58 protein-coding genes and 3 tRNA genes (2 of these 61 only partly in view) are annotated in these 55,295 nt (G+C 65.4%); 42 read left to right on the top strand and 19 right to left on the bottom strand.

Translation table 11 applies throughout. From position 1 onward, the window contains the following. The 19 genes from nuoF to C1931_RS13825 form a co-directional block, all read left to right on the top strand. Window positions 1-779, top strand: the 3' portion of a protein-coding gene (gene nuoF / locus C1931_RS13915) for an NADH-quinone oxidoreductase subunit NuoF (protein ID WP_108750220.1). Its footprint begins 562 nt before the window's first position; 779 of the gene's 1,341 nt are visible here — the last part of the coding sequence; its start codon lies beyond the left edge, outside the window; its stop codon occupies window positions 777-779. Further along, the gene (gene nuoG / locus C1931_RS13910; protein ID WP_108756778.1) at window positions 776-3,010 is read left to right on the top strand and encodes an NADH-quinone oxidoreductase subunit NuoG; all 2,235 of its coding nucleotides are present in this window, start codon (window positions 776-778) and stop codon (window positions 3,008-3,010) included. Before nuoF ends, nuoG begins: the two co-directional genes overlap by 4 nt. Then, window positions 3,007-4,101: an NADH-quinone oxidoreductase subunit NuoH gene (nuoH, locus tag C1931_RS13905; protein WP_108753691.1), complete on the top strand. Its 1,095-nt coding sequence runs from the start codon at window positions 3,007-3,009 to the stop codon at window positions 4,099-4,101. Before nuoG ends, nuoH begins: the two co-directional genes overlap by 4 nt. A gap of 3 nt (window positions 4,102-4,104) precedes the next feature. After that, a complete protein-coding gene (gene nuoI, locus C1931_RS13900) occupies window positions 4,105-4,593 on the top strand; it encodes an NADH-quinone oxidoreductase subunit NuoI (protein WP_108750217.1) in 489 nt (162 codons plus the stop codon). Between the two features lie 9 nt (window positions 4,594-4,602). Continuing rightward, window positions 4,603-5,259: an NADH-quinone oxidoreductase subunit J gene (locus C1931_RS13895; protein ID WP_108753690.1), complete on the top strand. Its 657-nt coding sequence runs from the start codon at window positions 4,603-4,605 to the stop codon at window positions 5,257-5,259. Beyond that, window positions 5,256-5,561, top strand: coding sequence for an NADH-quinone oxidoreductase subunit NuoK (gene nuoK, locus C1931_RS13890; protein ID WP_006381125.1), 306 nt, complete (start codon window positions 5,256-5,258; stop codon window positions 5,559-5,561). The genes C1931_RS13895 and nuoK overlap by 4 nt, the downstream gene beginning before the upstream one ends. A 7-nt stretch (window positions 5,562-5,568) precedes the next feature. Continuing rightward, a complete protein-coding gene (gene nuoL / locus C1931_RS13885; RefSeq protein ID WP_108756777.1) occupies window positions 5,569-7,746 on the top strand; it encodes an NADH-quinone oxidoreductase subunit L in 2,178 nt (725 codons plus the stop codon). A 23-nt stretch (window positions 7,747-7,769) separates the two neighbouring features. Next, window positions 7,770-9,278: an NADH-quinone oxidoreductase subunit M gene (locus C1931_RS13880; protein ID WP_108750214.1), complete on the top strand. Its 1,509-nt coding sequence runs from the start codon at window positions 7,770-7,772 to the stop codon at window positions 9,276-9,278. A gap of 15 nt (window positions 9,279-9,293) precedes the next feature. Continuing rightward, window positions 9,294-10,754, top strand: coding sequence for an NADH-quinone oxidoreductase subunit NuoN (gene nuoN, locus C1931_RS13875; protein ID WP_108757771.1), 1,461 nt, complete (start codon window positions 9,294-9,296; stop codon window positions 10,752-10,754). Between the two features lie 127 nt (window positions 10,755-10,881). Beyond that, window positions 10,882-10,958 (top strand) — tRNA-Met (locus tag C1931_RS13870). A gap of 82 nt (window positions 10,959-11,040) precedes the next feature. After that, window positions 11,041-11,117: transfer RNA gene (locus C1931_RS13865), tRNA-Met, on the top strand. A gap of 367 nt (window positions 11,118-11,484) precedes the next feature. Beyond that, on the top strand, window positions 11,485-12,075 hold the full coding sequence (rimP, locus tag C1931_RS13860) for a ribosome maturation factor RimP (RefSeq protein ID WP_108750212.1): 591 nt from the start codon (window positions 11,485-11,487) through the stop codon (window positions 12,073-12,075). Between the two features lie 4 nt (window positions 12,076-12,079). Next, window positions 12,080-13,591: a transcription termination factor NusA gene (gene nusA / locus C1931_RS13855; protein ID WP_108750211.1), complete on the top strand. Its 1,512-nt coding sequence runs from the start codon at window positions 12,080-12,082 to the stop codon at window positions 13,589-13,591. Between the two features lie 92 nt (window positions 13,592-13,683). Then, complete coding sequence (gene infB / locus C1931_RS13850) at window positions 13,684-16,329, top strand: translation initiation factor IF-2 (RefSeq protein WP_108753686.1); 2,646 nt, start codon at window positions 13,684-13,686, stop codon at window positions 16,327-16,329. A gap of 126 nt (window positions 16,330-16,455) precedes the next feature. Continuing rightward, window positions 16,456-16,839, top strand: coding sequence for a 30S ribosome-binding factor RbfA (gene rbfA / locus C1931_RS13845; protein ID WP_108750209.1), 384 nt, complete (start codon window positions 16,456-16,458; stop codon window positions 16,837-16,839). Between the two features lie 65 nt (window positions 16,840-16,904). Then, window positions 16,905-17,813, top strand: a complete 909-nt coding sequence (gene truB / locus C1931_RS13840; protein WP_108756776.1) for a tRNA pseudouridine(55) synthase TruB — start codon at window positions 16,905-16,907, stop codon at window positions 17,811-17,813. Window positions 17,814-17,986: 173 nt separating this feature from the next. Beyond that, window positions 17,987-18,247, top strand: a complete 261-nt coding sequence (rpsO, locus tag C1931_RS13835) for a 30S ribosomal protein S15 (protein ID WP_005410445.1) — start codon at window positions 17,987-17,989, stop codon at window positions 18,245-18,247. Between the two features lie 150 nt (window positions 18,248-18,397). After that, a complete protein-coding gene (gene pnp / locus C1931_RS13830) occupies window positions 18,398-20,506 on the top strand; it encodes a polyribonucleotide nucleotidyltransferase (protein WP_108750207.1) in 2,109 nt (702 codons plus the stop codon). A 179-nt stretch (window positions 20,507-20,685) separates the two neighbouring features. Continuing rightward, window positions 20,686-22,254 carry a winged helix-turn-helix transcriptional regulator gene (locus C1931_RS13825; RefSeq protein WP_108756775.1) on the top strand — a complete coding sequence of 523 codons (1,569 nt, stop codon included), beginning with the start codon at window positions 20,686-20,688 and terminating at the stop codon, window positions 22,252-22,254. On the opposite strand, the gene C1931_RS13820 is transcribed toward C1931_RS13825, so the two are convergent. Together C1931_RS13820 and C1931_RS13815 are read right to left on the bottom strand one after the other, a co-directional pair. Continuing rightward, entirely contained in the window at window positions 22,223-23,275 is a 1,053-nt protein-coding gene (locus tag C1931_RS13820) for a serine hydrolase (protein WP_108756774.1), read from the bottom strand. The genes C1931_RS13825 and C1931_RS13820 overlap by 32 nt on opposite strands. A gap of 169 nt (window positions 23,276-23,444) precedes the next feature. Then, the gene (locus tag C1931_RS13815) at window positions 23,445-24,428 is read right to left on the bottom strand and encodes a hypothetical protein (RefSeq protein ID WP_108756773.1); all 984 of its coding nucleotides are present in this window, start codon (window positions 24,426-24,428) and stop codon (window positions 23,445-23,447) included. A 199-nt stretch (window positions 24,429-24,627) separates the two neighbouring features. Here C1931_RS13815 and C1931_RS13810 point away from each other — a divergent pair, with 199 nt between their 5' ends. Continuing rightward, entirely contained in the window at window positions 24,628-25,818 is a 1,191-nt protein-coding gene (locus C1931_RS13810) for a glycoside hydrolase family 18 protein (RefSeq protein ID WP_108756772.1), read from the top strand. A gap of 862 nt (window positions 25,819-26,680) precedes the next feature. Further along, window positions 26,681-27,073, top strand: a complete 393-nt coding sequence (locus C1931_RS13795) for a VOC family protein (protein WP_108756770.1) — start codon at window positions 26,681-26,683, stop codon at window positions 27,071-27,073. A gap of 185 nt (window positions 27,074-27,258) precedes the next feature. Here C1931_RS13795 and C1931_RS13790 read toward each other — a convergent pair whose 3' ends face one another. From C1931_RS13790 to C1931_RS13780, 3 genes are read right to left on the bottom strand one after another with little or no spacing between them, the layout of a single operon-like run. Then, window positions 27,259-28,821, bottom strand: a complete 1,563-nt coding sequence (locus C1931_RS13790) for a PepSY-associated TM helix domain-containing protein (RefSeq protein WP_108756769.1) — start codon at window positions 28,819-28,821, stop codon at window positions 27,259-27,261. Between the two features lie 10 nt (window positions 28,822-28,831). Then, the gene (locus C1931_RS13785; RefSeq protein WP_108753679.1) at window positions 28,832-29,095 is read right to left on the bottom strand and encodes a hypothetical protein; all 264 of its coding nucleotides are present in this window, start codon (window positions 29,093-29,095) and stop codon (window positions 28,832-28,834) included. Next, complete coding sequence (locus C1931_RS13780; RefSeq protein WP_108750199.1) at window positions 29,095-29,391, bottom strand: hypothetical protein; 297 nt, start codon at window positions 29,389-29,391, stop codon at window positions 29,095-29,097. Before C1931_RS13780 ends, C1931_RS13785 begins: the two co-directional genes overlap by 1 nt. Window positions 29,392-29,814: 423 nt before the next feature. Here C1931_RS13780 and thrS point away from each other — a divergent pair, with 423 nt between their 5' ends. The 9 genes from thrS to C1931_RS13735 all read left to right on the top strand — a co-directional run bounded on the left by thrS (window position 29,815) and on the right by C1931_RS13735 (window position 37,613). Beyond that, window positions 29,815-31,716 carry a threonine--tRNA ligase gene (thrS, locus tag C1931_RS13775; RefSeq protein WP_108750198.1) on the top strand — a complete coding sequence of 634 codons (1,902 nt, stop codon included), beginning with the start codon at window positions 29,815-29,817 and terminating at the stop codon, window positions 31,714-31,716. Between the two features lie 48 nt (window positions 31,717-31,764). Then, on the top strand, window positions 31,765-32,307 hold the full coding sequence (gene infC, locus C1931_RS13770) for a translation initiation factor IF-3 (protein WP_108750197.1): 543 nt from the start codon (window positions 31,765-31,767) through the stop codon (window positions 32,305-32,307). Window positions 32,308-32,561: 254 nt separating this feature from the next. Next, entirely contained in the window at window positions 32,562-32,759 is a 198-nt protein-coding gene (gene rpmI, locus C1931_RS13765) for a 50S ribosomal protein L35 (protein WP_002811096.1), read from the top strand. A gap of 11 nt (window positions 32,760-32,770) precedes the next feature. Then, window positions 32,771-33,130, top strand: a complete 360-nt coding sequence (gene rplT / locus C1931_RS13760) for a 50S ribosomal protein L20 (protein ID WP_005410435.1) — start codon at window positions 32,771-32,773, stop codon at window positions 33,128-33,130. 196 nt (window positions 33,131-33,326) lie between these two features. Then, window positions 33,327-34,322: a phenylalanine--tRNA ligase subunit alpha gene (gene pheS / locus C1931_RS13755; protein ID WP_108756768.1), complete on the top strand. Its 996-nt coding sequence runs from the start codon at window positions 33,327-33,329 to the stop codon at window positions 34,320-34,322. A 100-nt stretch (window positions 34,323-34,422) separates the two neighbouring features. Then, the gene (pheT, locus tag C1931_RS13750) at window positions 34,423-36,804 is read left to right on the top strand and encodes a phenylalanine--tRNA ligase subunit beta (protein ID WP_108757770.1); all 2,382 of its coding nucleotides are present in this window, start codon (window positions 34,423-34,425) and stop codon (window positions 36,802-36,804) included. 27 nt (window positions 36,805-36,831) lie between these two features. Continuing rightward, a complete protein-coding gene (locus C1931_RS13745; RefSeq protein ID WP_108750195.1) occupies window positions 36,832-37,131 on the top strand; it encodes an integration host factor subunit alpha in 300 nt (99 codons plus the stop codon). Continuing rightward, window positions 37,112-37,468, top strand: a complete 357-nt coding sequence (locus tag C1931_RS13740; protein ID WP_005410431.1) for a MerR family transcriptional regulator — start codon at window positions 37,112-37,114, stop codon at window positions 37,466-37,468. The genes C1931_RS13745 and C1931_RS13740 overlap by 20 nt, the downstream gene beginning before the upstream one ends. A 68-nt stretch (window positions 37,469-37,536) precedes the next feature. Continuing rightward, window positions 37,537-37,613, top strand: a tRNA-Pro gene (locus tag C1931_RS13735). Window positions 37,614-37,695: 82 nt separating this feature from the next. On the opposite strand, the gene C1931_RS13730 is transcribed toward C1931_RS13735, so the two are convergent. Next, window positions 37,696-38,793 carry a tyrosine-type recombinase/integrase gene (locus tag C1931_RS13730; protein ID WP_108756767.1) on the bottom strand — a complete coding sequence of 366 codons (1,098 nt, stop codon included), beginning with the start codon at window positions 38,791-38,793 and terminating at the stop codon, window positions 37,696-37,698. Between the two features lie 78 nt (window positions 38,794-38,871). On the opposite strand from C1931_RS13730, the gene C1931_RS13725 reads away from it, so the two are divergent. Beyond that, window positions 38,872-39,294: a hypothetical protein gene (locus C1931_RS13725; protein WP_108756766.1), complete on the top strand. Its 423-nt coding sequence runs from the start codon at window positions 38,872-38,874 to the stop codon at window positions 39,292-39,294. Between the two features lie 12 nt (window positions 39,295-39,306). On the opposite strand, the gene C1931_RS13720 is transcribed toward C1931_RS13725, so the two are convergent. From C1931_RS13720 to C1931_RS13675, 11 genes are all read right to left on the bottom strand, one after another. After that, window positions 39,307-39,504 (bottom strand): hypothetical protein, encoded by a 198-nt coding sequence (locus tag C1931_RS13720; protein WP_108756765.1) that lies wholly within the window; start codon window positions 39,502-39,504, stop codon window positions 39,307-39,309. 106 nt (window positions 39,505-39,610) lie between these two features. Next, complete coding sequence (locus C1931_RS13715; RefSeq protein ID WP_108756764.1) at window positions 39,611-41,626, bottom strand: DNA cytosine methyltransferase; 2,016 nt, start codon at window positions 41,624-41,626, stop codon at window positions 39,611-39,613. Next, window positions 41,619-41,789: a hypothetical protein gene (locus tag C1931_RS20335; RefSeq protein WP_159095506.1), complete on the bottom strand. Its 171-nt coding sequence runs from the start codon at window positions 41,787-41,789 to the stop codon at window positions 41,619-41,621. Before C1931_RS20335 ends, C1931_RS13715 begins: the two co-directional genes overlap by 8 nt. Beyond that, window positions 41,786-42,493, bottom strand: coding sequence for a hypothetical protein (locus C1931_RS13710; RefSeq protein ID WP_108756763.1), 708 nt, complete (start codon window positions 42,491-42,493; stop codon window positions 41,786-41,788). The genes C1931_RS20335 and C1931_RS13710 overlap by 4 nt, the downstream gene beginning before the upstream one ends. 11 nt (window positions 42,494-42,504) lie before the next feature. Then, entirely contained in the window at window positions 42,505-42,882 is a 378-nt protein-coding gene (locus C1931_RS13705) for a hypothetical protein (protein WP_108757769.1), read from the bottom strand. Between the two features lie 5 nt (window positions 42,883-42,887). Next, window positions 42,888-43,391, bottom strand: coding sequence for a hypothetical protein (locus tag C1931_RS13700; RefSeq protein WP_108756762.1), 504 nt, complete (start codon window positions 43,389-43,391; stop codon window positions 42,888-42,890). Next, entirely contained in the window at window positions 43,388-43,627 is a 240-nt protein-coding gene (locus tag C1931_RS13695) for a hypothetical protein (protein ID WP_108756761.1), read from the bottom strand. Before C1931_RS13695 ends, C1931_RS13700 begins: the two co-directional genes overlap by 4 nt. Beyond that, window positions 43,624-43,950 (bottom strand): hypothetical protein, encoded by a 327-nt coding sequence (locus C1931_RS13690; RefSeq protein ID WP_108756760.1) that lies wholly within the window; start codon window positions 43,948-43,950, stop codon window positions 43,624-43,626. Before C1931_RS13690 ends, C1931_RS13695 begins: the two co-directional genes overlap by 4 nt. Beyond that, window positions 43,947-44,219 (bottom strand): hypothetical protein, encoded by a 273-nt coding sequence (locus C1931_RS13685; RefSeq protein ID WP_108756759.1) that lies wholly within the window; start codon window positions 44,217-44,219, stop codon window positions 43,947-43,949. Before C1931_RS13685 ends, C1931_RS13690 begins: the two co-directional genes overlap by 4 nt. Before the next feature lie 14 nt (window positions 44,220-44,233). Beyond that, window positions 44,234-44,554, bottom strand: a complete 321-nt coding sequence (locus C1931_RS13680) for a hypothetical protein (RefSeq protein ID WP_234412825.1) — start codon at window positions 44,552-44,554, stop codon at window positions 44,234-44,236. Window positions 44,555-44,702: 148 nt separating this feature from the next. After that, the gene (locus tag C1931_RS13675; RefSeq protein ID WP_108756757.1) at window positions 44,703-44,927 is read right to left on the bottom strand and encodes a hypothetical protein; all 225 of its coding nucleotides are present in this window, start codon (window positions 44,925-44,927) and stop codon (window positions 44,703-44,705) included. A gap of 247 nt (window positions 44,928-45,174) precedes the next feature. Between C1931_RS13675 and C1931_RS13670 the strand changes: the two genes are divergently transcribed. Next, window positions 45,175-45,711, top strand: a complete 537-nt coding sequence (locus tag C1931_RS13670; protein ID WP_108756756.1) for a DUF4124 domain-containing protein — start codon at window positions 45,175-45,177, stop codon at window positions 45,709-45,711. Window positions 45,712-45,745: 34 nt separating this feature from the next. Here C1931_RS13670 and C1931_RS13665 read toward each other — a convergent pair whose 3' ends face one another. Together C1931_RS13665 and C1931_RS13660 are read right to left on the bottom strand one after the other, a co-directional pair. Further along, window positions 45,746-46,060, bottom strand: a complete 315-nt coding sequence (locus C1931_RS13665; RefSeq protein ID WP_234412824.1) for a hypothetical protein — start codon at window positions 46,058-46,060, stop codon at window positions 45,746-45,748. Further along, window positions 46,032-46,577, bottom strand: coding sequence for a hypothetical protein (locus tag C1931_RS13660; protein ID WP_234412823.1), 546 nt, complete (start codon window positions 46,575-46,577; stop codon window positions 46,032-46,034). Before C1931_RS13660 ends, C1931_RS13665 begins: the two co-directional genes overlap by 29 nt. Window positions 46,578-46,913: 336 nt before the next feature. On the opposite strand from C1931_RS13660, the gene C1931_RS20330 reads away from it, so the two are divergent. From C1931_RS20330 to C1931_RS13610, 10 genes are all read left to right on the top strand, one after another. Further along, a complete protein-coding gene (locus C1931_RS20330; protein WP_159095505.1) occupies window positions 46,914-47,105 on the top strand; it encodes a hypothetical protein in 192 nt (63 codons plus the stop codon). After that, entirely contained in the window at window positions 47,102-47,632 is a 531-nt protein-coding gene (locus C1931_RS13655) for a hypothetical protein (RefSeq protein WP_108756753.1), read from the top strand. The genes C1931_RS20330 and C1931_RS13655 overlap by 4 nt, the downstream gene beginning before the upstream one ends. Before the next feature lie 73 nt (window positions 47,633-47,705). After that, a complete protein-coding gene (locus C1931_RS13650; RefSeq protein ID WP_197611267.1) occupies window positions 47,706-47,855 on the top strand; it encodes a hypothetical protein in 150 nt (49 codons plus the stop codon). Between the two features lie 202 nt (window positions 47,856-48,057). Further along, window positions 48,058-49,119, top strand: coding sequence for a CHC2 zinc finger domain-containing protein (locus tag C1931_RS13640; RefSeq protein WP_108756750.1), 1,062 nt, complete (start codon window positions 48,058-48,060; stop codon window positions 49,117-49,119). 195 nt (window positions 49,120-49,314) lie between these two features. Continuing rightward, window positions 49,315-50,688, top strand: a complete 1,374-nt coding sequence (locus C1931_RS13635; RefSeq protein WP_234412822.1) for a VapE domain-containing protein — start codon at window positions 49,315-49,317, stop codon at window positions 50,686-50,688. Between the two features lie 425 nt (window positions 50,689-51,113). Then, on the top strand, window positions 51,114-51,623 hold the full coding sequence (locus C1931_RS13630; protein WP_108756748.1) for a terminase small subunit: 510 nt from the start codon (window positions 51,114-51,116) through the stop codon (window positions 51,621-51,623). Next, window positions 51,620-53,716, top strand: a complete 2,097-nt coding sequence (locus C1931_RS13625) for a terminase gpA endonuclease subunit (RefSeq protein WP_108756747.1) — start codon at window positions 51,620-51,622, stop codon at window positions 53,714-53,716. The genes C1931_RS13630 and C1931_RS13625 overlap by 4 nt, the downstream gene beginning before the upstream one ends. Then, window positions 53,713-54,042 carry a hypothetical protein gene (locus tag C1931_RS13620; protein WP_159095504.1) on the top strand — a complete coding sequence of 110 codons (330 nt, stop codon included), beginning with the start codon at window positions 53,713-53,715 and terminating at the stop codon, window positions 54,040-54,042. Before C1931_RS13625 ends, C1931_RS13620 begins: the two co-directional genes overlap by 4 nt. Window positions 54,043-54,180: 138 nt before the next feature. After that, window positions 54,181-54,399 carry a primosomal replication protein PriB/PriC domain protein gene (locus tag C1931_RS13615; RefSeq protein ID WP_108756745.1) on the top strand — a complete coding sequence of 73 codons (219 nt, stop codon included), beginning with the start codon at window positions 54,181-54,183 and terminating at the stop codon, window positions 54,397-54,399. Beyond that, window positions 54,396-55,295, top strand: the 5' portion of a protein-coding gene (locus C1931_RS13610; protein ID WP_159095503.1) for a phage portal protein. Its footprint extends 627 nt past the window's final position; 900 of the gene's 1,527 nt are visible here — the first part of the coding sequence; its start codon is at window positions 54,396-54,398; its stop codon lies beyond the right edge, outside the window. Before C1931_RS13615 ends, C1931_RS13610 begins: the two co-directional genes overlap by 4 nt.

Below are 55,295 nucleotides of genomic sequence, written 5' to 3'. Positions count from 1 at the left end.
GCGAAGAAACCGCGCTGATGGAATCGCTGGAAGGCAAGAAGGGCCAGCCGCGCTACAAGCCGCCGTTCCCGGCGAACTTCGGCCTGTACGGCAAGCCGTCCACCATCAACAACACCGAAACCTACGGCTCGGTGCCGGCGATCATCCGCAACGGCCCGGAGTGGTTCAAGGGGCTGAGTCTGACCGGCAACGGCGGCCCGAAGTGCTTCTCGGTGTCCGGTTGCGTGCAGAACGGCGGCAATTTCGAAGTGCCGCTGGGCACCACCTTCGACGACCTGCTGGAAATGGCCGGTGGCCTGCGTCCGGGCCGCACCCTGAAGGGCGCGATTCCGGGCGGCGTGTCCATGCCGGTGCTGACCGCGGCCGAGCTGAAGGGCCTGCCGATGGACTACGACACCATCCGTGCGCTGGGCTCCGGCCTGGGTTCGGGCGCCGTCGTGGTGCTGGATGACAGCGTGTGCTGCGTCAAGTTCGCCTGCCGCATCAGCCAGTTCTTCCACAAGGAATCCTGTGGCCAGTGCACCCCGTGCCGCGAAGGTACCGGCTGGATGCACCGCGTGCTGGAGCGCATCGTCGCCGGCAAGGCCACGATGGAAGACCTGCACCAGCTGAAGGCAGTGGCCGGCCAGATCGAAGGCCACACCATCTGTGCGTTCGGCGAAGCGGCTGCATGGCCCATCCAGGGCTTCCTGCGCCAGTTCTGGGACGAGTTCGAGTACTACATCGTCAACGGTCATTCGATGGTTGACGGCAAGAAGGTGGAGGCAGCCGCTGCATGAGCGCGCAACCCGTAAATCCGAGCGTCCCACCCGATCACGTCACCATCGAGATCGATGGCAAGTCGCTGGTCGTGCCCAAGGGCTCGATGATCATCCAGGCCGCCGACAAGGCCGGCATCTCCATTCCGCGCTTCTGCTACCACGAGAAGCTGCCGATCGCCGCCAACTGCCGCATGTGCCTGGTGGACGTGGAGAAGTCGCCGAAGCCGGCGCCGGCCTGCGCCACCCCGGTGATGGACGGCATGAAGGTCGCCACCCGCAGTGAGAAGGCGCTCAAGTTCCAGCGTTCGGTGATGGAGTTCCTGCTCATCAACCACCCGCTGGACTGCCCGATCTGCGACCAGGGCGGCGAATGCGAGCTGCAGGACGTTTCGCTGGGCTATGGCCGTTCGGTCAGCCGCTTCAACGAGCGCAAGCGCGTGGTGCCCGACGAGGACATGGGTCCGCTGGTCGCCACCGAAATGACCCGCTGCATCCAGTGCACCCGCTGCGTGCGCTTCACCGCCGACGTGGCAGGCACCTATGAACTGGGCGGCATGTACCGCGGCGAGAACCTGCAGATCGGTACCTACGACGGCAAGCCGCTGACCACCGAGCTGTCCGGCAACGTGGTTGACGTCTGCCCGGTTGGCGCGCTGACCAACAAGGTGTTCCAGTTCCGCGCCCGCCCGTGGGAACTGACCGCGCGCGAATCGCTGGGCTACCACGACGCGATGGGTTCGAACCTGTTCCTGCACGTGCGTCGCGGCGAAGTGCTGCGCACCGTGCCGCGCGACAACGAAGCGGTGAACGAGTGCTGGCTGTCCGACCGCGACCGCTATTCGCACCAGGGCCTGTACAGCGAAGACCGTGCGGTCAAGCCGCTGCGCAAGGTCAATGGCGAGTGGAAGGAAGTGAGCTGGGCTGAAGGCCTGGCCGCGGCTGCCGAGATCCTCAAGGCCCACCAGGGTGACCACCTGGGCGTGCTGGTGCATCCGTCCACCTCCAACGAGGAAGGCGCGCTGCTGGCCCGCCTGGCCAAGGGCCTGGGCTCGAACAACATCGACCACCGCATCAACAACCGCGACTTCTCCGACGCCGCCACCGCCGAAGTCTTCGGCCTGCCGCTGGCCGAGATCGAAGGCGCCGACCGCATCGTCGTTCTGGGCAGCAACATCCGCCACGAACTGCCGCTGCTGCACGCCCGCCTGCGCAAGGCGCAGACCACCAAGGGCGCGAAGATCCACGTCATCAACCCGGTTGATTTCGATTTCGCCTTCGGCATCGCCGGCAAGCAGATCGTGGCCCCGTCGAAGTTCGTCGAGGCGCTGGCCGACCCCGAGCTGCGTTCGGCAGTGCAGGGCGGTAGCAACACCGTGCTGATCGTCGGTGGCATCGCCGAAAACCACCCGCAGGCCGCCGCGATCCGCGCCGCTGCGCGTGATTTCGCTGCCGCCACCGGCGCCAAGCTGTGCCGCATCCCGCAGGGCGCCAATGCCGTGGGCCTGACCCGCGCCGGCGTGCTGCCGGCCGGCAAGGACGTGGCCGCCATGCTGGCGCAGCCGCGCCAGGCTTACGTGGTGTACGGCCTGGAACCGGGCCTGGACTTTGCCGACGCCCCGGCCGCGCGCAAGGCGCTGGTCGGTGCCAAGGTGGTGGCTTTCAGCCAGTTCGCCTGTGTTTCCACCCGCGACGTTGCCGACGTCATCCTGCCGATCGGCGCGCTGCCGGAAATCGACGCCACCCTGACCAACCTCGATGGTCGCGAGCAGTCGGCCCGTGCCGGCGGCAAGCTGCCGGGCGAGGCCCGTGAAGGCTGGCGCGTGCTGCGTGCGCTGGGCGGTGACATGGCCCTGGCCGGTTTCGACTTCACCGACCTGGCCGGCCTGCGCGCCAGCCTGGCCCCGGTGTCGGTCGCCGTGGCCGCTTCGGCCCAGCCGGCCGTTGCCGGCGAAGGCCTGGAAGTGGCTTCGACCGCTGCGATCTACCGCACCGATGCGGTGGTCCGCCGCGCGCCGGCGCTGCAGTCGCACCCGCTGAACAACGCCCCGCGCATCGTGCTGAACGCTGAAGATGCCGCGCGCCTGCAGCTGCAGGAAGGGCAGATGGCCAAGGTCGGCACCGATGCCGGCAAGGGCACCCTGCCGGTGGTGGTCGACGCCCGCGTCGCTGCGGGTTCGGTCTGGATTGAATCGGGCCACGGCGCGACCGCGCCGCTGGGTGCCGCTCGCGTATCGGTGGTGGCTGCATGAACGAATTGCTGTTGAACGCGGTCGACCCGCTGCACCAGTGGCTGCTTGCCCTGGGTGACATCGGCGCGCTGATCTGGATCATCCTGAAGATCCTGGTGATCGCCGTGCCGGTGATCGTCTCGGTGGCCTTCTACGTGGTCTGGGAACGCAAGCTGATCGGCTGGATGCACGTCCGCCACGGCCCGATGTACGTGGGCATGGGCATCTTCCAGGCCTTCGCCGACGTCTTCAAGCTGCTGTTCAAGGAAGTGCTGCAGCCGAGCAGCGCCAACAAGGCGATCTTCCTGCTGGCGCCGCTGATCACCCTGGCCCCGGCTTTCGCGGCCTGGTCGGTGGTGCCCTTCGATTCGCAGATCGTGCTGTCCAACGCCAATGCCGGCCTGCTGTACCTGCTGGCGATGACCTCGCTGGGCATCTACGGCATCATCCTGGCCGGTTGGGCGTCCAACTCGAAGTACGCCTTCCTGGGTGCCATGCGCGCCTCGGCGCAGATGATCAGCTACGAAATCGCCATGGGCTTCGCCCTGGTCGGCGTGATGATCGCGGCGGGCAGCCTGAACCTGAGCAACATCGTGATGGCGCAGGCCGGCAGCTCCGGCTTCTTCGACTGGTTCCTGCTGCCGCTGTTCCCGCTGTTCGTCATCTACTGGGTGTCGGGCGTGGCTGAAACCAACCGCGCGCCGTTCGACGTGGTGGAAGGCGAATCGGAAATCGTGGCCGGCCACATGGTCGAGTACTCCGGCGGCGCCTTCGCGCTGTTCTTCCTGGCCGAATACGCGAACATGATCCTGATCAGCTTCCTGATCTCGATCTTCTTCCTCGGCGGCTGGCTGAGCCCGATCCAGGGCTGGGTCGACCTGGGCAACATCTCGCCGCTGGTCGACTGGATCTGGAAGGGCGGTGCACCGTGGCTGTTCGTCAAGGTGTTCTTCTTCGCCAGTGCCTACATCTGGTTCCGTGCCAGCTTCCCGCGCTTCCGCTATGACCAGATCATGCGCCTGGGCTGGAAGGTCTTCATTCCGCTGGCCATTCTGTGGATCGCGGTTACCGCCGTCATGGTGTTCTTCGGCGTGATTCAAAAGGGCGTCTAAGTGATGAACAGGATTACCCATTACTTCAAGAGCCTGCTGCTGCTCGAACTGCTGGCCGGTCTTTGGCTGACGCTGAAGTACAGCTTCAAGCCGAAGTACACGATGATGTACCCGATGGAGAAGTTCCCGCAGTCGCCGCGCTTCCGTGGCCTGCACGCGCTGCGCCGTTACCCCAACGGCGAAGAGCGCTGCATCGCCTGCAAGCTGTGTGAGGCGGTCTGCCCGGCGCTGGCCATCACCATCGACTCGGCCAAGCGCGAAGACGGCACCCGCCGTACCACCCGCTACGACATCGATCTGTTCAAGTGCATCTTCTGCGGCTTCTGCGAAGAAAGCTGCCCGGTGGACTCGATCGTCGAAACCCACATCCTCGAGTACCACTTCGAGAAGCGTGGCGAAAACATCGTTACCAAGCCGCAGCTGCTGGCCCTGGGCGACCGTCTCGAAACCGAGATCGCCGAGCGTCGTGCCGCCGATGCCGCTTACCGCTGAGGTCGAGAGATGGATTGGGTAAATATCGCTTTCTGGGTGTTCGCCATCGCGGCAACGGTTTCGGCCGGTGCGGTGATCAGCGTGCGCAACCCGGTTCACGCCGTGCTCTGCCTGGTGTTGACCTTCTTCTCCATTGCCTGCGTGTGGCTGCTGGTGGGCGCCGAATTCCTCGGCGTGGCGCTGGTGCTGGTCTACGTGGGTGCGGTGATGGTGCTGTTCCTGTTCGTGGTGATGATGCTGGACATCGACCCCACCAAGATGCGCGAAGGCTGGGTGCGTTACCTGCCGGTGGGCCTGGTGGTTGCCGTGGCCATGCTGGTGCAGATGCTCATCCTGATCGGCGTGAAGGGCAGGGCGGTCAACGCCTTCCCGGCCGACAACGCCGCCGCGCTGGCGGCTGACAGCTCCAACATCACCTGGCTGGCACGCACGCTGTTCACCGAATACCTGCTGCCGTTCGAGTTCGCCGCCGTCATCCTGACCGTGGCCGTGGTGGCCGCCGTCATGCTGACCCTGCGCCGCCGTACCGGCGTGAAGAGCCAGAACCCGGGCGACCAGACCATGGTCAAGGCCGGCAACCGCCTGCGCATGGTCAAGATGGGCGCAGAGCAGCCGGTCGTGCACAGCAACAGCAAGCCGGCCGCCGGCGAGGAGACCCAGCCGTGATTACCCTTGGCCACATGCTTGCGCTGGGCGCGGTGCTGTTCGCCATCAGCCTGGCCGGCATCTTCCTGAACCGGAAGAACGTCATCGTGCTGCTGATGTCGATCGAACTGATGCTGCTGTCGGTGAACGTGAACTTCGTTGCGTTCTCCCGCCAGCTGGGTGATCCGTCCGGCCAGCTGTTCGTGTTCTTCATCCTGACCGTCGCCGCTGCCGAGGCCGCCATCGGCCTGGCGATCCTGGTGACCCTGTTCCGTACCCGCCGCACGATCAATGTCGGCGAAGTCGATTCGTTGAAGGGCTGATCCACAGATGGAAATCACTCTCTCCAAGAGTCTGTTGATCGCAGTGGTGCTTGCACCGCTGTTCGGCAGCATCATCGCCGGCCTGTTCGGTCGCCAGGTCAAGCGCTTCGGCGCGCAGACCGTCACCATCCTCGGCGTGGCCATCAGCTGCGCCCTGTCGATGTACACGCTGTACCAGCTGCTGTGGGGGGGCGCGCAGCCGTTCAACCAGAACCTGTACACCTTCTTCGAAGTCGGCCAGTACTCGGCCCACGTCGGTTTCATGGTGGACAAGCTCACCGCCATGATGATGGTGGTGGTCACCTTCGTGTCGCTGCTGGTGCACATCTACACCATCGGCTACATGGAAGAAGACCCGGGCTACCAGCGCTTCTTCAGCTACATCTCGCTGTTCACCTTCTCGATGCTCACCCTGGTGATGAGCAACAACTTCCTGCAGCTGTTCTTCGGCTGGGAAGCGGTTGGCCTGGTGTCGTACCTGCTGATCGGTTTCTGGTTCAAGCGCCCGACCGCGATCTTCGCCAACATGAAGGCGTTCCTGGTCAACCGCGTCGGTGACTTCGGCTTCCTGCTGGGTATCGCCGGCGTGCTGTGGGTGTTCGGCACCCTGGACTATTCGCAGGTGTTCTCGCAGGCCGGCGTGCTGGCCAGCCCTGAAGCCAAGATGCAGATCTGGGACGGCACCCTGTTCGGCATGCAGCTGCTGAGCGCGCCGGTGGTCTGGTCGATCGCCACCGTCATCTGCATCAGCCTGTTCATCGGTGCCATGGGCAAGTCGGCCCAGGTTCCGCTGCACGTGTGGCTGCCCGATTCGATGGAAGGCCCGACCCCGATCTCGGCACTGATCCACGCCGCGACCATGGTCACCGCGGGTATCTTCATGGTCACCCGCATGTCGCCGCTGTTCGAGCTGTCGCAGACCGCGCTGAACTTCATCCTGTTCATCGGTGCCACCACGGCCTTCTTCACCGGCCTGATCGGTATCGTGCAGAACGACATCAAGCGCGTGGTCGCGTACTCGACCCTGTCGCAGCTGGGCTACATGACCGTGGCACTGGGCGTGTCGGCTTATTCGGCCGCCGTGTTCCACCTGATGACCCACGCCTTCTTCAAGGCGCTGCTGTTCCTGGGTGCCGGTTCTGTCATCATCGCCATGCACCACGAGCAGGACATGCGCAAGATGGGCGGCCTGCGCAAGTACATGCCGATCACCTTCATCACCATGTGGATCGGTACGCTGGCCCTGGTCGGTACGCCGTTCTTCTCCGGCTTCTACTCGAAGGACACCATCATCGAGGCGGCCGAGATCCACGCCCACATGCAGCACACCTGGGTGGCCACCTACGGTTACTGGGCAGTGCTGGGTGGCGTGCTGGTCACCAGCTTCTACAGCTTCCGCCTGCTGTTCCTGACCTTCCACGGTCCGGAGCGCTTCCGTGACGCGCACCACGACGACCATGGCCACGGCCATGACGATCACCACGCGGCCGATGCCCATCATGCTGATGCGCACCACGGCGATGCCCATGACGACCACGGCCATGGCCACGGTCCGCATGAGCCGCACGAAACCCCGTGGGTGGTGACCCTGCCGCTGATCCTGCTGGCCATTCCGTCCATCGCCATCGGTTTCTTCAGCATCGGTCCGATGCTGCATGGCACCGACTGGGCCGGCCACCACGCGCACGCGGCCATCAAGGGCCAGGTCAACACGTTCTTCACCGGCATCGTCGATTTCTACGATCCGGCCAAGAACACCGTGGCCTTCCTGGGTGAAGAGTTCCATGGCCCGGTGGCGTTCGCGCTGCACGGCATGATGCTGCCGCCGTTCTGGCTGACCCTGGCGGGCTTCCTGCTGGCCGCGCTGTTCTACCTGTGGAAGCCGGACCTGTCGGGCAAGGCACGCAAGACCTTCGCCCCGCTGGTGTCGGTGCTGGAAAACAAGTACGGCTTCGACAAGCTGTGGATCGATGGCTTTGCCGGCGGCAGCGTCAAGCTTGGCAAGGTGTCGCGCTGGATCGACAGCAACATCGTCGATGGCGTGGTCAATCTCTCGGCACGTGTTGTGGACGTCGCAGCCGGCGTGCTGCGTCGTACCCAATCCGGTTTCCTCTATCACTACGCCTTCGCGATGATCATCGGCCTGATTGCCCTGCTGGGCGTGCTGATGCATTACCTGCGTTGATGACCTGTACGGAATAAGAAGACGTGTCGAACTGGCCCCTACTCAGTGTCCTCATCTGGCTGCCGATCATCGGCGGTGCCCTGATTCTTGCGATCCGTGATGCGCAGACCGCCCGCTGGGCGTCGCTGGGCGTCGCGCTGCTGACCTTCGCGGCAAGCCTGCCGCTGCTGGCCGGCTACGATCCGGGCATCGATGCCCTGCAGTTCGTCGAGACCCACGCGTGGATCCCGGCGTACAACATCGGCTACAACCTGGGCGTGGACGGCATCGCCGTGGCGCTGATCCTGCTGACCACGCTGGTCAGCGTGCTCGCCCTGATCGGTGCCTGGAGCGCGATCAACAAGCGCGTGAACCAGTACGTGGCGGCCTTCCTGATCCTGGAAGGCGTCACCGTCGGCATCTTCGCTGCCACCGACGCGATGCTGTTCTACGTGTTCTTCGAAGCGATGCTGATCCCGATGTTCCTGATCATCGGTGTCTGGGGCGGCCCGCGCCGCATCTACGCAGCGCTGAAGTTCTTCCTGTACACCTTCCTCGGCTCGGTGCTGATGCTGGTGGCGCTGATCTACCTGTACATGAAGGGCGGCAGCTTCCAGCTGGCCGACCTGTACGCGCTGCAGCTGTCGGCCACCGAGCAGACGTGGATCTTCTTCGCCTTCCTGATCGCCTTCGCGGTGAAGGTGCCGATGTTCCCGGTGCACACCTGGCTGCCGGACGCGCACGTGGAAGCGCCGACCGCCGGTTCGGTCATCCTGGCCGCCATCGCCCTGAAGATCGGTGGCTACGGCTTCCTGCGCTTCAACCTGCCGATCGTGCCGGACGCGTCCAACGAGTGGGCCTGGCTGGTCATCGCCCTGTCCCTGATCGCAGTGATCTACGTCGGCCTGGTCGCCCTGGTGCAGGACGACATGAAGAAGCTGATCGCCTATTCGTCGATCGCGCACATGGGTTTTGTCACCCTGGGCACCTTCATTGCCCTGTGGCTGGTGCGTGAGGCCGGCAACGCCGATGCCGCCCGCCTGGGCCTGCAGGGTGCGATGGTGCAGATGATCTCGCACGGCTTCGTGTCCGGCGCGATGTTCTCCTGCGTGGGCGTGCTGTACGACCGCATGCACAGCCGCCGCATCGCCGATTACGGCGGCGTGGTGAATGTCATGCCCTGGTTCGCCACCTTCGCCATGCTGTTCTTCATGGCCAATGCAGGCCTGCCGGGCACCAGCGGTTTCGTCGGTGAATTCATGGTCATCCTGTCGGCCTTCCAGCGGAACCCGTGGATTGCCCTGGGCGCGGCCACCACCCTGATCATCGGTGCGGCTTACACCCTGTGGCTGTACAAGCGCATCTTCTTCGGTGAAGTGGCCAACAGCCACGTGGCCGAACTGAAGGACATCAACGGCCGCGAATGGCTGGTGCTGGGCGTGTTCGCCGTCGGCGTGCTGGCTCTGGGCATCTACCCCAAGCCGCTGACCGACCTGATGGAGCCCTCGATCGCCAAGCTGGCCATGCAGATCGCATCCAGCAAGCTGCTGTAATTCCAGGATTTGATGATGACCACCTCGCCGCTGCTGCCATTGACCGCCGCCGACCTGCCACCGCTCGCCCCCGAGCTGGTGCTGATCGGCAGCGCCTTCGCCCTGATGATCCTCGACCTGTTCGTCAGCAACCGGAACAAGATCGTCACCCATCTGTTCTCGCTCGCGGCGCTGGCCGTGGTGCTGTTCATGCTGGCTACCGGCGTGGGCGGGCAGGGCGAGGTCTTCCACGGCATGTTCGTGCGCGACACGGCGGCCGACGTCATGAAGACCGGCATCGTGCTGCTCAGCGGCCTGACCCTGGTCTACGGCTGGCGCTACCTGCGTGACCGCAACCTGTTCCAGGGCGAAATCCCGGTGCTGATCCTGTTCGGCACCGCCGGCATGATGATCCTGGTCTCGGCCGGCAGCCTGCTGATGGTCTACCTGGGCCTGGAACTGCTGGCCCTGTGCTCCTACGCCCTGGTGGCCAGCAACCGCGACAACGGCCTGGCCTCGGAAGCGGCGATGAAGTACATCGTCCTCGGTTCGCTGGCCTCTGGCCTGCTGCTGTACGGCATGTCGCTGATCTACGGCGCCACCGGCAGCCTGCACCTGGATGTCATCCGTGACGCCATCCCGCACTCGGAAGAGCGCGTGCTGCTGATCACCGGTGCGGTGTTCATGATCGCCGGCGTCGCCTTCAAGCTCGGTGCCGCGCCGTTCCACATGTGGCTGCCCGACGTGTACCAGGGTGCCCCGGCCCCGATCGCGCTGTTCATCAGCTCGGCACCGAAGCTGGCCGCGTTCGGCATGGCCTACCGCCTGTTGGAAATGGGCGTGGGCCCGCTGTCCACCGAGCTGCAGATGCTGATCGGCGGCCTGGCCGCGGTGTCGCTGGTGCTGGGCAACCTGATGGCAATCGCGCAGAGCAACCTGAAGCGCATGCTGGCCTTCTCCACCGTCTCGCACATCGGCTTCCTGCTGATGGGTATTGCCGGTGGCGGTGCGCAGGGCTATGCCGCCGCGCTGTTCTACGCACTGGCCTACGCCATCATGTCCACCGCCGCCTTCGGCGCGATCATCGCGCTGTCGCGTGCGGGCTTTGAAGCCGAGAACATCGAAGACTTCAAGGGCCTGAACGCCCGCAACCCGTGGATGGCCGGCCTGGTGCTGTGCATCATGGCGTCGCTGGCCGGTATTCCGCCGTTCCTGGGCTTCTGGACCAAGCTGGCCGTGCTCGGCGCTGCCATCAACGGCGGCCTGCTGTGGCTGGCCATCCTGGGCGTGCTGTGCGCCGTGGTGGGCTGCTTCTACTACCTGCGTGTCATCAAGGTCATGTACTTCGATGAGCCGGTGGGCGAGGCCATGCCGCGCAGCAACGACCGCGTGCTGGGCGTGGTGCTGGGCGTGAACGCCCTGGCACTGCTGGCGCTGGGCCTGTCTTGGAACCCGATCATGCTGTGGTGCCAGAAGGCTTTTGCGCATCTTGCATAAAAGTTGACACAAAGCTGCGCGATTCGTGTAATATGCGCAGCCTGAGTTGTCACTGCAGCGGTTCAGCCAGAACATCGTTGCGGTAGCCCTCCTCGAAAGAGCAGGGCAGCAGTTCAAACACTTCCGGTGCGGGGTGGAGCAGTCTGGCAGCTCGTCGGGCTCATAACCCGAAGGTCGCAGGTTCAAATCCTGCCCCCGCTACCAACTTCATATCGGCGCCAACCGGTTTGATGAATGAGGGAAGGCTTGCATGTTTTGAAGTCATCGCTCATAATTCCGCTTCTGATGCGGGGTGGAGCAGTCTGGCAGCTCGTCGGGCTCATAACCCGAAGGTCGCAGGTTCAAATCCTGCCCCCGCTACCAAGTAAAGAGATCGCCTTCGAAGTCCTGCTTCGAAGGCGTTTTTCTTTGGTGGTCTGCGTCGTTTTCGCTGGGTTGGGGTCAGATCCCTTTTCCAGAGGAAAAGGGATCTGACCCCTGGCCCGAACCTTGCACCAGCGCGGTGCAACCGCTATCATCAGCGGCCTAGCATTACCCCTGAAGGCGGTCTCCCATCGGGAGTCCGGACCCGGAAGGAGGGCCGCAGCTCGCTGACACACGGTGCTGCAACCGGAATCCAGTCACCGGAGTCTTTCCGGAAAAGGGGCCCTGCGGGCCCTTTGTCGTTTCCGGGGCGTCATGTTTCCCCGCCGGCCGTGGCCGGCACCCAACCAAGAGATCAAGGCAGGCTGTGAGCGACAAGGCAACCGACATCGCGAATCTGCTCGCCCCGACCGTTGTGTCGCTGGGCCTGGAGCTGCTGGGCGTTGAATATCTGCCGGCCCCCGGCGGTGCAACCCTGCGTCTTTACATCGACGTGCCGCTGGCTGAGCAGCCCGAGCGCATCATCAACGTGGACGACTGCGAGCGCGTCAGCCGCGAAGTGTCCGCACAGATGGACGTGGAAGACCCGATCAGCGGCAACTACACGCTGGAAGTATCTTCGCCGGGCGTTGATCGCCCGCTGTTCAACCTGGAACAGTTCGGCCGTCACCTGGGCGAAATGGCCAAGGTCGTGCTGAAGCTGCCGCAGGACAACCGTCGTCGCCTGCAGGGCCGCATCGAGGCGACCGACGAGGCCGCAGACACCATCACCTTCATCGTCGACAAGGCGGAAGTGGTGGTCTCGGCCGACAACATCGACAAGGCCCGGATCATGCCGGACTGGGTTGCCCTGGGCCTGGCCCCGAGCAAGCCGACCGGCCCGGCGCCGAAGCGTCCGAAGACGGACAAGAATTCTTCTTCCAACGAGCCGGCGGCAAAGAAGCCGCGCGCGGAGTGAGCCAATGAGCAAGGAACTGTTGCTGGTAGTGGACGCGGTCGCCAACGAAAAGGGCGTGCCGCGTGAAGTGATCTTCGATGCCATCGAGGCCGCCCTGGCCTCGGCAGCGAAGAAGCGCTATCCCGACGAGGAAGTGCTGACCCGCGTGGTCATCGACCACAAGGATGGCAGCTACGAAACCTACCGCCGCTGGGAAGTGGTGGCCGATGACGTGGTCATGGAATCGCCGGACCGGCAGATCCGCCTGATGGACGCCGTCGACGAAGCCGAAGGCGTGGACGTCGGCGACTACATCGAAGAGCAGATCGAAAACCCCGATTTCGGCCGCATCGCCGCCCAGGCTGCCAAGCAGGTGATCGTGCAGCGCGTGCGCGAAGCCGAGCGCCAGCAGGTGGTCGATGCGTGGAAGGACCGCGTGGGTGAGCTGATCACCGGTGTGGTCAAGCGCGCCGAGCGCGGCAACATCTACGTGGACCTGGGCGGCAACGCCGAAGGCTTCATTCCGAAGGACAAGGGCATTCCGCGCGACGTGCTGCGCGCCGGCGACCGCGTGCGCGGTTACCTGGCCGAAGTGCGTTCGGAGCCCCGCGGCCCGCAGCTGTTCATCAGCCGCGCCGCACCGGAATTCATGATCGAGCTGTTCAAGCTGGAAGTGCCGGAAGTCGGCCAGGGCCTGGTGGAAATCAAGGCCTGTGCCCGCGATCCGGGCGACCGCGCCAAGATCGCCGTGCTGGCCCACGATACCCGTACCGATCCGATCGGTGCCTGCATCGGCATGCGCGGTTCGCGCGTGCAGGCCGTGTCCAACGAGCTCAATGGCGAGCGCGTGGACATCGTGCTGTGGAACGAGAGCCCGGCCAACTTCGTCATCAACGCCATGGCGCCGGCCGAAGTGCAGTCGATCATCGTCGATGAAGACAAGCACTCGATGGACCTGGCCGTGGCCGAAGACCGTCTGGCCCAGGCCATCGGCAAGGGTGGCCAGAACGTGCGCCTGGCCAGCCGCCTGACCGGTTGGCAGCTGAACGTGATGACCCAGGACCAGGTCACCGCCAAGTCGGAAGCCGAGCAGGCGTCGGCCCGCCAGCTGTTCATGGACAAGCTGGAAGTGGACGAGGAAATCGCCGGCATCCTGGTGACCGAAGGCTTTGGCACGGTCGAAGAAATTGCTTATGTCCCGGTCGGCGAACTGCTGGCCGTGGAAGGTTTCGACGAAGACATCGTCGAAGAGCTGCGCGCTCGTGCCCGCGATGCGCTGCTCAATGAGGCCCTGGCAGTCGAAGAAGGCCTTGAAGACGGCCAGCCGGCGCAGGACCTGCTGTCCCTGAAGGGCATGGACGAAGCCACCGCGTATGCGCTGGCCGGCCACGGCGTGCGTACCAGCGAGGAGCTTTCCGACCTGGCCGCCGACGAGGTCATGGACTTCGGCATTGAAGGGCTGGACCAGGAGCGCGCCGCGGCGCTGATCCTGGCCGCGCGTGCCGAGGAGATCGCCCGACTGGAACGCGGCGAATGAGCCGGCAATGAACAGGGCCCTGAGCCGATCAGGGCGTAGAATCCGCGCCACCTCCATCTGCGGGGGGGCGCCCACAAGATCATAGGATCCGAATGTCGCAGCAAACCACCATCCGCAAGCTTGCCGAACTGGTCAACACACCGGTCGAGAAACTGCTGGAACAGCTGGCCGGTGCCGGCATGAAGTTCAGCGGTCCCGACCAGGTCGTGACCAGCACCGAGAAGGTGAAGCTCCTGGGCTTCCTTCGTCGTTCGCACGGCAAGCCCGAGCAGGCCCCGGAAGAGACCGATCAGTCTGCAAAGAAGATCACCCTCAACCGCCGGAAACAGCAGGAAGTGACGGTCAATTCCGGTCGCAGCAAGACGACCGTGAATGTCGAGGTGCGCCAGAAGCGTACCTACGTCAAGGATGGTGCTCGCCCGATGACGCCGGACGAAGAGCGCGCCGACATCCTGCGCAAGCTGGAAGAGTCGCGTGCCCGCAACCTTGCCGAACAGCAGGCCCTGGCCGAGAAGGATCGTCTGCGCGACGAAGCCATCGTCCGTGCCCGTGAGGAAGAGATTGCGGCCAAGGAACGCGCAGAGGCCGAAAAGAAGGCTGCCGAAGAAGCCGCGGCTGCCGCCAAGGCTGCCGAGGCGGCTGCCGCCACCAAGCCCAAGCGCGCGCCGATCGATGAAACCGCGCCGCGTCCGCCGCGCACGCCGGCCGCCGCTCCGGCTGCGCCGCGCAGTGCGCCGCCGCCGCCGCGCAGCGACGACCGCAACAACCGCAGCGCGCCGCGCAACGAGCGTGGCCCGGGCGATCGCTTTGCCGGCCAGATGCATCTGTCGGCGGCTGATCGTGCCCGCCGTGGCAACAGCAACAACAGCAACAACCGGGGTCGTCCGGGTGGTCGCAACCAGAGCGGCGGCCGTCGTGACATGTCGCGTGGCGGCAACAACGCCGGTCCGCACGCCTTCGAACGCCCGACCGCACCGGTCGTGCGTGAAGTGGCGATCGGCGAGACCATCACTGTGGCCGACCTGGCGCAGAAGCTCGCGCTGAAGGGCGGCGAGGTGGTGAAGGCGCTGTTCAAGATGGGCGTGATGGCCACCATCACCCAGTCCATCGACCACGACACCGCGGCGCTGGTGACCGAAGAACTCGGCCACAAGGCGATCCGTGCCAATGACAACGACGCCGAAGACGCACTGCTGGCCTCGACCGGTGAAAACCAGGGCGAAGCCGTGCAGCGTCCGCCGGTGGTCACCATCATGGGCCACGTCGACCACGGCAAGACCTCGCTGCTGGATTACATCCGTCGTACCAAGGTTGCCCACGGCGAAGCCGGCGGCATCACCCAGCACATCGGTGCGTACCACGTTGATACGCCCAAGGGCGTCATCAGCTTCCTGGATACCCCGGGCCACGCCGCGTTCACCTCGATGCGTGCCCGCGGTGCCAAGCTGACCGACATCGTGGTGCTGGTGGTGGCGGCCGACGACGGCGTCATGCCGCAGACCAAGGAAGCGATCCAGCACGCCCGCTCGGCCGGTGTGCCGCTGATCGTGGCGATCAACAAGATCGACAAGTCCGGCGCCGACCCGATGCGCGTCAAGAACGAGCTGCTGTCCGAGCAGGTCGTGGCCGAAGAGTTCGGCGGTGACATCCAGATGGTGGAGATCTCGGCCAAGACCGGCCTGGGCATCGACGACCTGCTGGACGCCGTGTCGGTGCAGGCCGAACTGCTGGAACTGAAGGCCGTCGACGAAGGCCGCGCCTCGGGCGTGGTGATCGAATCGTCGCTGGACAAGGGCCGTGGCCCGGTCGCTACCGTGCTGGTGCAGCAGGGCCGCCTGAAGAAGGGCGATTACCTGGTGTGCGGCATCCAGTACGGCCGCGTGCGTGCGCTGTTCGACGAAACCGGCAAGCAGCCGGAATTCGCTGGCCCGTCCATCCCGGTGCAGGTCCTGGGCCTGTCCGGCGTGCCGGAAGCCGGTGATGACTTCGTGGTGGTCGAGGACGAGCGCCTGGCCAAGGACGTTGCCCAGCAGCGTGAGACCAAGCGCCGTGAATCGCGCCTGGTGGCCACCGCTGGCAGCCGCATGGAAGACATCATGGCGACCCTGGGCAAGGGCGAGGGCCAGCAGGTCCTCAACCTGGTCATCAAGGCCGACGTGCAGGGTTCGGTGCAGGCGCTGAGCCAGGCACTGGTCGCGCTGTCCAACGAAGACATCCGCATCAACGTGATCCACTCCGGCGTGGGCGGCATCACCGAATCGGACGCCAACTCGGCGGCCGCTTCGAAGGCCACCGTCATCGGCTTCAACGTGCGTGCAGATGCTTCGGCCCGTCGCATCATCGAATCCAACGGCGTGGATCTGCGTTACTTCTCGATCATCTATGACGTGATCGACCAGGTGAAGCAGGTGGCCTCCGGTCTGCTGGGCGTGGAAATCCGCGAAGAGATCATCGGTATCGCCGAAGTCCGCGACGTGTTCCGCAGCTCCAAGCTGGGCGCCGTTGCCGGCTCGATGGTCATCGAGGGCGTGGTCAAGCGCAACAAGCCGATCCGCGTGCTGCGCGACAGCGTGGTCATCTTCGAAGGCGAGCTGGAATCGCTGCGCCGCTTCAAGGAAAACGTCGAGGAAGTCCGCAACGGTACCGAATGCGGTATCGCGGTGAAGGCCTACAACGACGTGAAGCCGGGTGACCAGATCGAGTGCTTCGAGCGTATCGAAGTGCCGCGCACCCTGTAATGCTGCAAGGTGGCCGGTCTTCACGGACCGGTCCGCCAACCCGGTGGGGCCCGACCTTGGTCGGGTTACCATCCCTGGTAGTGCCCGACCTTGGTCGGGTCACATTCAAATCAAGAGCCTGACCGCGTGCCCAAAACCTTCCATCGAACCGACCGTGTCTCCGCCCAGCTGCGCCGTGAACTCGGCACCCTGGTGCACAACGCCGTGCGCGAGCATGGGTTGCCCTCGGTGAGCGTGTCCGACGTGGAAATCACCCGCGACATGGCCCATGCCAAGGTGTTCGTCACCGCGCTGATGCCGGAACGTTCGGCCGAAGCAGTGAAGGGCCTGCGCGAGCTGGGCTATCGCCTGCGCATGGACCTGGCCCGGGCGATGAAGCTGCGCCACGTGCCTGAGCTGCATTTCCACTACGACGACTCGGTCGATCGTGGTGAGCACATCGACAACATCCTGCGCGACCTGCCCGATACGCTGGCCGCAGAGAAGCGTCGCAAGAGCGACGAAGAATAACCGCGCATTGCGCGCACGCCGGGCATGGCCCGGCGCTACCGGCGGCGTCCGCCGACATCAACGTCATGACCCGAATTCAGTTCCGCCGTCTGGATGGCATCCTGCTGCTCGACAAGTCGACCGGCATGAGCTCCAACGCCGCCCTGCAGGTGGCGCGCCGCCTGTTCCGTGCCGAGAAGGGTGGCCACACCGGCAGCCTGGACCCGCTGGCCACCGGCCTGCTGCCGCTGTGCTTTGGCGAAGCGACCAAGATCGCTGGCCTGCTGCTGGGCTCTGCCAAGGCCTATGACGCCGAGGTCGTGCTCGGCCAGACCACCGACACTGATGACGCCGAAGGCCAGGTGCTGCTGCAGCGCCCGGTGCCGGCCATCAGCGCCGACGCCCTGCAGGCCGCGCTGGCCCCGTTGACCGGCAGCATCCGCCAGCGCGCACCGATCTATTCGGCGCTGAAGCAGGGCGGCGAGCCGCTGTATGTGAAGGCCCGCCGCGGCGAGGCCATCGAAGCCCCGGAGCGTGAGGTCCAGGTGCATGCCATCGAGGTGCTCGAGCAGCAGCCCGAGCGCCTGCGCCTGCGCGTGACCTGCGGCTCGGGCACCTACATCCGCAGCCTGGCCCGTGACCTGGGCGAGGCCTTGGGCTGCGGCGCGCATATCAGCGCGCTGCGCCGGCTCTGGGTCGAACCGTTCCGTGATCCGGTGATGGTGACCCTGGACCAGCTGCGCGCCATGGTCGAGGCCGGCGACGAGGCCGGCATGGAGGCGCTGCTGCTGCCGCTGGCGGCCGGCCTGGCCGAGTACCCCCGGGTCGAACTGGATGCCGAACAGGCCCACCGCTTCTGTGTCGGGCAGCGCCAGCGCGATGCCGCCTGGCCCCCGGGGCTGGTGGCCGTATACGGGCCCGATGGCACCCCGCAGGGCCTGGGACAGGTGGATGCCGGTGGCCTGCTGGCGCCGCAGCGCCGCTTCAACCTGTAACCGGGGCGGGGCGCATTCAGCCCCGGTCCTTGTTCCGCCGGGCCCCGACCGTTACAATTTCGCGGCCGTTTTCCGGCAGCCTGCTCCGGCAGGTTTCATCCTCGTAGTCCACGGCGAGCCTGGCGGTGCGCGAAGCGCGTTCCTGCCGGCCACGCATCACAGAGAAAAAAGAAATGTCGATCGACACCCAGAAGGTCATTGAAGACAACAAGCGCAGCTCGGCTGACACCGGCTCCCCGGAAGTGCAGGTCGCCCTGCTGACCGCCCGCATCGAGCTGCTGACCGGCCACTTCAAGACCCACAAGAAGGACCACCACAGCCGCCGCGGCCTGCTGCAGATGGTCAACCGCCGTCGCAGCCTGCTCGACTACCTGAAGAAGAAGGACGTCGAGCGTTACAAGGCCCTGATTGAAAAGCTTGGCCTGCGTCGCTAAGCAACGAATCCCCCGCGGCGCAGCGATGCGCCGCGGTTTTGTTTTGTAGCACCGCAATCCCCGATTCAGGCCGGAACGATCCGGCCACCCGCAGGCGGCAAGGGTCGCCGACGGTCCAATTCGCAGACAGCATCCCCAAGGACACCCTCCGTGGCAAAAATCACCAAAACCTTCCAGTACGGCAAGCACACCGTCACGCTTGAGACCGGCGAAGTCGCCCGCCAGGCAAGCGGCGCCGTCATCGTCAAGATGGACGACACCGTACTGCTGGTCACCGCCGTCGCCGCCAAGAGCGCGCGCGAAGGCCAGGACTTCTTCCCGCTGACCGTCGATTATCAGGAAAAGTTCTACGCCGGCGGCCGTATCCCGGGTGGTTTCTTCAAGCGTGAAGGCCGTGCGACCGAGAAGGAAACCCTGATCTCGCGCCTGATCGACCGTCCGATCCGCCCGCTGTTCCCGGAAGACTACAAGAACGAAGTGCAGATCATCGCCACGGTCATGTCGCTGAACCCGGACGTGGACGGCGACATCCCGGCCCTGATCGGCGCCTCGGCTGCCCTGGCTCTGGCCGGCACCCCGTTCATGGGTCCGATCGGCGCTGCCAAGGTCGGCTACAAGAACGGCGAGTACATCCTGAACCCGACCGTCAGCGAACTGGCTGACTCGCAGCTGGAACTGGTCGTCGCCGGTACCTCCAACGCCGTGCTGATGGTTGAATCCGAAGCCGCGCTGCTGTCCGAAGAAGTGATGCTGGGCGCCGTGACCTTCGGTCACCGCGAAATGCAGAAGGTCATCAACGCGATCAACGAGCTGACCGTCGAAGCCGGCACCAAGCCGTCGACCTGGGAAGCCCCGGCCAAGAACGACGTGCTGATCGGCGCCCTGAAGGAAGCCATCGGCCCGCGCCTGGGCGAAGCCTTCCAGGTGCGCGACAAGCTGCAGCGCCGCGACGCCATCTCGGCGATCAAGAAGGACGTGGTCGAAAGCCTGGCTGGCCGCGTGGCCGCCGAGGGCTGGAACCCGGCCGAGCTGTCGAAGGAATTCGGCGAGCTGGAATACCGCACCATGCGTGACTCGGTGTTGGACACCAAGGTCCGCATCGACGGCCGTGCGCTGGACACCGTCCGCCCGATCGCCGTGAAGACCGGCGTGCTGCCGCGTACCCACGGTTCCTCGCTGTTCACCCGCGGCGAAACCCAGGCCATCGTGACCATCACCCTGGGCACCGCCCGTGACGGCCAGGTCATCGACGCCGTTGCCGGTGAGTACAAGGAAAACTTCCTGTTCCACTACAACTTCCCTCCGTTCTCGGTGGGTGAGTGCGGCCGCATGATGGGCCCGAAGCGCCGTGAAATCGGCCACGGTCGCCTGGCCAAGCGCGGCGTGCTGGCTGTCATGCCGTCGCTGGAAGCCTTCCCGTACACCATCCGCGTCGTCTCGGAAATCACCGAGTCGAACGGTTCCTCGTCGATGGCCTCGGTCTGCGGCTCGTCGCTGGCCCTGATGGACGCCGGCGTGCCGGTGAAGGCCCCGGTGGCCGGTATCGCCATGGGTCTGGTCAAGGAAGGCGATCGCTTCGTCGTCCTGTCCGACATCCTGGGTGACGAAGATCACCTGGGCGACATGGACTTCAAGGTGGCCGGTACCGCTGAGGGCATCTCCGCCCTGCAGATGGACATCAAGATCGAAGGCATCACCGAAGAGATCATGAAGCAGGCGCTGCAGCAGGCCAAGGCTGGCCGTCTGCACATCCTGGGCGAAATGGCCCACGGCCTGACCGCTCCGCGCGAAGAGCTGTCGGACTACGCGCCGCGTCTGCTGACCATCAAGATCCACCCGGACAAGATCCGCGAAGTGATCGGCAAGGGTGGTTCGACCATCCAGGCCATCACCAAGGAAACCGGCACCCAGATCGACATCCAGGACGACGGCACCATCGTCATCGCCTCGGTCAATGCCATCGCTGCCCAGGCCGCCAAGGCCCGCATCGAGCAGATCACCTCGGACGTCGAGCCGGGCCGCATCTACGAAGGCAAGGTCGCCAAGATCATGGACTTCGGTGCGTTCGTCACGATCCTGCCGGGCAAGGACGGTCTGGTCCACGTGTCGCAGATCTCCAGCGATCGCGTCGAGAAGGTCGGCGACGTGCTGAAGGAAGGCGACGTGGTCAAGGTCAAGGTGCTGGAAGTCGACAAGCAGGGCCGTATCCGCCTGTCGATGAAGGCCGTGGAAGAAGGCGAAGGCGCCAGCGCCGAGTAATCGACCTCCGGTCGATGACGGTAGGTGTCAACCGTGGTTGACACCCCACCGCCGCCACCCAGGTAGGTGTCAACCTTGGTTGACACCCCACCGCTGGCATCGCAATCATGAAAAAGCGGGCTTCGGCCCGCTTTTTCTTTGTCTGCGCTCCGCCCCGTTCTTGCCGCTATGCTGCGGCCATGGACAGCCTGCGCCTGCTCGACCTGGAGATCGATCGCCCGTCGCAACGGGTCAGTCGTGACGGCGAGGTACTGCCCGTCAGCGGCCTGAGCTGGACCCTGTTGGACGTGCTGCTGGCCCATGGCACCGACGTCGTGGATTTCGACACCTTGGCCGCCCAGGTATGGGCGCCGGCCGTGGTGGGCGAAGACGCGATCAGCCAGCGGGTGAAGCTGCTCCGCCAGGCGCTCGGTGACGACGGCCGCAATCCCCGTTACATCCGCTCGGTGCGCGCGCGCGGCTACCAGCTGTGTGCGCCGCCGCTGCCGGTCCAGGCCCCCACGCCGCGCGCCCGCTGGCGCCGCTGGGCCGCGCTGTTCGCCTCGATGGCCGCGTTGCTGGCGGTCGCTGTCGGACTGTTGTTCTGGTCACGGCCTGCGCCGCAAGGCGCCGCGCAGTCGCTGCTGCAGCGCGCCGACTATTACGCCGGCATCGGCCAGGCCAGCAACAACGAACGGGCGATCAGTCTGTACCGGCAGGCCCTGCAGGCCGATCCGGAATCCACACCGGCCCGGCGCGGCCTGTCACGCGCGCTGTCGGCGCAGGGCTGCCTGTTCAATGGCAGCCCTGCGCAGATGAGGGAGGCGCTGGCATTGGCCGAGCAGGAGCGCCGGCGCGCGCCGCGCGAGGCCGCCACGCATGCACTCTGGGGCTACGCGCAGGATTGCCTGGGTGACATGCGCCAGGCCATGGCCGGCTACCGCCACGCCATCGAGCTGGACCCTGGCGACGAACGCAGCCGCGCGTCGCTGGCCTACCTGCAGCAGGAGCGCGGCGAGCTGGCCACCGCACTGCGCCAGAACCTGTCGTTGAAGGCGCCCGAACGCGTGCGCTTCCGTGACGTACAGGTCGCGCGCGAACTGGAACTGCTCGGCTTCACCCAGGCGGCGGGGCAGCGTCACGCGCGCAACTTCCAGCTGTACCCGGACAATGTCTTTTCGAACATCGCCTGGCCGCGCAGCCTGTACCTGGCCGGCGCACCGCAGCAGGCGCGGCAGGCGCTGGACGAAGCCCTGGCACGTGGCACGCCGCACCCGCAGCTGCGCCGCCTGCAGGGGGAACTGGCGCTGTTGGCCGGTGACCCCGCAGCAGCGGCCCAGGCCTTCGAGCTGGGCCGGCAACTGCGGCCGCAGCAGTCGCTCGGCCAGACCCTGGCGGCCCTGCATGGCGCGCAACCGGCGCAGGCGGCATGGATCAGCCAGCGCCTGCAGCAACTGGGTGACCAGGCAGGGGCAGGGGATGGCTGGCCCGATGCCGCCATCGAGCGGGCGCTGCTGCTGCAGGCCCTGGGCCAGACGGACCACGCCGTGGCGGCACTACAGCAGGCCGTCGACGACGGTTTCCGCGACGTGGCCTGGCTGCGTACCACGCCGCTGTTCGTGCCCCTGCGCGGCGCACCCGGCTGGCCGGCACTGCTGCAGCGCCTGGAAACCGACATCGCCCGCCAGCGCGCGCAGGTACTGGCCGCCGCCTGGCGGCCAGATGACCTGGCCAGCCTCAGTGCAGCGCCGGCAGCAGGAACTCGGTAAGGATGCGCCGCGATTGCGGGTGGGCGAAGCTGCGGTTGAACGCTTGGGTCGTGACGACCGCCACCGCGCGTTGCTCGGGCAGCACGAACACGTAGTTACCGCCGTTGCCGGACATCGCCCACACCGTGCGCGGTGCACCCTGCGCGTCCAGTTTCAGGCCCCACCACTGGTAGCCGTAATCGCTGCCATCGGAGGTGGTCGCCTGCGCCTGCACCATCGCCTCGATGTAGTCCTGCGGAACCAGCTGCTGGCCCTGCCAGCGGCCCCGGTCGAGCACCAGCTGCCCAAGCCGGGCCAGATCGCGGCTGCGGTAGCGGGTCCCGCCGCCGCCCATGCCGATGCCTTCCGGCGAACGGTTCCAGTGGCGCTCGGTGATGCCCAGCGGGCGCTCCAGCGCGGTGGCGGCGAAGTCGGCCAGCGGCTGCCCGGTGGCTTGTTCAAGCACCGCGCCCAGCACGAAGGAATTGGCGGTGCAGTAGGCGAACGCGCGGCCGTGCGGGCTGTCCTGCGGGCGCTGCATCCACGGCGCGAAGCCTTTCACCGGCAGGCCCAGGGCAAAGTCCAGCCAGCGTTCGCCCACGTACATGCGTTCCTCGTTGCCGGCCGAGAACGGATTCTCGTCGTCGCATTCCCACAGGCTGCTCATGGTCAGCAGGTCCTGCACGGTGGTGGCGCGCAGGCGGGGGTCAACGCTGTGGCTGGCGGTGTAGGCCGGGAAGTAGTCGTACACGCGGGCCTGCACGCCCGGAAGCCGGTGCTGGCCGATGGCCGCGCCGACCAGCAGTGCGGTCACGCTCTTGCTGGCCGAACGCACGTCATGCAGGGTCTGCGCGTCGGCACCGTTGAAGTAGCCCTCGTAGACCACCTTGCCTTCGACCTGCAGCAGCACGCTGCGCACCTGCTTGAGCTCATCGCTGGCGATGGCCTGTTCCAGCGCCTTCAGGCGCGCCGTATCCAAGGGGGCTGCGGTGCAGGGCAGGGTGGTGCACAGCAGCAGGACGAGAAGGGTGATCGTGCGCATCGGCAAGGCTCCGTTGAAGGGAGCCCTGATTCGGCCAGCGTGCCGTCTGAAGTGCTGGAAATCCGGCTGAAGAATTCTGAAAGCCCGGTGTGGCGGGCCTCTGCAGGTAGCGTAGAGCTTGCTCGACTGCCCTTGAGATTGCGCCGACAGCAGTCGAGCAAGCTCGACGCTACGCGTCCTCCCCCAGCCACCAGACCTGGCCCGGCGCGGGATCACTCAGCGACTGCTCGCGCTGTTCGATGGCCTCCAGCACGCGCCCCGGCCCCGCCGCCGTCCACGTTGCTAGCAGCTTCTCCACCGCAGCCCGACCCTGCGCGGCGACGCCCAGATCGCGCTCGCGCTTCCAGGTGCCGTCATCAGCTGGCGTTGCCTCGCTGTCGTGCTGGTGCGGGGTGCCGTAACTGCAGCGGCGGCACAACCGACGGATGTTGGCAGTCCAGTCCTCGACCATGCCGATGCCAGGCAGCGTCATCGCCTCCAGGGCAGCGATGTCATCGGCTGAATCGCAGTGCACGAACACGGTGAAGGTCGCCATGTCCGACCGCTGCAGGCGCTGCATGGCGTTGAACACCGGCACGTCCTGTCCGCCGTAGGTGCGATGGCCGGTCGATGCGCCGTCATGCAGCACGATGTCGCCGAAGCGGAAGCCGCTTTCGGGCAGTGGAACGTTGTCGATGCGTGCCCGCACCGGATCGATGCGCGTCAGGTACACCACTTCGGCGTCCGACCAGGGCGCCAGGCGTACGCAGGCCACGCCGAAGTTGCCTTCGATCGGGCCTTCGCCTTCCGGCAGGGTGATGCCACAGCGGTTCCACTGCCGGCGTGCTTCAACCCAGTCGCCGGCGCCGGTCGCGGCAATAGCGGCATTCCACGCAGTGGCTTCGTCAAACGCATCGCGCCGTTGTTCCGACTGCAGGTTGTCGCGCAGCGACGCGTGCCAGTCACGCAGGTATTTGTGGGCCAATCCGCGCATGTAGTGCAGATGGGAAATCTCGGGCGTCTGTTCGACGAGTTCGCCGAACAGGCTGGCTGCATCGCGCAGGTCGCCGTCGTCGAACGCTGCATAGGCACGCGCTTCCAGTGCCTGCAGCTTCTCCAGGGTTTTGTCGTCCAGCAGTTCGCCGTCTGTGGGGTGGTCTGCGGTCATGTCCATGTGCCGTTGAAATTCCAGCGCCACCATAGCGCAGGCGGGTCGCATGCTGTCCTGCAGTGACCGGTTTTCTGCGCGGGCCGGCCCCGCCTCTGGCTGCTCGCGGCAACCCGCGCATGTTCAGCGGACGACATCACCGGACATCCGCGCTGCAGTGCCAAGCGTTTGCTAACGTGGCTGCGTCATTGATCCGGGAGATTCCATGTTCCGCCAGTCCGTCGCCGTCCTTGCCGTGCTGATTGCCGGCGCACTGCCCACGGTTGCACGGGCCGCACCGGCACAGCCGCCCATTCTCGGTGCGTATTACCCGGGAGGCTCGGCCGAGCGCTACCCGGTGTCGCGCATTCCGGCCGAGCGCCTGACCCACCTGTTCTACGCGTTCTCCACCATCGAGGACGGGCGCTGCACGGTCGGCGCGGAAGCGCCGCAGAACTTCGCCGCACTGGCCGAGCTGAAGAAAGCCCACCCGCACCTGCGCACGCTGATCTCGATCGGCGGCTGGGGCGCGGGCGGGTTCTCCGACGCGGCGCTGACCGCGGCCAGCCGCAAGCGCCTGGTCGATTCATGCATGGCGCTGTTCTTCGAACGCCATGCAGGCAGCTTCGATGGCGTGGACATCGACTGGGAATTCCCGGTCAGCGGTGGACCGAAGGAGCTGGCCCATCGCCCGCAGGATCGCGCCAATCTGACCCTGCTGGCGCAGGCCTTCCGCGTGGCGCTGGATGCGCGCGGCCGCAAGGCGGGGCAGCCGATGCTGCTGACCGCGGCGCTGGCCGCCGGTCGCCTGCAGACCGATGGGCCCTACGACCCGGCGGCGAGCTATGACCTGCCGGCGTTGGCCGCGGTGTTCGATTTCATCAACCTGATGAGCTATGACATGGGCACCGGCTTCTCGGCGGTGTCCACCTTCAATGCGCCGTTGCATGAAGTGCCGGCCGACCCGCTGGCACCGGAACTGCGGCGCTGGAACAACGTGGCCGGCGCGGTGCAGTACTACCGCGAACACGGCGTGCCGGCGCACAAGCTGGTGCTGGGCGTGCCGTTCTATGGTCGCGGCTTCAAGGTCACCGGCGATGCCGCCGACGGCCTGTACCAGACCTATAGCGCACCGGCCGATGCCGGCGACTGGCGGGTGATCAAGGCGCGTTATCTGGACCAGCCCGGGTGGGCGAAGCACTGGCAGCCGCAGGCACAGAGCCCCTGGTTGTACAACGCCGAACAGAAGGTGTTCATCAGCTACGAAGACCCGCGTTCGATCGGCCTGCGCGCGCAGTTCGCGCGTGCGCAGGGCCTGGCCGGCGTGTTCATGTGGGAGCTGACCGGCGACGACGAACAGGCCAGCCTGCTCAATGCCATGCTGGCGCCGTGGCAGAAGGCCCGCGTCGGCGATTGAGCCGCCCCGGCAGCGAATGGACCCGCCCTCGGACCCGGCGTGCCGTCTGATGCTTCTGGGCCACGAACGCGCCTTTGTAGAGTCGAGCTTGCTCGACTGCTCTTGGCGCGATGTGTATCGAATGCAACAGCAGTCGAGCAAGCTTGTATGTTCCCGCCGGCTCCTACGAGGTATGTAGGAGCCAGGGTGGAGGGACCGTCAAGCAAGCATCTGCGGAGTCGAGCCGACAGACGAGTCGAGCGATCGGCATCAGAAAGCTGGCCAGAATCGCGTGGGGCGTCTTCAAGAGCGGCCGGGATTTCGACCCGAGCATGCTGAAAGTGGGTGAAGCCTGCTTCCAGCAGACTTGACCACGAACATAGGATCTCGACTCTACCGGGGCATCGCCGTGGCAGAAGGCCCGCGTCGGCGATTGAGCCGGCGCTTGTGGTGATCGCGCTCTCGGACCCGGCGTGCCGTCTGATGCTTCTGGGCCACGAACGCGCCTTTGTAAAGTCGAGCTTGCTCGACTGCTCTTGGCGCGATGTGTATCGAATGCAACAGCAGTCGAGCAAGCTCGACTCTACCGGGGCATCGCCGTGGCAGAAGGCCCGCGTCGGCGATTGAGCCGCCCCGGCAGCGAATGGACGCGCCCTCAGACCCGGCGTGCCGTCTGATGCTTCTGGGCCACGAACGCGCCTTTGTAGAGTCGAGCTTGCTCGACTGCTCTTGGCGCGATGTGTATCGAATGCAACAGCAGTCGAGCAAGCTCGACTCTACCGGGGCGAGCCGTAGCGCGCCGGGCCATGCCCGGCAGAATGGCGCAAGGCCAGCGGCCCAACCGCGCACATCGGACCTGCGGCCGTCGCGCTAAGCTGCGGGCATGATCACCATCGACCGCCTCGACCATCTGGTCATTACCGTTGCCGATATCGAGCACAGCTGCGATTTCTACCAGCGCGTGCTGGGCATGGACGTCGTGCGCTTCGGTGCCGGTCGTACCGCGCTGCAGTTCGGCCAGCAGAAGATCAATCTCCACCCTGCCAGTGCGCCACTGCAGCCACACGCCGCACAACCCATGCCGGGCAGTGCCGACCTGTGCCTGGTCACGCGCGTGGCAACGGCCGATGTACTGGCCCACCTGCAGTCACAGGCCGTTGTCGTGGAGGAGGGGCCGGTTGCACGGACCGGCGCGCTGGGGCCGATCGAGTCGGTGTACTTCCGCGATCCGGACGGCAACCTGATCGAAGTCAGTCGTTATCCCGACGCCGGATGACCGGTAGCGCCGGGCCGCGCCCCGGACCCGATATGCCGTGTAATGCGTGTGGGCCACAAACCCGCCTTTGTAGAGTCGAGCTTGCTCGACTGCTCTTGGCGCGATGTGTATCGAATGCAACAGCAGTCGAGCAAGCTCGACGCTACCGGGGCGAGGCGTGGCGCGCCGGGCCATGCCCGACGGTTTCATCCATTCGCCCAGACGCTGTTGGGGTCGCCGCTGCGGGCGCGGCGTTGGCTGGCCACTGCCAGCCGCGCAAAGCCGGCGGCCATGGCCAGGGCCACCACGTCGATCCAGAACAGCGGCCAGTGACCGCGCCCGGCGGCCAGCCACAGCCAATCGCCGTTGAGCGCGCCATGGGCCACCGGCACCAGCGCCGTGCTGATCGCCGCGGCCCACAGCAGTTCACGCGCGGCCTGTGCCGGGCGACGCAGTGCCGCCCACAGTGCGCACGCCGCCCACGTGCCGAAGCAGGCCCAGCGGATACCGTGGTCCACGCTGGCCGGGGCCACCCGTTCCAGCACCAGCGCGGTGATGAAGGCGACCGAGATCGCCACGCACAGGCCGATGCACACGCCCACCGTCGCCCGCGCCATGTTCACCCCCGAACGCGGCTGCTCGACCTGGCGCCGCTTGCGCCGCGATTCGATCCACAGCAGGTTGCCCGAATAGAACAGGAACGCGCCGCCCAGCCCCAGCAGGAAGTACAGCCAGACCACCACGCCGTTGCCGAATTCGCCGAAGTGCAGGGCATAGGCCGCGCTCAGCGTGGCGTGGTTGGCATCGCGACGCCCCGGCAGCTGGGTGGCCAGGACCTCGCCGCTGGCCACGTCCAGCGCGACCGAACCCAGCGGGCCCAGGGTGCCGCTGGATTCGCCGGTGATCTCGATGGTGGCCCGGCTGTCGCCACCGTTGGCCAGCTTCAGGTACGCCGGTTCGAAATCGGTCACGCCCTGTGCGCGTGCCGCTTCCACGGCGCGCGCATGCAGCAGGCGCAGGCTGCCCGGCGCGGCCGGCACGCCGCTGGCCTCGCGCACCGGCGCCGTATCCATGGCCGCAGGCACCGCCTGCAGCGCCTTGCCGTCGTAGATCAGCGGATTGAGCAGCGCAATCTGGATGAACACCAGGCACAGCAGGGCGCCGGTCACCGCGAACATCAGATGGAAGGGCAGGCTGAGCACGCCGATCACGTTGTGCGCGTCCTGCCACATCTGCTTCAGGTTGCGGCCCGGCCGCAGCGCGAACAGATCGCCCAGCAGCTTGGGCAGGTGGATGACCAGGCCGCTGAGCAGGGCCATGCCGTACAGCAGGCTGACGATGCCCATCACGTACAGGCCGGCCACCGGCAGGCCCAGGCTGTAATGCAGCTCGTTCACCAGCTCGGCCAGGCCGGTCTGTGGCGGCGTGGCGCTGCCGCCGGTGTGGCCCGGCCAGGCATAGCGCCAGCTGCCATCGCCGGCCTGCCAATAGGCCAGCGGCCGCGGGTGGTCGTCACCGGGGAAGGTCATGCCGACATGGCGTCGGGCCTCGGCGTGCTGGGCCAGCACGTCATCGAGCAGGTACTGCGCATCGTCCAGCCCGGCCGGCAGGGCCGAGGCGGCGCCCGGTGTCTGCCACAGCGGCAGATCGTGGTGGAACAGGGTCAGCGCGCCAGCGTAGAAGGCCACGAACAGGCCGAAGCCGGCCACCAGGCCGACCCAGGTATGCAGCGTGGTGAAGGTGCGCAGGGTCTGCGAACTGAATTTCATGCGGGAAGTCTCACTGCACCGCGCCGGTCAGGCGCAGCAGCCACAGGGCAAGGAAGCCGGCGGCGGCGCACGCCGACAGGACCAGCCAGGCGCGGGTGGGCGAGCGGAAGCTGAAGGCCCACAACGCCGCCAGCATCCACAGGGGCACGAAGGCGATCAGGCCTGGAACCAGCGCACTGGTCCACGGCCCGGGCGGCAGCCAGGTCAACAGGCCGGTGGCCGCGGCGGCCAGCAGGAATCCGGCCAGCAGTCCAGCGAAGGCGCGCATCCACATCAGCGCGGCTCCACGCCGGGCCGGTGCCAGGCGGCCAGCGCCGGCAGCAGCAGGGCGGTCAGCATCCACGCGCACAGCATTACCACCAGTCCGGTGGCGAAGCCCAGTTCGGCCATCCACAGCCACAGCGCGGCAGCGGCCGCCACCAGGCCGATCTGCCGGCCCAGTCGCCCGGCGCGGCGCAGGCGCGGCCAGCGGCAGTGCGGCGAGGCGGCGTAGAAGGCCACGGCAGAGAACATCGACGCCAGCAGGCCCAGGCTGCAGAAGCCCAGGCTGGACAGAGCCACGGTGATCATCGGCGGCTCCCGTGCTGGCGCGGGACCGACAGCTGCGGGACACTGGCGGGGCCGGCGACGGCCGGTCGAGGCGGGTGGCGCATCACGGGGTCCTGGGCAAGCGGGGCGGGCGGGCATCGGCTGCGCCGACCGCACATGGTAATCATTGCTATTTCACCCCGCCAGCAGGTCCCATTCAGTCCAGCGCGCAGGCGCTTGGGCTTTGTCGTGCGCTGGTTTAAGATCAGTGCCTGACCCTCTGGAACAAGGTGGCCCGCGCCCATGCGCCGGCCGAGCGTGCGACATGAGCACTACCACCGCCCATCGCTGATCTGCCCCCGAAGGCCCTGTTCCAGGCGCCCTCGTGGCGCTTTTTTATTGCCCGGGCGTCCGCCCGGGACTGCATTCCAGCCCGCAGCGCGGGCCCCGCACGAAGCCCTATCGATGATCAACATCACCCTTCCCGACGGCAGCCGCCGCGAATTCGAAAACCCCGTCAGCGTCATGGACGTCGCCCAGTCGATTGGCGCCGGCCTGGCCAAGGCCACCATCGCCGGTTCGGTCGATGGCGTGCTGGTCGATGCCAGCGACGTGATCGCCAAGGACGCCAGCCTGCGCATCATCACCGCCAAGGACGAGGAGGGCGTGGAAATCATCCGCCACTCCTGCGCCCATCTGGTCGGCCACGCGGTCAAGCAGCTGTACCCGGACGTGAAGATGGTGATCGGCCCGGTCATTGCCGAAGGTTTCTACTACGACATCTATTCCGAGCGCCCGTTCACGCCGGAAGACATGGCCGCCATCGAAAAGCGCATGGGTGAGCTGATCGCCCAGGATTACGACGTCATCAAGAAGATGACCCCGCGCGCGGAAGTGATCGAGATCTTCAAGGCGCGTGGCGAGGACTACAAGCTGCGCCTGATCGAGGACATGTCCGACGACATCCAGGCCATGGGCATGTACTACCACCAGGAATACGTGGACATGTGCCGCGGCCCGCACGTGCCGAACACGCGCTTCCTGAAGGCCTTCAAGCTGACCCGCATTTCCGGCGCGTACTGGCGCGGCGATGCGCAGAACGAACAGCTGCAGCGCATCTACGGCACTGCCTGGGCCGACAAGAAGCAGCTCGAGGCCTACATCAAGCGCATCGAAGAAGCCGAAATGCGCGACCACCGCCGCATCGGCAAGCAGCAGGACCTGTTCCACCTGCAGGAAGAAGCGCCGGGCCTGGTGTTCTGGCACCCCAAGGGCTGGGCACTGTGGCAGGTGGTCGAGCAGTACATGCGCAAGGTCTACCGCAGCAGCGGCTACGGCGAAGTGCGCTGCCCGCAGATCCTGGACGTGAGCCTGTGGAAGAAGTCCGGCCACTGGGACAACTACCAGGACAACATGTTCTTCACCGAATCGGAGAAGCGCACCTACGCGGTCAAGCCGATGAACTGCCCGGGCCACGTGCAGGTGTTCAACCAGGGCCTGCACAGCTACCGCGACCTGCCGATCCGCTACGGTGAATTCGGTTCCTGCCACCGCAACGAGCCGTCCGGCGCGCTGCACGGCATCCTGCGCGTGCGTGGTTTCACCCAGGACGACGGCCACGTGTTCTGCACCGAAAGCCAGATCGAATCGGAAGTGACCGCGTTCCACCAGCAGGCGCTGGCGGTGTACCAGCACTTCGGCTTCGACGAGATCCAGATCAAGATCGCGCTGCGTCCGGAATCGCGCCTGGGCGACGACGCCACCTGGGACAAGGCCGAAGGCGCGCTGCGCTCGGCGCTGTCCAGCTGTGGCGTGGAATGGCAGGAGCTGCCGGGCGAGGGTGCCTTCTACGGCCCGAAGATCGAGTACCACCTGAAGGACGCCATCGGCCGCACCTGGCAGCTGGGCACCATGCAGGTCGATTTCATGATGCCCGGCCGCCTGGGTGCCGAGTACGTGGACGAGAACAGCCAGAAGAAGCACCCGGTCATGCTGCACCGGGCCATCGTCGGTTCGATGGAGCGCTTCCTGGGCATCCTGATCGAGCACCACGCCGGCCAGTTCCCGGCCTGGCTGGCGCCGACCCAGGTAGTGGTGGCCAATATCACCGATGCCCAAGCTGAATACGTCACGGGCGTGACCCAAACCCTTGCGGAGCAAGGCTTCCGCGTCAGCTCGGATTTGCGTAACGAGAAGATCGGCTATAAAATCCGCGAGCATACGTTGCAGCGCGTGCCTTACCTGCTGGTCATCGGTGACCGCGAGAAGGAAAATGGGGCTGTGGCGGTGCGTACGCGTTCTGGCGAAGACCTGGGCAGCATGAGTCTGCAGGCCTTCATCGAACGGCTGCAGGCCGAGGGCGCGTAAGCAAAGGTCCGGTCCGGGGGCATAGGCACCCGGGCCGGTTCGATACCCTTGGGAGAACGTAATATCAGCACCCCTGACAACAAACAGAACCGCAGGAATCAGGAAATCCGTGTGCCGCGCGTCCGCGTGATCGGCAGTGACGGAGAAATGATCGGCGTGTTGTCGCGCGACGAAGCGCTGTCCATGGCCGAAGATGAAGGCCTGGACCTGGTCGAAATCCAGCCGCAGGCCGATCCGCCGGTCTGCAAGATCATGGACTTCGGCAAGTTCAAGTTCGAAGCGCAGAAGAAGGCCAGCGAGGCCAAGAAGAAGACCAAGCAGGTCGAGATCAAGGAAGTGAAGTTCCGTCCGGTCACGGACGAGGGCGACTACCAGATCAAGCTGCGCAAGATGCGTGGTTTCCTTGAAGACGGTGACAAGATCAAGGTCAACATCCGTTTCCGTGGCCGTGAAATGAGCCACCAGGAACTGGGTCGTGAAATGGCCAACCGCATCGAGGCCGATCTGGGCGAGGACATCGTCATCGAAAGCCGTCCGCGTCTGGAAGGGCGCCAGATGGTGATGATGATCGCGCCGAAGAAGAAGACCTGAGGCCTGGCAGGCCGCCCTTCGGGGCGCCTGGCTGAACGGTTCAGGGTAAAGGGGCGCCGCGGGCGCCCCTTTGCTTTTGCGGCAAGGTACGGAAACGGTTGAAAGGGCTGGTGGCGGGGCGGATTTGCCTGTATCATGCCCGGCTCGACCCACCCAGGACGGGTCGTACGCCGATCATGGCAGGACGGAAAGAGTGGCAATGGCCACCGCCAGATCAGTCAGAAACCAGGGTCACCCCCATCAAGGACATTGCAATGCCCAAGATCAAGACCAACCGGGCAGCGGCCAAGCGTTTCCGCAAGACCGCCTCGGGCAAGTACAAGTGCGGCCACGCCAACCGTAGCCACATCCTCACGAAGAAAGCGACCAAGCGTAAGCGTAACCTGCGTCAGACGAACCACGTCCGTGCAGAAGACGCCGGCCGTCTGGATCGTATGCTCCCTTACCTCTGAGGAACTGAAAAATGGCACGAGTTAAGCGTGGCGTACAGGCGCGTCGCCGCCACAAGAAAATTCTGGATCTGGCCAAGGGCTATTACAACGCCCGTCGCAAGGTCTTCCGCGTTGCCAAGCAGGCCGTCATCAAGGCACAGCAGTACGCCTACATCGGCCGTAAGCAGAAGAAGCGCAACTTCCGTTCGCTGTGGATCACCCGTATCAATGCGGCTGCCCGCATCAACGGCCTGAGCTACAGCCGCTTCATGAACGGCCTGCTGAAGGCCGGCATCACCCTGGACCGCAAGGTCCTGGCTGATATCGCCGTGCACGACGCAGCCGGTTTTGCTGCGCTGGCCGAAAAGGCCAAGGGCGCACTGGCGGCATAAGTCCTTCCCGATGCCGTTTCCGTTCACGGTGAACGGTGTCAGGTAGAGGCAATGCATGGGGAAGGGCGCAAGTCCTTCCCCATTCTTTTTTGGGTTCCGGCAATGCCGCAGGCGCGCGTTGCGGGGACCGGCGGTGGCGACAGGGGTCGGCCCTTCGCGCATCGCGATGGCAGACCGACTGGAGTTCCGGCCCCCCATGAGCGACATCCAATCCCTCACCACCCAGGCGCTGGCCGACGTGGCCGCCGCACAGAGCCCCGACGTGCTGGAACAGCTGCGCGTGGCCCTGCTCGGCAAGAGTGGCAGCATCACTGCGCAGCTGAAGCAGCTGGGCACCCTGCCGGCCGAAGAGCGCAAGGCCGCCGGTGAAGCCATCAACCAGGCCCGTGACGCGCTGTCCAGCGCGCTGGGCGAGCGCAAGGCCGTGCTGGAGAACGCCGCACTGGATGCGCGCCTGGCCGCCGAAGCCATCGACATCACCCTGCCGGGCCGCAACGGCGACCGTGCCGGCCTGCACCCGATCACCCGCACCCTGGAGCGCATCACCGGCATTTTCGGCCGGCTGGGCTACGAGCTGTCCGAAGGGCCGGAAATCGAGGACGACTGGCACAACTTCGAAGCGCTGAACTTCCCGCCGCACCATCCGGCGCGCGCCATGCACGACACCTTCTACTTCGGTGACGGCCGCCTGCTGCGCACGCATACCTCCGGTGTGCAGGTGCGTTACATGGGCCAGCACCAGCCGCCGCTGCGCATGATCGCCGCCGGCAAGGTGTACCGCAGCGACAGCGACCAGACCCATTCGCCGATGTTCCACCAGGTGGAAGGCCTGCTGGTGGACGAGCATTCGAACTTCGCCGACCTGAAGGGCACGCTGGCCGAGTTCGTGCGCGCGTTCTTCGAGCGCGATTTCGAAATGCGTTTCCGCCCCAGCTACTTCCCGTTCGTGGAACCGGGCGCGGAAGTGGATATCGCCTGGCAGCAGCCCGACGGCAGCACCCGCTGGCTGGAAGTGCTGGGCTGCGGCATGGTGCACCCGAACGTGCTGCGCAACGTGGGCATCGATCCGGAACGCTACACCGGCTTCGCCTTCGGTCTGGGCGTGGAGCGCTTTGCGATGCTGCGCTATGGCGTGAACGATCTGCGCGCGTTCTTCGAAAACGACGTGCGGTTCCTGAAACAGTTCGCGTAAGCGCCGGCCCGTAGAGTCGAGCTTGCTCGACTGTTCCTGAATCGACTGCTCCTAAATTCGCAGGCCCAGGCGCATGCGCCGGGCCCAACAGGGTGACACCATGAAATTCTCCGAAAACTGGCTGCGCAGCCACGTCCCGACCTCCGCCTCGCGCGATGAACTGAGCGCGGTGCTGACCGCCATCGGTCTGGAAGTGGAAGAGGTGACCGCGCTCGGCAACGGTCTGCAGCACGTGGTCGTGGCACGCATCGTCGAGGCCGTGCGCCATCCCGAAGCCGATCGCCTGCAGGTGTGCAAGGTCGATGCGGGGCAGGGCGAGCTGCTGCAGATCGTCTGCGGTGCGCCCAACGCGCGCCCGGGCCTGGTTGCGCCGCTGGCGATGGTCGGCGCGCAGATCGGTGACCTGAAGATCAAGCCGGCCAAGCTGCGCGGCGTGGAATCCAACGGCATGCTGTGCTCGGCCAAGGAACTGGGCCTGGACAACGATGCCTCGGGCCTGCTGGAACTGCCCGATGACGCGCCGGTCGGCCAGACCCTGGTCGAGTACCTGGGCCTGCCGGACGCCAGCATCGAGATCAAGCTGACCCCCAACCGCGCCGACTGCTTCAGCGTGCGCGGCATCGCCTACGACGTGGCCGCCGCCACCCGCAGCGAAGTGCTGGCGTTCGCCGCCGAGGCGATTGCCCCGGTTGGCAGCCGCGAACTCGCCATCACCCTTGCTGCCGGCGCTGAAGCGCCGCGCTACCTGGGCCGCGTGATCGAAGGCGTGAATGCCGCCGCCAAGACCCCGCTGTGGATGGCCGAGCGCCTGCGCCGCAGTGGCGTGCGCCCGGTGTCGCTGCTGGTCGACATCACCCAGTACGTGATGCTGGAACTGGGCCAGCCGATGCATGCCTACGACCTGGGCACCCTGCAGGGCAGCATCGGCGTGCGCCGTTCGCGCGCCAATGAAACGATCAAGCTGCTCGATGGCCGCGATGCGGTGCTGGACGACAGCTTCCTGGTGGTGACCGATGCTGACCGCGCGGTCGGCCTGGCCGGCCTGATGGGCGGCTTCGACACCCGCGTGACCGACGACACCACCGCGGTGTTCCTGGAGGCCGCGCACTTCGCCCCGGCCGCCATCATGGGCCGCGGCCGCAAGCTGGGCCTGCACACCGATGCCGGTCACCGTTTCGAACGTGGCGTGGACCCGGCACTGCCGCGCACCGCCATCGAGTACGCCACCCGTCTGGTGCTGGATCTGGCCGGCGGTACCCCGGCACCGGTCACCGAGGCAGTCAACCAGGCGGACCTGCCGCAGGCGGCAACGATCACCCTGCGCCGCGCACGCATCACCCGCGTGCTGGGCATCACCATTGAAGACGCCGAAGTCGAGCGCATCCTGCGCGCGCTGGGCATGGGCGTGACCGCGGCCGGCGAAGGCTGGCAGGTGACCGCGCCGAGCCGCCGCTTCGACATCGCCATCGAAGAAGACCTGATCGAGGAACTGGCCCGTATCCACGGTTACGAGCAGATTCCGACCACCCTGCCGGGCGGTGCTGCACGCGTGGCCATGCCGACCGAGACCCAGCTGGACGTGCTGAGCGTGCGCCGCCAGCTGATCGCCCGCGACCTGCAGGAAACCCTGAATTTCGCCTTCGTCGACGATGCCCTGCTGACCCAGTGGCAGCTGCGCGAGAGCCTGGTGCCGCTGGCCAACCCGCTGTCGGCCGAGCTGGCGGTGATGCGCCCGGCGCTGCTGCCGGGCCTGGTCGCCACCCTGGGCCGCAATGCCGCCCGCCAGCTGGGTCGCGTCCGCCTGTTCGAAGTCGGCCGGGTGTTCGCCCAGCAGACCGGCGAAGGCCAGCCGGCCCCGCTGGAAACCCCGCGCGTGGCCGCCGCCGTGTGTGGCGATGCGCAGGCCGTGCAGTGGGGCCTGCCGACCCGCAAGGTCGACTTCCATGATCTGAAGGGCGACCTGGAATCGCTGGCGGCCGCCAGCGGCGCGGTGCTCGAATTCCGTCCGTCACAGCGCCCGTTCGGCCATCCGGCCCGTTCGGCCGAGATCCATCGCGACGGCGTGGCGATCGGCTGGATCGGCCAGATCCACCCGCGCCTGGCCAAGGCCATGGACATCGAAGTGGATGTCTATGCGTTCGAGCTGGACCTGGAGCCGCTCAGTGCCCGTGCACTGCCGCGGGCCGGCGAGCTGTCGCGGTTCCCGGCGGTGCGCCGCGACCTGGCGTTCCTGGTGCCTGAACAGGTGGCCTGGAGCGACCTGGCTGCCACCATCCGCCAGGCCGCCGGGCCGCTGCTGCGCGAGCTGAACCTGTTCGACCGTTACGTCGGGCAGGGGGTCGAGCCGGGGTTCAAGAGTCTCGCTATGGGCTTGATTTTGCAGGACAAGTCGCGCACTCTGACGGACCGCGACGTGGAAGCGGTGGTGGCCGAGGCGGTCACTGCCATCGAGCGTGAACATCACGCCCGGATCCGCGGCTGAGCGGGCAGCACTCGGGGGTAGCAGGCAATGGCATTGACCAAGGCGGAGATGGCGGAAAAGTTGTTCGACGAAGTCGGTCTGAACAAGCGGGAAGCCAAGGAATTCGTCGACGCGTTTTTCGATGTGCTGCGTGAAGCATTGGAACAGGGACGTCAGGTGAAGCTGTCGGGCTTCGGTAATTTCGATCTGCGGCGCAAGAGCCAGCGCCCGGGTCGCAACCCCAAGACCGGCGAGGAAATTCCCATTTCCGCCCGTACGGTGGTCACCTTCCGTCCGGGCCAGAAGCTCAAGGAGAGGGTGGAAGCTTATGCTGGATCCGGGCAGTAACCGCGAACTTCCGCCGATCCCGGCCAAGCGCTACTTCACCATTGGTGAAGTAAGCGAGCTGTGCGACGTCAAGCCGCACGTGCTGCGCTACTGGGAAACCGAATTCCCCAGCCTTGAGCCGGCCAAGCGCCGTGGCAACCGCCGCTACTACCAGCGCCACGACGTGCTGATGGTGCGGCAGATCCGCAGCCTGCTGTACGAACAGGGTTACACCATCGGCGGCGCGCGCCTGCGCCTGGACGGTCCGGATGCGCGCGAGGAATCGGCGCTGAGCAACCAGATCATCAAGCAGGTGCGGATGGAACTGGAAGAAGTGCTGCAACTGCTGCGACGCTGAACCTTTTTTCCAAGTAATCCGCTATACTTCACGGCCCGCCACACAGGCGGGCACATTGCAGCATCAGTCGGGGCGTAGCGCAGCCTGGTAGCGCATCTGCCTGGGGGGCAGAGGGTCGTCGGTTCGAATCCGGCCGTCCCGACCAAATGCTGAAATAGAACAAGGGCTTGCGCCATACGGTGCAGGCCCTTTTTCGTTGTGCACCCTATTACCACCCTGTTGCCACCCTATCGGGGCAGCGCAATGCCTGTGGTGACCGGCTGCCATGGTGCTTCGTGGCCACCCAAATAGTGCTCGGTCATCGACGCATTGCCGTGGCCCATCAGCGCTTGAATCCGTTCCGTGCTCCATCCTGCGTCGCGCAGCAACGCGCCGCCCAGGCTCCGGATTTCGTGGAAGGTGGGCGGAGAGTCACCGCCAACGCCGGCGGCATCGCGGGCCTTCGCGAACGCGCGCGACAGCTGCTCAGGCAGCACCTGTGTGTGGTGTGCACGATCCTTCGCCCGCATGTCGCTGGGCCTGGCCTTCTCCGGCAGGCGATGGATTACGAACGGCGATACCACGTCATCGCGGCACCTGGCCAGCAGGTCGAGCAGTGGGCCAGCCACGGCGATCTGTAGGCGAACGTTCGTCGAGCCCTCGGTTTTCGATGGCACCACCCACAGGTGGCCGTCGCGCACGTCGGCGAACTTTACCGTCACCACGTCCTCGCGCCGCAGCAGCGTCACCAGCGACAAGTCCATAGCGTTGCGCAGCCAGGGCGCGGCCTGGTCCCATATGGCCCGGTACACGTCCAGCGTCAGGCGCACGCGCTTACGTTCGTGCTGGAACCGGCGAGTCGCCAGCGCGGGGTTGGTGTCTATCCAGCCTTCCTCCACGGCGCAGGCAAGGATCCAGCCCAGCACCAGCCGGAACTGCTGGCGCGCGCGGTCGGATTCGGTCACCTCGCGGATGAAGGTGGCGCACACCTTCACCGTCACGTCGGCCACTGCCTTCGAACCCAGCCCGGCCTCGATGCGTCGAATCACGCTTTCGTAGACCTCGGCCGTCTTCGGCGCCCACTTCCTGCCGGGCACGTCATCGCGGCGGAACACGACAATCGCATCTGACACCGTCTCGCTGGGCGATATGACCCGGGCCACCAGGTCGTCGGTCGGCGTCAGCAGGGCGTTTAGCTTCTTCGCTGCGGCGAACGCGCGGGCCTGGTCGGTCCCCATCCACGTTTCTTTCTTCGTGACCGGGTGCCGGTATTTGAATCCGCCCCGGTTGGGGTATAGATTGCTTGGCCAATTCTCGCGTGATTTACTTCGTGCTCTGGGCGTCATAGGAAGTGGTTACTTGACCAACGGATGGTTTCTTGTGGCACGGTTTCTCAGACAAAAACTCACTACCCAAGGACTGGAATGCCACAGATCAAAGCTGAAACGCTGAGCGAAATGACCGGCGTGATCGTAGGGTTGGGTCTTTCGTTTGCTGTTGGAAAATGGATTTTTGGTGAGGATGTAGGCAACCTCCTTCACGGTTGGGACCGTGTGGCTAAAATTGTCGTTGTCGGGCTTGCTCTACTTCTCCCGATGTTCCAGGCAATGACTCTCGTGGAAAAGCTCACGCAGCGCCCATGGGCTGTCCCTGTGTGGGGCGGTGTGGCAGGCGTTGTGTCGGGCTTAGTGCTTATGGTTGGAATGACGATTGGTGCATCGCTTGATGCCCAGAAGCACATTGACTTGGCTGACGCGAACGCTCGTGCTCAGTTGGAAAGCAAGCGCCAGTACGAAAGGTTGAACGAGGCTTTCCGTGCAGCCATCGATTGCAGAACGCCTGACTAGATCGCTCTGCGCTCACGCAGCTTTCAGCACACGCTCTACCAGCTCATCACCGCACGCGAGCCATTCGTGTTCATCAATGAACCAGGTGCCGCCAACCTTGCGGCCGGGCAGCTTGCCCTCGCGCAGCAGTCGCTGCAACACCTGCATAGATGGGCGGCTACCTTCTTCGAAGTAGCGTTCAAGCCACCGCTCGGCTGTCATCAGTTGCATGTTGTCCTCTTTCGGTGAGTGGCTAAGGATTCGCGGATTAATTGGGAGAGGTCACGCGAACAGGCGAGTTGGGTCAGAGCTGTGTGCTTGGCCTGAGCGGCGTTCATTACGCGGCCACCGCAATGTCAGCTGGAACACGATCCAGATTGGCCTCAGCCAATGCGCGCAGCGGCGGAGGGCTGACGCTGTTGCCCACCATACGCACTGCGGCGCTGGTGCTGAGCGGCGTCCCGTTGGCAGTGCGATCGATGATGTAGCCGACCGGGAAGCCCTGAGCGCGGTACAGCTCGTGCGGCTTGAGCATGCGCAGGCCGATATCCACGATCACGTGCGGCACACCGTGGATGTGGACGGTGACCAGCGCCAGACGGTCCTTGGTAGTGATGGTGTCCACCGGATCGTGCAGATCGACCGCGATGCCGCTGCCGTAGTACTTCACCAGGAAGGCTGCCACGCGTAGGGCGCCTGCCTCCTGATCGGGCGAAAGCTGGGCCAGTTCGGCCTCGGCGATGGCGTGCCCGCCATTGCCGCTGGCGGTGACCGTGCCAACGGGAGCGCGCGCATCCTTGCTGCCGTTGCCCCAGCGCTGGACGCCGCCTGGCTTGCCTTCGCCGTGTGCCGCCTGAACCATGAAGGCGCTAGAGACAGCGTGGTGTTCGGCCTGAGCAGCAACGGTGGTCAGCGGCGTGCGCACGTCCGCGCCGACCATGTTCCGCCGCAGGGTGACCAGAGAGGCCGCGGCCACACCAAGAGCGTGCGCGGCGCCGGCCGGACGCGCTGCACCAGCACCAGAGGTGATGGTCGGCACCGGCTCGGTGGCTGGCGTACCGATGCTGTCGGCACGGAACTTCACTAGGTGGGCTGCTGCCACAGCATGCTTCACGCCTCCGGCAACCACCGTGCCCAGCGGCTGCTGCAGGTCGAGCGCACGCGGAGCCTGTCCCTCGCGCTCGCCGTACCCGGTCTGCACCAGCGTCGGCGCTACCACGGAGAAGTGGCCACCCTTCACCCCGGCGCAGACCGTGGGCAGCGGCTCGTCGGCCGCCATCGTTCGCTGGCGGCTGGCATTGGCGTGCTCGGTGAGGAACGGCGCCAGTTCTGGCGCAGCCAGCATCAGCTCGCCGCGGTTAGCTGCGGTGATGGTGCGCAACGGATCGCGCACGCCGTGGACGCGGTCAGCGCCCTGGTGGGTCACCGGCACAATGAAGGGATCGGCCGAGTCGATGACGTGGCGCATGACGCCCTTGGCGATGCGGCGCATGGTGGCGTCGGCCAGCGGCCGGGCACGGGTGAAGATGGACGGGCAGGGGATGGAGAAATCCAGGCAGTCGGCGGCGGTGACGCGCGGCGTCTGGCCCGGCGCCGGGCCGTGGCTGGCCTCCGGCCACACGATGGCCTCACCGTCGCGGCGGGCGAGCAGGAACAGGCGCTCGCGGCTGGTGCCGGCGCCGTAGTCGCTGGCCACCAGCTTGCGCCATTCGACGGCATACCCCAGCGCACACAGCGCGGCCACGAACTGCTGCCAGGTGCGACCGCTGTGGCGCTTGTCCGGCACCAGCTGCTGGTTCTCGACCGGCACCTGCTCGCCGCGCTCTGCAACGGCGCCGTCCATCTTGATGACGCGGCCGGTGGCCTTGCAGCGTTTCGCCACCAGCGGACCCCAGGTGAGGATCTGCCAGACGTTCTCCATGGAGATGATGCGCGGCGCGGTGTTGGTGCCATGCAGGCGATCAGCGCGCATCAGTTGGCCAACCCACTTCAACACCACCCACGATAGGGCGCGGGTCTTCCGGCTGCGCGGCTGGCCGCCCTTGGCCTGACTGAAATGCGTGCAGTCCGGGGAGGCATGGAACCAGCCGATGGGGCGGCCGGCCACATCGACGCGCGGGTCGGCATGCCAGATATCCTCGCGATGGTGCTTGGTGAGCGGGTGGTTCGCGGCATGCATGCCGATGGCCAGTTCGTCGTGGTTGTAGGCCAGAGCGGGATCGATGCCCAGGGCCTGCTTAAGCCCCTCGCTGGCGCCGCCGCCGCCGGCGAACAGGTCAACCACGATTTCGCCTGGGCGCAGGCGGGAGCGCTGCGGGGCGGGGAAGTTGAAAGAGCGGGAGCCGTCAGCCATGCTCTTGGTCCTCGCCATGCAGGAGAAGTGCCGGCCCGATGCCGCGCATCTCGCGCAGTTGGTTGGCAATCTCGGTGAGGGTCATCCCCGGTTGATCGAACAGGGCCTCGCCGACTTGTGCTACAAGGCGGTCGTGTGCGCCGTCTGCCATTGAGGTATTCATTCCTGTTCCCCCATCGCTTCGAGGGCGGCGATAGCCAAGGGCCGCACGAACCACGCAGCCAGGCCATCCTCCGTTTCGCCCAGCCATACCAAGCGCCAGTCGGCGCCCGGGGCTTCCGGGTTCCAGTCGAGCATCTGCTGGGTGCTGGCGTACACGCCGGCGCCGAGGGATTCGTCCTCGAATTCGGCCTCCACCACGAACAGTTCGAATCCTTGGGCATAAAACAGTGGCCGCAGCGACGCCTCGCGACCGTCCGCCCACGCGGGCACGTCCGGGTGGCACAGGATTTCGCCGTGGCTGTCTCGCGCCGGCAGCCGGGCTGGTTCATACAGCCCTCGCCAAGGGTCTGCCGGATCGATGCCGGTGCCGTTCTGGCCGCGCACCAGCTGCAGCAGCTGCGCGGCCTGCGCCAGCCGGGCCTTGGTGATATCGCAGAGCGGCGTGTCGCCTTCCTGGAAGCTGCTTCGGAGCGAGGCGTACCAGGCGGCAACGGGTGCCTCGAACATGCGCAGATCCTGCACACGGGGCAGTCGGGCATACAGGTCGAGCAATGCGGTGGAGGCCTGTGCCAGAGGGACGGCCTTTGCAGCATTGGGGAGCCAAACCGCCTCAACGGCGATTGCTTCCAGTGTGCGGACGGCATCCCGCAGCACAGGGCACGCGTAGGCGATGGGGAGCTGATTCGTCTGTTGGGTCACGGTCATGGGTGTGCCTGCTAGTAGTCGGTGTCGGTGTTGACGAACGCGCCCGCAAGCGGTTCCGTCTGGTTCTCTGCCATGGCGGCAGCCGGGAGAGGGGGCATCGGGCCGGCGCTTCGATAGCGTCGGTGTGGGTCTGCCACGTACCTCCCGTCGTCGATGCGAATCACCTGGTACTCAGGAAAAGCACTGGCCGGCAGGTAGGCTCTTGCCTCACCAATGAGGCTGACGAAACGCTTTTGCCAGTCCTCGGGCATCGACTGAAGCGAGCGTCTGCACAGCACGTGGTATGCAGCGCGAGATTGGCCGAATGCACGATGGACAGGACCCTGCGCATACAGGATTTTCCGGGCCGTGGCTGCGTCGGTGGTGCGATCTGTGGAAGGGGCGCTCATCGACATCACTCCGCGCCTTGGCCGGGCAAGCGGTCCATGTATCCGCTGTGGTTGGCGGCATGGCGGCTCAGCGTGGGGCGCAGCGGCGTGGTACCCAGCTCCTCGATAACCCCACCTTTGGCGTGGAAAGCGGCGAGATCCGCGGCCAGCTGTTCGCGTTCGTAGTCCTTGTGCCGCACGGTGGTCGACGCATCACTCGCGCGCCCGTTTTCGGAAAGCGCCGTGACCAGGGCACGAAACGTCCGCTGCTCCCCTGGCTCGGCCGCGCGCAGCGGGGCGATCGCGTGTTGAACGTGAGGGGCGAGGCGCCAGATGCCGGTGCGGCCGGAGCGAGCGCAGATGGCGTGGCCGCTGCGTGCCAAACCGGTCAACGTGTGGCTGAGAGCATGGCTTGACGCGTTGATGCGGCCGATGACCTTCAGCTGCTGGATCGTCGCTCCGTTCGGGAACTGCGCGAGCGCTTTCCGCACCAGGTCGGCGCGGCCGATGCGCTGAGGGGAAGTGCTCATGCGCGCGCTCCAGCAACCATCTGGCGCATTGCGCTGCCCAGGTGCAGCACCCGCGATGACTGATGCGCCACCGCATCAGCGTTGTTGGTCAGCACCAGCGTGTCGTCCAAGGGGTAGGCGGTGTGTCCGTCCCAATCGTCCAGCACGTTCCTCATGCCGAAGTATTCGCGCAGCTCCTGCGCGTTGGCGGTTTTGCCGCAGCGTTGCGGCCCATAGATCACGACAGAGCGGCTCATGCTTGGATTCCTTTCGTGCTGCGCGTAGCGCGGTGGTTGGGGGAGATCGACCGGACGCGCACTCCCTGCCGGTCGAGCCAGCGGTGTGCGGCCTGAGCGGCCAGACGGTTGAGGGGGAAGGTCGTGCCGCCCAGGCGCAGCGAGTTGTGCGATACCCCCACGCTCCGGCTGGCGCTGGCGGCGAGCTTCGTGAGCGATTCGCGCGGCGCGGCGGTGTAGAGCCCGGCCCAGATCCAGCCCTGGCACACCATCAGCACCAGCGATTCGCCCTGGTGGCCTGTGGCGAACTGTTGTTCGACCGGAAGGGTTGCTGTGGCGCTCATGCGGAGAGCGCCAGATCACGGGCCTTGGCAATCTCTGCCTCGGCAACGGCAAGGCCGGCGGCGGTCAATGTGGCCGTGCGGGGAAGCTCCGGGTCGTCGAAGCGCACCAGGACTCGCTCATCCAACCAGTTCATGACGCGGCGGGTGAACACCTTGTCCGGGCGGTTGTTGGGCGCGAAGCCCGCGCGGGTGCGATGCAGTGCGTGGTCCGAAGCGGAATGCGCTGCCAGCAGCGCGGCGCGTTCTTTCGGCTTGAGTGCGGCGGCCATGGCGGGTCTCCTGGTCAGGCTGCGATGGAGGTGGAAGGGGTGGTTGAGGCGAGTTCGGCCAGCACTTCGCCGCGGTGGCGGGCGAGGTGGGAGATCGGGATGCGGTAGTGGGCCAAGGTGCTGTCGGTCCAGCGCAGCTCGGCCAGTGCGGCGCGGTCGCACGGAACCGGCCGGGTGGCCATGCCGCAGCGGTGGCACTCGATGTGCACCAGGTCCGGGCAGGCAGTGCCCAGGCGATGCCCGGTTGGCGCGCCGCTCGTGGTGACAATCTGGGGGCGATGGCTGTGGCCACAGGAGGGAACCGATGCAGGCAGCGGACGGGAGGTCTGGCGCAAGGTCAGCCCCTCACCGAACTACTGGCTGCCCAGCGAGCTTTTCCAGCATCGCGCTCGGCATGTGCGCCGTAGATTTCAGCGATGCGCAGCGGCACCACAGCTGCTGCCAACAACGCTACGGCCAGCCAAGCCGCCCGGATTCGCCGGCTCATGCCCGCACCTCGGCCGACATATCCCGAGAGCACGCTTCCAAGCGCAGGCTCGCAACGCCCATGCGGCGCGAGCGGCGCAGCTGGTTGCGGCTGTGCTCGCCCTTGCTGCGGGTCCACAGGGTCCGGGCGGTGCTGTGATCGCGGGCCGCCAGCGCCAGCAGGGCTTTTACGGCCAGTTGCGGCAGCAGGGTGGGGCTCGGATCGGCGTGGCGATGAGACATGGCGCGCTCCTGTTTGAGAGAGGGCGCCAGCGGGTCATTAGCCGTGGGGAGCGGCAGCGGCAGGGAGGGGAGGTCCGGGCCGCTTGGCGACCCGCTGGTCGCCCGCCGGTGGGGTGCCGGCGGAGCAATTTATCCCACAGCTAAATTCTCAATGCAATAGCCATCAGCTAAATTTGGTCTAAGGGGCTGAAAAGGCGCAGCGCACCCGTGATAATTCCCAGGCATACAGGGGGCCAGGGAGGCCGGAATGTTCGGCAAGGTGATGGTGGTACTGGTTGGGCTTGCGGTGTCGGCTGGGGCTTCGGCTGAGGTCTTCAAGTGCAAGGGGGCGAACGGCGAGACGGTTTACTCGCAAGACCCGTGTTCCGCAGGCGCGACCCCACTGAAGCTGCGCTCCAACCGTGCGTCAACTGAGAGTGCGGGCGAAGCGGCCAATCGCGCTGCCGTCTACCAGACGACTGAGCTGGCAGATGCTGGCATCGCCGAACGGAACTGTCTTTCCTCTGAGCAAGGCCGCATCTACGGTCCGGTTAACGCGCGCAGTCAAGACTTGTCACGCCAAATTGCGTTCTTGAACAGGCAGCTTGCTGGCGCAACGAACAACTTGGCAGGCGCTACGTATGCTTCCGGAATACGTTCTCAGATAGCGAGCCTGCAGCAGGCCCAGATGGCGGACAGGATTTCGGCCGACAGCCGGATGGCAGATGCCAGAAGGCGCTGTGGTGATGCTCGCACTGAGCGCGAGCGCGCCACGCGGGAGAAGTACTCAGCCGGCGGCAAGTGAATGAAGTGGGCGCAGTGTGCGCCCACTTGTTACTTCAAACGTCCTGAATGGAAACGTCTCTGATGAAGCCCGCTTCGTCTAAGGGGACGCCTTCCATACAGCATTCCCTGGCAGCCTCCATTTCACGATGCAGTTGCACCAGCTCATCGTTCTCAAGGCAGTCGATGCCAGGCGTGTTGAACGTTGCTTGGTCGATCAAGCAGCCAAGGTTGTAGTGATCTCGAAGCCAGCGTATGCGGCGGAGAATGCTGTCCCGCGTTACGTTGTCGATACTTGAAGGTTTGGGCGGTGAGACCACGCGCAGCTTGGGTTTCTGCCCATCACGCCTTGCGACGCGCTGAGCGATCACCTGTGCCAATGCTTCGAGTGTCCCCGCGGCTGGGGGCTCCTTCTTCTGATTCGCCATCCTTCTCCCTGAGCCTTTGCGCAAGCGCCTTGCTGAAATCAATCAGGTTGTCAGGAGTCACCGTTGCCTCGCCTCGGCTGTACAAGTACTCGTAGGCATAAGCCAGGGGAGTACCGTCCTCTTCATTGCTGAAGTCATCGATCCCAAGGTTGGCGAATGTGAGCCTGACGAGCCTGATCGCGGAGGCGATGATCTCAGGGTCGATTCGCAGATCCTGAGAACCAACGTCCACAGAAGCGTCTTCTGACCTGAGCTGATCCAACCACCCATGGGACAACCCTGCAGCGCGTTCAATCTTTCGCGCGACATCGTCGCCTAGCTTCTTTCCGCTCAGCAGCTGGTTCAGATAAGAGGGCGCCATATCCAGATGTATGGCGATCGCCTTTTGGGTGCCCAGCTGGGGCTTGAGCGTGGCGACCAGGGCTTGGAGGTTGAGATGTCTGGCGGTAATGGCGTCCATAACGGAAGCGTAGCTAGTAGCTAAACCATGTAGTTGCGCTGAGGGCTTGACATTGCGGTTTAGCTCCGGGCTAAATACTGGCCCTATGGACCTACTCACCTTCATTTCGGACCCCGAACGTAAGCGGCGCCTCGCTGCCTTGACCGGCAGTTCCGAGGGATACCTGTGGCAGTGCGCGACCGGATGGAGGAACAAGAAGCCGAGTCCGATCCTGGCGAGAAAGATTCAGCTGGCGTCGGTCGAGATCGGCGGCGAGCTTGGGTGCGAGCCTTTGGCTCTAGCTGCAATCCGCCCTGACATCTGGCCGGCTGAGACAGCATGAATCGGCCTACATTCATGAGCCTGGCGCGCCGGGGCGAAGAGGACCGCGACTACGCCACCGATGCCGGATTCAGCGTCGTAGGTTCGGATCGCGGTGAAACGCATGCGCTGCGGGAAGCTGATGATCTCTGCCATGGGGCCAATGTTGCGCCGGCCGCTACCGGCCTTCCCACGATGATTGGTAGCGCATTTCAGGGGGAAGCATGACTTGCCGCCGCTCTGACCTGTACTGGCGGGACGCGCTGCACAACGCAGTGGCCCGCGCCCCCGGTGGCCTGCAGGACGCCGCCGCACACATCAGCAAGCGCCGGGGCAAGTCGATCTCGGCCGAAACTCTGCGCAAGAAGCTGCGGGGCGTCGATGGTGAGTCTATCTCCATGGAGATGGCCGAGATCCTGACCGACTACCTCCAGCAGTTCGTGGTCACGCAGGAGAGTGCCACCGACTGGGTGTGCTCGCTCGCAGGCCAGTATGACCTGATGGTGGACTACGTCCCACCGCCGCCCGAGGGTGGCTGGCCCAATGAGCTGGCCGCGATCCAGGCGAAGCTGCTGGAGCTGCATAAGCTGACAGGCGCGCTGGCCGGTGCGGGTATCGACGCAATCGCCGACCAGCGCTTGACCGTCCCCGAGGCGGATCGAATCCAGGACCTCTCGCGCGACGTGCGCAGGCTCTGCTACCGACTCGAGCGCAACGCCTGCCGTGCCGCTGGTCAGCGTGGGATGGAGGACTGACGTGGCAACCCACCACGCCCATCGATCCCGATATCGACGGCGTGGCATAGCCAGCGCATCTGCGCGGCAAGCAATGGAACTGGCCGCCCTGGCGCTGACCGATGCGGTGCCCGGGTTGGTAGGTGAAGAAGCATTGGCAGAGCGCGAGCGCATCCGCCAAGAAACCGAACGTAGAGACAGCGCCCAGCGCCAGCTCGATGAAGGAGGTATCCGTTGGGTGTGAATCGATGTCTGGACCAAGCCCTGCTGATCGCACGTCAGCCGCGGGAGCAGTGGCGCGCGCAGATCGAGCAGATCCCAGAAGCCTGCCAGGCATCTGGTGTGTGTTCGGGCGGCGTTGGCTGTCGGCAGCTAATCGCTGAGTACCTGCGGGTGCAGTGGCTGATGATCGAGCGGCGCGAAGCCGCCGCCGGGAGGCGTCGCTGATGGCAAACAGCCACGTGGACACCGATGCAATTCGCCAGTCTGCGGACATCGCTGAAGTGGTCGGTCGCTACGTCAAGCTCAGGCCTGCGGGGCGGGGCGAGTACAGCGGGCTGTGCCCCTTCCACGATGAGTCATCGGCGAGCTTTACGGTCAATGAGGTCAAGGGCTTCTACCACTGCTTTGGCTGTGGCGCGCATGGTGATGTGATCGGTTTCCTGGTGCAGCACCTGCAGGTTGGCTTCCTTGAGGCCTGCTCTCAGCTCACCGGCGGGCAGCTGGGTGCTGCAGCTGAGCGAGAGAAGCGTCCCAGCCAAGAGTCGTTGCGGGTTAAGTGGGTGCCCATCCTGCCCGTGCCGGATGACGCGCCGGCTTTGCTGACCGACAGCGGCTGGACGGTGCCGATCTGGAACGCCAAGCGCGACAAGCTTCGTCGAATGAAGCCAGCCAGGGTGTTTCCCTACCGCAATGCGGAGGGACAGATCCTTGGCTACGTGCTGCGCTGTGAGTTCGTTGACCGTGACAGCCGCAAGCTGAAGAAGTGGACACCACAGGTGACCTGGTGCGTCGGACCCGACGGCCAGAAGCAATGGTGCCTTGAGAGCTTCCCTGGTATGCGGCCGCTGTATGGGTTGGATGCCTTGGCCGCGAAGCCCGAAGCGCCGGTGCTGATTGCGGAAGGAGAGAAGTGTCGGGACGTGGCGGCGCGTGCGTTCCCTGGATACGCGGCGATCAGTTGGTCAGGGGGCGGCAAGGCCGTCACGAAAGCGGACTGGTCGCCTCTGGCTGGCCGGGACTGTGTTCTCTGGCCTGACGCCGACAATCCCGGGCGGCAGGCAATGCTGGGGTGGAGGAATGACGCTGAGCAGTTCAAGCCAGGAATTGCCCAGCTGCTGAAGCGTGCAGGCGCCAAGTCGATCCGCTTTGTGGATGTGACGGGCCAGCCCAATGGATGGGACATCGCAGATGCTCTGGAGCGCGATGGCTGGTCACCGCGACAGCTTGCGGCCTGGGCGGCAAACCGAGTGATTGAACTGGATGTGGTGGCTTCCAATGGCACGTGACAGGAGGCTGGAAGAACGTCTGCTGCACTCCAACGCCAAGCTTGCCCGCGCCTACCGGCTCGCGGCGGAGGCGGCACTGGAAAACCCACATGAGCACTCCAGGCGCTTGCGCCGGGAGCGGGCAAGAGAATACCTGCGCCTAGCGCGGGGCTACGAAAAGGCAATGCGGGAATGAGCGTGGGGACAAGGCGCAGGATGACGGTGATCGATGGTGGCGGCGCGCCACCGCCAGGCGATGGCGGGGTAGATCCCGATGCCTGGAAGTCGAACCTCACCAAGAATCGAGACGGCAACGTCGAGGGGACGCTGCACAACCTGATCCTGATCATGGAGAACGATGATCGGTTGAAGGGGCTGTGGTGGCTCAACGATTCCAGCAATCAGGTGAAGCTGCACAGAGATCCGCCGTGGACGGGCGGCAGCCGGGACGAGTTCATCGACTCTGATGCCTACGAGCTGGCGGCCTGGCTGCAGCACCCGGACCGGTACTGGATGAAGTGCAGCGATGACCTGGTGTTGAAGGCGGTCATCGCCGTCGCACGCCGGCACCGCCGCCATCCAATCAAGGACTATCTCCGCGCCTTGGAATGGGATGGGGTGCCCCGCATCGAGCGAATGCTCGTCGAGCTGTTCGGCGCGGCGGACAATGCCTATAGCCTGCGCGCAGCGCAGTGCTTCATGGTGAGTGCCGTGGCTCGCATCCTGTGGGTGGATACCAAGCAGCCCAGCGTGGGCGCGCAGGTGGACTTCATGCTGGTGCTGGAAGGTGAGCAGGGTAAGCGGAAGTCCAGCGCCCTGCGCGCGATCTTTGGCAGCGAATGGTTTGTCGAGACCAGCGAATCCCCCAGTAGCAAAGACTTCTACCAGGTCATCCAAGGAGCGTGGGGTGTCGAGATCGGCGAGATGGACTCGTTCTCGAAGGCGGACGTGACCAGCGTAAAGACCGCCATCACCAGGCGCGTGGACAAGTTCCGCGCACCGTATGAGCGTGTGCCCCGGTCCTACCGCCGCGAGTGCGTGTTCGCCGGCACCACAAACGAGCACCAGTACCTGCGCGACCCTACCGGTGGCCGGCGCTTCCTCCCCGTGCGAACGGACGGGGACGTGCAGATCGCACAGATCGCGACACTGCGCGACCAGCTGTGGGCCGAGGCTGTGACCATGTTCGACGCTGGGTTCGAGTGGTGGGAGCTGCCGGCTGACGCGAAGGAAGAGCAGGCCAGCAGGTACGTGGGTGACAGCTGGGAGGGGCGGGTTGAGCAGTGGCTCGACGTTCGGATGGAGTCGAGCAAGTACCCGATACGCTTGGCGATGGCGACGCAGATCGACTGGGCAACCACGGACAACCTGCTGACGTACGCAATCGGACTGGACCCCGGAAAGCACGGGAAGCCCGAGCAGATGCGGGTGGCGGCCATCATGAAGACGCTGGGCTGGGAGCAGCAGCGCAGGCGCTGGCCCGATGGTGGTCGAGAGCCGCGGTGGTTCAGGCCTGGCCTCACGATTGATGACTGGCTGGCGTCAGCGCAGCGGTCCGTGCAGGAGGCCAGTAGTGGACCTGACTTCTGACCAGACCTACCGGGCTTCGTCCACACCCGTCCAGACCACTGACCAGACCTGCCGCCTACTGCGACAGCGCTGTCCCGACCGTCCACACCTTTCCTCGCGCGCGTAAATGCACCGACACATCAGCCAGCTTTTCAATTGCTCAAACCAAATAAATAGGTGTGGACGGTATGGACAGTGTGGACAGCCTAGAAGCGCCAGGGGTTCCGAGCGTCCAGACCTCGCTGTGATGGTCGGGACGGTCAGGACGGCCACCATGTTCCACGCGAATCATCGGGTGGTGGGTAGGCCGGGTGGGGCAGGGGGATGGGGGCAGGTCGATGGGTCCTCCCCAGCTTCAGATTCCACGGGTATTCGGTCGCGCAATTTGTGCCTAGTCATGAAGCATTTCCAAGGGGGTTGTAGTGGTTTCTGATCTGAGCAGCCCGATGAAACAGGGTGCCTTCGGGGACCTGGTGGGCATTTCCCAGCAGGCTGTCAGCGACCTGGTGCGTCGTGGCGTACTGGCAGATGGTGCTGCCGGCGATGAGTGGCTGCTTGCCTACTGCGACCACCTGCGAGAGGTGGCTGCGGGCCGAGGCGGCGAGGCGGGTAAGGATCTGACCGCCGAACGGGCCCGGCTGGCGCGTGAGCAGGCTGACCGCTTGGCGATGCAAAACGCTGTGACCCGGGGCGAGCTGGCGCCAGCGCACCTCATGGAGCAGGTGCTGTCGAAGGTTGGCGCGCGAGCGGGTCGCATCCTTGAGACGATCCCGGGCACGCTGCGCCGCCGGCTTCCGCAGTTGAAGGCAGCAGATGTCGAGGTCGTGGCTCAGATCGTCGCCAAGGCGCGGAATCTGGCCGCGTCTATGCGCCTGGCTGACGTGGATGCCGATGATGACGCAGATGAGGACGCGGCCACAGTGACGCCGGTGGATGCCGAGGATCAAGGCGAATGACGCTCCTTCGTGGAATCGATGCGAGCCAGCTGCAGGCCGTGGAGCGCCATCTCCAACGCGGGCTCGCATCCTGGGCGGTTCAAGAGCCGATCACGCTGGAAACCTGGGCTCGGGAGCACTTCTATCTCTCCGCCGAATCGAGCTACGTCGAGCAGAAGTGGACTCCATGGCCGTTCCAGCGAGGCATGATGGCGGTGATCAGCAACGATGACGTGGCTGAGGTCTCGGTGAAGAAGTCGGCGCGTGTCGGCTACACCAAGATCCTGCTCGCCTTCCTTGGCTACAACGCAGAGCACCGCCGTCGTAACCAGTGCATCTGGCAGCCCACCGACGACGACTCGGACGATTTCGTGAAGTCAGAGTTGGAGCCGATGCTGCGCGATGTGGAATGCATGCGCGCTGTATTTCCGGCCTACCTAGCCCGGCACAAAGACAACACGCTGCAGCAGAAGAAGTTCATCGGCTCGTTGCTGCGCGTGCGCGGCGGCAAGGCGGCGAAGAACTACCGTCGTATCTCCGTGGATGTCGCATTGCTCGATGAGCTTGATGCCTTCGACAACGACATCGAGAAGGAGGGGGCGCCCGACTCGCTGGCGGCCAAGCGTCTGGAAGGCGCGACCTTCCCCAAGCTGGTGGCCGGAAGCACCCCGAAGCTTAAGGGGTTCAGCCTGGTGGACACCCGCTACTCCCAGGCGGATGAGCGATTCACCTACCAGGTGCGCTGCCCGCAGTGCGATGCCTTCCATGCGCTGACCTGGGGCGGCAAGGACGAAGCTCACGGATTCAAATTCGAGCGCGACGCGGATGGCGGCGTCGTTCACGTGTACCACCTCTGTCCGCACTGCACCTACCCGATGACGCAGGCTGAGTACCTGCTGGCCGCTGAGCAGGGAGAGTGGGTTAACTCGCGCGGTGACATCTGGCTCCGCGCCGATGGACGATTCACTACCCCGGATGGCCAAGTGGTCCCGGCCCCTCGGCATGTGGCCCTTCACATCTGGACCGCGTACAGCCCGGCTGTTGCCTGGCCGCAGATTGTCCGTGAGTTCTTGGAGGCGTACGCCAAGCACCAGGAAGGTGACGACAGCAAATTGAAGGCGTGGACCAACACGACTCGGGGCGAGACCTGGGAGGGTGAGGTCGAGCGGACCGATGCCGATGAGCTGGCGAACAGGGCAGAACCATTCCCGCTGAAGACGATGCCGCGGGACTGTTTGCTGCTCCTGTGTGGCATGGATACTCAGGACAATCGGCTAGAGGCCGGCGTATGGGGCGTGGGGCGGGGTGGACAGATGTGGACCATCGACCACCGCGTGTTCTTCGGTAACCCAGCGCAGATGGAGGTCTGGAACGAGGCGGAGGCATTTCTGCGCGAGCAGGAGTACAGCCATGCCTGCGGCCGGGCGCAGCGGATCTATGCCACCGCGATCGATTCGGGCGGTCACCATGCCGACGCCGTGTATGCCTTCGCACACAAGCTGAAGGCGCTGCGCGTGCACGCCGTCAAGGGTGCCAGCGGCCAGGAACGGTCCATCGACAATGGCAACAGCCGTGTGAGCTATCGCTTCAACGGCCGCATCGAGAAGCATGGGCCAGTGCTCTGGCACGTGGGTACGAACCTCGCGAAGGACAGGTTCCAGTCGAGGCTGGACGTCGCCACCCCGGGCCCTGGCTACGTGCATCTCTCCAATCAGCTCTCGCCGGAGTGGTTCAAGCAGCTGGCGGGCGAGATCCGTGCGACGCGCCGGATGAAGGGCGGGTCCGAGTCCAGGTGGACTGCAACGCGCAAGCGGATCGAGGTTAAAGACTGCCTGACCTACGAGATATGGCTGGAGGAACGGCTCGATCTGTGGGGACCAAAGAAGGCGAAGTGGTGGGATCAGTTGGAGGAACAAGTGCAGCCTGAGAACGATCTGTTCAGTCTTCCGCCTGCTGCGGACGTTACCGCGGCGACGACAGTGGCAGCCGTGCATGCATTGCCGTCCGCTCAGGTCGAGCGGAAGCCCACGCCGGCGCCCGTGCGAGTAGCGTACGATTCCCGTGAAACGTCGCGCGACGACTTCGGGTCGAGCGGATGGAGCAGCCGCCTATGAGCAACTCGCGTGACATTGACGCGGCTGAGCAGCTGCGTCGGCTGGTGGTGCGGGGGATTGTGGAGCAGACAGGTTTGAACGAGGAACACGCCATGCCCTACGCGACGGCGGTGATGACCGTTCTGCAGACCGAGTACGGTGGTGAGCGCCTGCACATCCCCAAGGCCGCCGGGCAGGACAAGCCGTGCTCACGCGTAGAGGTGATTCGCGCGGAGCTGGCTGAAGGCCAGGACTGGCGACTGGTCTGCCGCCGGCACGGTGTATCGCGAGCCGCGTTGTATCGAATGTTCCCGGGTGGACTGCCGAAGCCGTCCAGAGTCGGCTGACGAATCCGAAGGCCGTCTCACGTTCTGGCAAAGATTGAGACGGCCGGCTTGTAAGTGACTGATTCTGCGAGGCGCTGCGCGGTGATCGTCTCACTTCGCTGGTAACGGTTGAGACGGCTCCGTCTCCAAACTAGTTCCATGCCGACGCCCGCTCAAACCATGCTGGAAATGTACCTGGCCGCCGAAGTTGCGGTACTGCAGGGACAGTCGTTCCGCATGGGCGAGCGGCAGTTGAATCGCGCGGATCTGGCGGAGATCCGCGCAGGCCGCCGCGAATGGGAGGCCAAGGTGAGCATGCAGGCGCGAGGCGGTAGCCGCGTATCTGTGGCGCTTGCAGACTTCCGGGGGCGTGAGTGAACCGCCTTGACCGTGCGATTGCTGCCGTAGCGCCCAGCTGGGGCGCGAAGCGCGCAATGGCGCGTGCGCGCATTGCGGCCTACAGCAGCGCCTACGACGGTGCCACGCCCAGTCGCCTGCGTGAGGCCGCGCGTGAATTTGGATCCGGCAACACGGCGGTGGCCAGCGGTGCGACCCGCATCCGCACCCAAGCGCGGCACCTTGACCGTAACCACGACATCGTGGTTAACGGCTTCAACCAGATGGTCCAGAACGTGATCGGTCGCGATGGCATCGGCATCGAGCCGCAGCCGCGCGACGTAAACGGGAACATCGTGGAATCGCTGGTCGATCAGATCACGCCGTTGCTGCGGGACTTCTGGAAGCGGCCGGAGGTCACCTGGTGCCATGACTTCGGCGCGGCACAGCGCCTGATGACCCGGACGCTGTTCCGCGACGGAGAGGTGCTGTACCAGGATCTGATCGGGCCGGTGCCGTATCTCGACCATGGCACCGTCGTTCCCTACAGCATCGAGATGATGGAGCCTGATCTTCTGCCGATGGATCTGAATGATCCCGGCCGGAACATCCTGCAGGGCGTGGAGCGAAACGCCTGGAATCGCCCCATCGCGTATCACCTGTACAAACAGCATCCCGGCGACCCGAACGCGGTCATGCCGGAAGTGAAGCGCGTGAGCGCTGACTTTGTTCACCACGCCAAGATGGTCGATCGCATCGGCCAGGTACGCGGTGTCAGTCTGCTGGCGTCAGTCCTGACCCGCTTGGATGACCTGAAGGACTACGAGGAATCCGAGCGCGTCGCCGCCAAGATCGCGGCCAGCATGGCTGCCTTCATCATCAAGGGTGATGCGCAGAGCTACGGCGAGAACGACACGTTGCCGGAACGCAGGACTATG

Origin of the sequence: Stenotrophomonas sp. YAU14A_MKIMI4_1 (assembly GCF_003086855.1) — a bacterium.
Taxonomy (GTDB): domain Bacteria; phylum Pseudomonadota; class Gammaproteobacteria; order Xanthomonadales; family Xanthomonadaceae; genus Stenotrophomonas.
Note: the sequence above shows the minus strand (reverse complement) of the source record. Positions and strands in the feature narration are given on the sequence as shown.

Excerpts from the sequence above, each read along its gene's own strand:
- nuoG (WP_108756778.1), top strand. The coding sequence starts at position 776 with ATGAGCGCGCAACCCGTAAATCCGAGCGTCCCACCCGATCACGTCACC.
- nuoH (WP_108753691.1), top strand. The coding sequence starts at position 3,007 with ATGAACGAATTGCTGTTGAACGCGGTCGACCCGCTGCACCAGTGGCTG.
- nuoI (WP_108750217.1), top strand. The coding sequence starts at position 4,105 with ATGAACAGGATTACCCATTACTTCAAGAGCCTGCTGCTGCTCGAACTG.
- C1931_RS13895 (WP_108753690.1), top strand. The coding sequence starts at position 4,603 with ATGGATTGGGTAAATATCGCTTTCTGGGTGTTCGCCATCGCGGCAACG.
- nuoL (WP_108756777.1), top strand. The coding sequence starts at position 5,569 with ATGGAAATCACTCTCTCCAAGAGTCTGTTGATCGCAGTGGTGCTTGCA.
- nuoN (WP_108757771.1), top strand. The coding sequence starts at position 9,294 with ATGACCACCTCGCCGCTGCTGCCATTGACCGCCGCCGACCTGCCACCG.
- nusA (WP_108750211.1), top strand. The coding sequence starts at position 12,080 with ATGAGCAAGGAACTGTTGCTGGTAGTGGACGCGGTCGCCAACGAAAAG.
- infB (WP_108753686.1), top strand. The coding sequence starts at position 13,684 with ATGTCGCAGCAAACCACCATCCGCAAGCTTGCCGAACTGGTCAACACA.
- truB (WP_108756776.1), top strand. The coding sequence starts at position 16,905 with ATGACCCGAATTCAGTTCCGCCGTCTGGATGGCATCCTGCTGCTCGAC.
- rpsO (WP_005410445.1), top strand. The coding sequence starts at position 17,987 with ATGTCGATCGACACCCAGAAGGTCATTGAAGACAACAAGCGCAGCTCG.
- C1931_RS13825 (WP_108756775.1), top strand. The coding sequence starts at position 20,686 with ATGGACAGCCTGCGCCTGCTCGACCTGGAGATCGATCGCCCGTCGCAA.
- C1931_RS13820 (WP_108756774.1), bottom strand. The coding sequence starts at position 23,275 with ATGCGCACGATCACCCTTCTCGTCCTGCTGCTGTGCACCACCCTGCCC.
- C1931_RS13815 (WP_108756773.1), bottom strand. The coding sequence starts at position 24,428 with ATGGACATGACCGCAGACCACCCCACAGACGGCGAACTGCTGGACGAC.
- C1931_RS13810 (WP_108756772.1), top strand. The coding sequence starts at position 24,628 with ATGTTCCGCCAGTCCGTCGCCGTCCTTGCCGTGCTGATTGCCGGCGCA.
- C1931_RS13795 (WP_108756770.1), top strand. The coding sequence starts at position 26,681 with ATGATCACCATCGACCGCCTCGACCATCTGGTCATTACCGTTGCCGAT.
- C1931_RS13790 (WP_108756769.1), bottom strand. The coding sequence starts at position 28,821 with ATGAAATTCAGTTCGCAGACCCTGCGCACCTTCACCACGCTGCATACC.
- C1931_RS13785 (WP_108753679.1), bottom strand. The coding sequence starts at position 29,095 with ATGTGGATGCGCGCCTTCGCTGGACTGCTGGCCGGATTCCTGCTGGCC.
- C1931_RS13780 (WP_108750199.1), bottom strand. The coding sequence starts at position 29,391 with ATGATCACCGTGGCTCTGTCCAGCCTGGGCTTCTGCAGCCTGGGCCTG.
- thrS (WP_108750198.1), top strand. The coding sequence starts at position 29,815 with ATGATCAACATCACCCTTCCCGACGGCAGCCGCCGCGAATTCGAAAAC.
- rpmI (WP_002811096.1), top strand. The coding sequence starts at position 32,562 with ATGCCCAAGATCAAGACCAACCGGGCAGCGGCCAAGCGTTTCCGCAAG.
- rplT (WP_005410435.1), top strand. The coding sequence starts at position 32,771 with ATGGCACGAGTTAAGCGTGGCGTACAGGCGCGTCGCCGCCACAAGAAA.
- pheS (WP_108756768.1), top strand. The coding sequence starts at position 33,327 with ATGAGCGACATCCAATCCCTCACCACCCAGGCGCTGGCCGACGTGGCC.
- pheT (WP_108757770.1), top strand. The coding sequence starts at position 34,423 with ATGAAATTCTCCGAAAACTGGCTGCGCAGCCACGTCCCGACCTCCGCC.
- C1931_RS13745 (WP_108750195.1), top strand. The coding sequence starts at position 36,832 with ATGGCATTGACCAAGGCGGAGATGGCGGAAAAGTTGTTCGACGAAGTC.
- C1931_RS13740 (WP_005410431.1), top strand. The coding sequence starts at position 37,112 with ATGCTGGATCCGGGCAGTAACCGCGAACTTCCGCCGATCCCGGCCAAG.
- C1931_RS13730 (WP_108756767.1), bottom strand. The coding sequence starts at position 38,793 with ATGACGCCCAGAGCACGAAGTAAATCACGCGAGAATTGGCCAAGCAAT.
- C1931_RS13725 (WP_108756766.1), top strand. The coding sequence starts at position 38,872 with ATGCCACAGATCAAAGCTGAAACGCTGAGCGAAATGACCGGCGTGATC.
- C1931_RS13720 (WP_108756765.1), bottom strand. The coding sequence starts at position 39,504 with ATGCAACTGATGACAGCCGAGCGGTGGCTTGAACGCTACTTCGAAGAA.
- C1931_RS13715 (WP_108756764.1), bottom strand. The coding sequence starts at position 41,626 with ATGGCTGACGGCTCCCGCTCTTTCAACTTCCCCGCCCCGCAGCGCTCC.
- C1931_RS20335 (WP_159095506.1), bottom strand. The coding sequence starts at position 41,789 with ATGAATACCTCAATGGCAGACGGCGCACACGACCGCCTTGTAGCACAA.
- C1931_RS13710 (WP_108756763.1), bottom strand. The coding sequence starts at position 42,493 with ATGACCGTGACCCAACAGACGAATCAGCTCCCCATCGCCTACGCGTGC.
- C1931_RS13705 (WP_108757769.1), bottom strand. The coding sequence starts at position 42,882 with ATGAGCGCCCCTTCCACAGATCGCACCACCGACGCAGCCACGGCCCGG.
- C1931_RS13700 (WP_108756762.1), bottom strand. The coding sequence starts at position 43,391 with ATGAGCACTTCCCCTCAGCGCATCGGCCGCGCCGACCTGGTGCGGAAA.
- C1931_RS13695 (WP_108756761.1), bottom strand. The coding sequence starts at position 43,627 with ATGAGCCGCTCTGTCGTGATCTATGGGCCGCAACGCTGCGGCAAAACC.
- C1931_RS13690 (WP_108756760.1), bottom strand. The coding sequence starts at position 43,950 with ATGAGCGCCACAGCAACCCTTCCGGTCGAACAACAGTTCGCCACAGGC.
- C1931_RS13685 (WP_108756759.1), bottom strand. The coding sequence starts at position 44,219 with ATGGCCGCCGCACTCAAGCCGAAAGAACGCGCCGCGCTGCTGGCAGCG.
- C1931_RS13675 (WP_108756757.1), bottom strand. The coding sequence starts at position 44,927 with ATGTCTCATCGCCACGCCGATCCGAGCCCCACCCTGCTGCCGCAACTG.
- C1931_RS13670 (WP_108756756.1), top strand. The coding sequence starts at position 45,175 with ATGTTCGGCAAGGTGATGGTGGTACTGGTTGGGCTTGCGGTGTCGGCT.
- C1931_RS13660 (WP_234412823.1), bottom strand. The coding sequence starts at position 46,577 with ATGGACGCCATTACCGCCAGACATCTCAACCTCCAAGCCCTGGTCGCC.
- C1931_RS20330 (WP_159095505.1), top strand. The coding sequence starts at position 46,914 with ATGAGCCTGGCGCGCCGGGGCGAAGAGGACCGCGACTACGCCACCGAT.
- C1931_RS13655 (WP_108756753.1), top strand. The coding sequence starts at position 47,102 with ATGACTTGCCGCCGCTCTGACCTGTACTGGCGGGACGCGCTGCACAAC.
- C1931_RS13650 (WP_197611267.1), top strand. The coding sequence starts at position 47,706 with ATGGAACTGGCCGCCCTGGCGCTGACCGATGCGGTGCCCGGGTTGGTA.
- C1931_RS13640 (WP_108756750.1), top strand. The coding sequence starts at position 48,058 with ATGGCAAACAGCCACGTGGACACCGATGCAATTCGCCAGTCTGCGGAC.
- C1931_RS13635 (WP_234412822.1), top strand. The coding sequence starts at position 49,315 with ATGACGGTGATCGATGGTGGCGGCGCGCCACCGCCAGGCGATGGCGGG.
- C1931_RS13630 (WP_108756748.1), top strand. The coding sequence starts at position 51,114 with ATGAAACAGGGTGCCTTCGGGGACCTGGTGGGCATTTCCCAGCAGGCT.
- C1931_RS13625 (WP_108756747.1), top strand. The coding sequence starts at position 51,620 with ATGACGCTCCTTCGTGGAATCGATGCGAGCCAGCTGCAGGCCGTGGAG.
- C1931_RS13620 (WP_159095504.1), top strand. The coding sequence starts at position 53,713 with ATGAGCAACTCGCGTGACATTGACGCGGCTGAGCAGCTGCGTCGGCTG.
- C1931_RS13615 (WP_108756745.1), top strand. The coding sequence starts at position 54,181 with ATGCCGACGCCCGCTCAAACCATGCTGGAAATGTACCTGGCCGCCGAA.